Raw genomic sequence first — 57,671 nt, 5'->3', positions numbered from 1 at the left:
CCATCAATAAAAAAAGCAATTAAATTTGATCCATCTGGATTCACCCAAGAATAAAAAACATGGTCAGAAGTAAGCAATTCGCTGGATAGGCTACTGCGTGAAATCTCATCTCCTTCAATTCCGATAAGGCTTACAACATCTTGATAGGTCATACTGTCATAAATATCAAGATAGTTTTGTAATGTAACAACAGGCTCATTTATTGTATGTGGTGAGTAAATGTATGTCGCTTGGGATTTTTCGTGTTCATAATTGTAAATTTTTGAAAATAAGTAAAAACTTCCAAATACGAAAAATAAATATATAAAAATCCAAAAAAAGTATTTATAAAAATTTATTTTTTTCTTATGAACGGAATATATAACAAATGTCTCCGAAATTTTGTCATGAAGCCCTTGCTTTTTTTGAGAAAAAGCAATCATAAAATAACCAGCCCCAAGAAATATTATAGAGATAATTTCAGAAAAAAACCTTTGCATTGCAATAAAATAAGAAATTCTTTCGTTATTACTATCAACAACTTGTAAACCAAAAATTTTCTTGCCTAAAGTTGCCTTATGATTAGATGAGTTCATTATTGATGTATATAACAATAAAACAGCAAAAATAATAAAAATATCGGAAATCTTACCGTAAAAATCATCAATATCACGAGAGAAAAATGAAGAAAAAATTAAAGATATTATTAATAAAGGAAAGACAATGACGCTATCAATTAACCTAGCTAGAAAACGAACCCAAAAACCAGCATACTTTATTTGATTCTCATCTACAGCAACATCCAATTTGTTAAATTCTGGTAGCTTACTTACAACAATTGTATTAGAAAAAATATCATGAAGTCCCTGCTTTTTTCTTGTAAAAAGAATTAAAAAAACTCCAATAAAAAAAATAGTGATTGATAAAATCTTACCTAAAAATCTCCCACCTGCTCTTAAATAACTTATCCTACGACCTTCAATATCTGAAACTTTCAATCTAAAGATTTGCTTCCCAAATGTTGCTTGCTTTTTTGAACTCTCTAGTTGAGCAAAATATGTGTAAGGAACCAAAAAAATAAACAAAAATAATTTTATTCCCTGATAAATATCTTTCTCATAAAAAAACGCTATCCTCTCTAAAATAAATAATAATAAAAAAATTAACAAAAGGACAATAATTAAATCGACAAAAAAAGCTTTTGCACGCAAAAACAAACCTGCAGTTTTAAATTTATTGAAAAACTCTACATCAACTACTTCTACTTCTTTTATTTTTACTTGCCTTTCAAAAGGGTTATTCATAAATAGAACTCTCTTATTTTATTTAGCAAAAGATAAAAATTTTTAAAAAAATTTCATATTTAATAAAACAATAAAAATGGACCTGAGTGACCCTTTAGTTTAAAATAAAATCACATGCATGTGATAATACAGCACTAAACACTAAGTCTACTGTGTCTAGTGTAATCGCACTTGCCACTAACAAGCGGATATCAATTAAACATAAACCATCAATTAACTGAATATCGTTAAGCTTGTACAGAAGTTCAACCAGCGTGCGCTAAAACTCAAACATACCCCTAATAAAATCAAGGTTGGAAGCGATAGCTAGTGCAATAAAAGGACACTCTTCCTAATATAGCTATAATTTATATGATAGAAATAGAACAACTTAATAGCTTAACTATAGGTGACCATCTTGGTAAGAATAAACTTCATAAACATATTCTCGTAAAACTTCATACTGCTGAACATATTCACTGGATAATTTATCGGAAATTTCTAATGAATCTAACCAATCTTTTTGCCATGAACTTGCTCTTCTAATAACGAATTTGCTTTCGATTGATTCATAAACTTCTTCTTTAAGCACAAAAACATAATCATTTAAAAATGTTGAAGTTAATAAAAATTCATCTAGAGTATATGATAAATAATCAGGAAGCTCCTGATTTGACCAAACATCCAAATTTTTAGTTAAATAAATTGATAATATTTTTTGTTGCTGTAACTTAATGTACATTAGTGATCGTGAATTTAGCGCTTCAGTATAAAGTGCTTTGTCTTTTGAAACATCCTTATCGTAAACAATTGCATATATGTCCAGAAAATACTTGTAAGATAAACTCTCAGATATTATTCGATAAAATATTCTATCTAAAAAAATTGACAAAACTAAGGGCTTAAAACCGTCTTCTATAATTTTAAAGTTATTTACAAAGAAACTTACTGTTTCTTCCATTTCAAGGCCTCCGTCATAAAGGCTTGAAATGGAGTAAATGGAATTCACGACCTCATTATTTTCGTTTATTGAACGATACTTTCTTGTAAAATCAAGCGCTCGTATATAATCATTATTTATAAAATATAACTTCGCAAGCAAGGTCATTTCTTTATCATCAAGCCCAACATGATTCTCCTTTACTTCTAACCTTTCAATGCTGTATTTAAAAAGACTTGAGGAAATATCAACTACACCTCTTTCATCTTTAATTGAATCAAGATCAGTAATTATTTGCTCATACAAATTACTGCCTGATCTATTAACAGGGATTGGGAAGTTAATCATATCTTGACTTGCTTTCTGAAAAGAGCTGTATGAATATGAGTCAGACACTTTTGAATAAGTATAATCAAACACAACTTCAGTACTAAAAACAAAAGCAGCGGACAAAACAGCAACTCCGCCTACAATACCAAAACCACCAGATGCTATTGATCCACCACCAAGAAAGGCCAAACCAGCATTAGCTGCGGCTGCCCCGTTCAAACCCATCATCGCACCAATTTTCGCACCTATGCCGGCTACAATAGGTGAAACAGTGCCTCCAGTATAAAAAATAAGTGCTGCTGCAGCTGCTGCAAATATAGCTCCCACTAATAGAGCTGCAACTAAATTAAATGATGAGTCAGGTTTATACAAGTCTACAAATTGAATATCCGCATAAACAGTATTTGGGACAACTATACATAGCAACATGAATATATATATTTTATTTTTCATTGTTACCTTACTACTTTAGATGAACAATATTGTGCATTACGTTATCAACACCTTTGTCGCCAAAAACAAGATGTACATTATTAAATCTAGCTGCTTCTTCTATACTTCTCAAATATCTTGGGCTTGATGGTTTATGTGTCATATAAAATATTTTCACTGTATCTGAAGTATTTAAACTTTGTTGGAAAAATTTTAATGTCTCCATATCAGGGCGTACAATAGTGTCTAGATTAGGAGGTGCTGCACGAGCATAATCTTTCACTTCCAACAGATAAGTTTTGTTATTTTTTGTTAGGATTAAATCAATATCTGTAACATTTTTATTAGGATCACCTCTAAAAGACTTTCCTATCGCTTGAACATTAAAGCCATTTTTTTTGGCTTCATTTGCAAGTCTAATCTCTGCTAAATGACCTTTTGACTGATTAAAACTTGCACCTGCAACTTTTCTTAAAGCAGTTGCAAAACCCTCGACACCTTTCAAGTTGTCATATAACTCTTGCGCCTCCCGCTTGCTCAGATGATTTGATTTTTGAAGAACTATGATCTCAATAAACAAACGCTCTCGCTCAGAGTTACTTAATTGCAAAGCCCCTATTCTTTTTGCAGCTACCTCAGCATAGCTTTCGCCATTTAGATATAGTGGCCTAGCTGGGTTTTTTAGCTCTGCAGCTAGTCGCTTTATTTCACTTTTACTAAGTAAAACCTCAGTGTTTTTAGATATAAATGGAATAACGGACTTAGTGGCGCTTTCACCTAGATCCCTAACTAAAGCCCCTCCAAAAGATACTGCTTGAGAAGAGTAAAACGCTAAAAGGATAAAAAGAACTTTTAACATAAAAAACCTTTTGTTATATTTTATAAAAAACTTTAAAACATGTAATTTTGCTATTGAAAATCATTAATTAAGCCATACAGTTTAACTTTAAGTTTAAAGGCCATTGGTTAAACTTAAATGCTTAATTACTTAACCAATACCTGCTTTGTTTGACTCAACTCTCATCCGACAGCATTTAACCCGTTTTTTCAATTATTTCATTCATTTATAATCCTTTCTTTTTTTGATTCCCGCTAGGGCTTAACAGCAGACACCGTCAAATACCGCCAAATACCCTTAATTAGTCGTATTGGATAATTTATTCATTTACTATAAACCACTAGATAAAATTGCGCCATTATACCCAACTATAATTAACTTTTTAAGATAATACTTGCACCTATTATTGATCAAGTAATTTCATTTAATAATTACGTTTTAGGGTATCGCTACACGGTTTTTGCGCAATATACCGCTGTTTTTATCATGGGTAAATTAATAACCTTCATCATAGCGACAGGATTTGTCAGATCTAAACACCCAACCAATTTTGTTGGACGTAAGCTTCTATCTTTAACCAGGCCTGGCTTGCGGGCTCAAAATAAACCTGGTCGTAGCTTTTTTCGTTAATATTATCCGAAGGTGCCAGATTGTTTAACACCTTAGTGCCGCAGGCCTGCGCCAGATGCTCATCAATCGGTACCACATTGCCCTGAGTGCCGCTGACAATAACGATCGAATCGGGATGATAAATACCACTCAGCGCCGATGGCAGATGCAAGTAGTTGGGTGCTCGCCCGCCAAAAAATACGATATTGGGTTTGATGGTGTCTTTATGCCCACAGTAGCAGCAGGCCTGCTGAGGATTAAAGGGTTGATAGCCAATATCCCAAACCTTTTCGCACTGCGTACAATGCATTTGGGTTAACAAACCATGTAGGTGCAATACATCACTGACCCCGGCTCGCTCCAGCAGATTGTCGACATTTTGGGTAATCACCACCGCATCCTGCCCTAATTGCTGTTGCAAACGGGCGATGGCGTGATGCGCGGGATTAGGTTCAGCCCGCTCAAGCTGGCTACGCAAATCGTTATAAAAGGCGTGCACCTTTGCATAATTGGCTTGCCAGGTTGCCTCATTGCACACCTCACTTATCGGATGATTGTTCCACAGCCCCACTTGACCCGTGGCATGGTCACTCCGAAAGGTAGATAATCCCGACTCTGCCGATAAACCCGCACCGGTAAAAATAATCACTTTTGGGTCATGGTGTGCCACCAGGTCGGGTTCGTCGGGAATGTAATCCAATAGGTTCATGTTAGTTTTGGCTATCCAAGCATTTAATTAAGCGCATAGATTACAAGCCTATTTGACAAATGACGAGTGGATTGGTTAATCTAATCGACAGAAATTGTCGCAATCCTTCATTGCCATTTAATATCGGATTCAAAAAAGAGCCCCCCCCTATGAACGATGCTTGCCTTCGCCGTATTCAAACCCTTCGACTGCTACCCAAAGCGCCGGCACGCATTAGTGTTACGCGGATTCATGAGGCTTTAGTTGGCCAAGGTTTTGACATTGATAAACGCTCCATTCAGCGCGATCTCAACACCCTCTCAACCCTGTTTGCGATTGAATCCGATGGCAATAAAGATATCCCGGGTTGGTATTGGAAAAAGGATGCCGAAAAACTCGAACTCCCCGAGATGGAACCCGCGGTGGCCTTGAGTTTTAAAATGGTCAAAGGCTTTTTAGAACGCTTTATGCCGCCAAGCACCCTGGCCGATTTACGCGAATACTTTCAGCATGCTGATCAGGTATTGAACAACCTGCCTGAAAACCACCTCGCCGATTGGAGTGATAAGGTCGCCCTACTGTCGCGCAGTCAGCCGTTACTCAGTCCGGTGATTGCCGACGATGTACTGAATCAGGTTTACACCGCACTGCTCACCGACAAACAACTGATCGGTCAATACCAACCTCGCCATGAAGCCGATGCCAAAAGCTACACGCTCAATCCGTTAGGTCTGGTAGTTTTAGATAAGATGATTTATTTATTGGCGACGGTAAAAGATTATCGCGATGTGCGCCAATTTGCGCTGCACCGTTTTCATCAAGCCGAGGTGAGTAAAGAAACCGCCGTGCCGGTGTATAACTTCAATCTGCAACGCTATATTCAACAGGGTAAGTTTGAATATCTGGTTGGTAGCGAGCAGTTCATTAAACTTAAATTAGCGATTTCTGAAACGATGGCGTTTCATTTAACCGAAAGCCCACTCAGTGACAACCAAACCATCAAGTTCGACAAGCCCACCGAACGCCTCATCCTACGCGCCGAGGTTAAAAATACTCAACAGCTGCGCTGGTGGTTAATGAGCTTTGGGGCGGAAGTTGAAGTGCTGGCACCCAAAGCCCTGCGACACAATTTTACCGAGCTAAGTCAGAAGTTGGCGGGGATCTATGGCGCATCAAATGACAGCGATGGCACAGCATCTGAGTTGTAAGCCTTTTGCGCTTGCTGATATTGAGCAATGACTGCCTCATACTCACTGCGGTAATCACTATTCCAGCCCCCTTTGGTTTTGCCCTCGGCTAAACGTGTTTTGATTCGCGCTATCGCTTGGTCAAACGCAGCACTGGCTTTGGGATGAAAAACGGGGTTGTAGTGCAACAGCTCGGGCAAGCGACCCTGAATAAATACGCTAAGGTAGTCTAAGCCTTGCGTCTCACCCTCATAACCATTGCCTTTGAAACGGGTACGAACAACAAAATCCAGACCACGCTTGATTGCGAGTACGCAGTCTAATTGACGATGCAAGTTATCTTTTTGGGCAAACAAATACTGCGTTAAGGTAGCTAAGGCAATAAAAGTGGGCAATACCGCAAACTCTGTTGTGGCATCACTGTCTGCAATAACACACGGAAATAACGCCCAAGCACCCTGTAAAAGACGATGTTCCGCACCAGATGGCACCTGCCCCTGAAGTACTGAGGCAATATAACCCTTTAAATCTGCGTCTGAATCGGCAGAAGCTGGCAAACGACCCGCACTAAATGCGTTTAAGATATCGCGCATGGCCTGAACCTGTTCACGCATTAATTGCGCATCAAAATGGTCAAACTTTAAATAATACTTCAACATAGCTTACCCTCGCCCAAATAAAAACCAAGTTATAACCGCAGGCGGGAAAAAGGGGTAGCTTCAGAGGCAAGCTTTACGACATTTTTTGTCGTTAAAATAATGGTTCAGCTCACCATGAATAAATCCATTAAACGCTATAAAAACACCACACAACTGCGCTGGTGGTTGATGAGCTTTGGGAGTAAAGATTAAGCTCCGCTGATTTTAAACGCGTTAAGATTTCGTTCGTTTTTTAACATAGAGTCAACCTATGTTAAATTTTTGCCGTTTTTTTAACATAGCTTGCCAATCACCACCGCTTTAACAACGCACCACACTCATCAACGAACCAATATACCGATCACTATCCGACATAAAAAACACATGATGCTTCGCAAGCTGACTCGCCGTCATACTCCATTACGCCTCAATTATCTGCCGCGTGGTTTTGTCTTGCAACTTTGCAACAGAAATTGACTTGTGTTGCAAATTTTGGATTTTTTGCAAAACAAACTCGCCTTGTCGTCTGCCCAGCAAATGAGCGGCAAATGAAAACCACCACCTAAAAATCAAAAGATAAAGAATAAAATTGGATGAAAAACACGACAACTATCTTGACGAATACCGCATACCCAGCAAAACTGGAAAACTCTATTTATCGCTGTCTCATTTTAGGGGAAGTGGACAGTTGTTAAAGAATCAGTACCAATAACATAGCTTGTAAAATTTATACTCAGAAAAAAAAGGTTTAACTTTAATCAATTACTTTGAAGATCTTTAAGTTAAACCGTGAGCTAACCAATACTCACTAGTCTCGGTAATACTGCATCCACATAAATAATCCGTAATGACCTACTTAACCGATGTTAAATAAGACTGGCTAAGAAGCCGTTTCACCTCTTGCCAATTGGGTAAATATTGATCCATATACGCTTTGAAACGGTCGCTGTGTTTTCTTTCTAGCAAATGCACCAACTCGTGTACCAAAATATATTCAAGACACTCAGGCGGCTTTTTTGCCAGTTCCAAATTCAACAGAATCCGCTTATTTTCAACGTGGCAACTACCCCACTTGGTTTTCATCTTCTGCACCCGCCAATCAGACAGCGTCACGCCTAATCGTGGTAACCATTTTTCCAATAACACCGGGATACGTTGTTTCAACTCGGCACGATAATAGTCTTCCAACACCCGCAAGCGATTTTCAGTTGACGTGTTAGGCGAAACCTTTAACACCAACTTACTCACCCCTTTCACAGCAAGACGATGCCGGCCGTATTGCTCGATCACTTCTAAACGATAGCGTTGACCCCACAGATAATGGCTTTCGCCATTCACCATTTGACGCGCCGATTGTCTAGGCTGATTAATAAAGCTCTGCTTTTGCTTTTTGATCCAAGGAATGCGCTTTATCACTGCCATCCTAATCGCTGTTTCGGTCATTTTCTCCGGTGCGGATACGCGGATACGACCATCGGGCGGCAACACACTAATGTGCAGATTCTTAATCGCCTTACGATTTAAGGTTAAAGCCAAACTGCCAATGGTTAGCTCACTGCTGCTCACACTCGTCACCTAATGGTATTCCTTTTGCGCTTTCACCAAATCCATCACTTGAACAATATCTAAATCATAATCACCCGCTTCGTCCCGAATCGCATTCGCCAATTCACGCTCTTTAAAGCGGTCGCCAACCCAATCGGCTTTTTTGGTGTAACGAATCGCCGCATCCAATTTAGTGACCAGCACTTCATTTTGTCCAAAGTTATCGTAGAGCGCACGTTTGGCGGCGGTATCCATTGAGCCGGGGTAATGATGGTCGGCTGAGCTTTGCGGTTTTACGACCTGACGGGCTAACTGACGGATTTTCTCCAAATAATCTTGGTAATCAATCGACTCTTGGCGTCGTTGTTTAATCAACTCATCCAACAACACCGACATTTGTTCGTAGTAGCGCGGATTCACCGGGTTTTCATCAACAATTTTTTTGCGCACGTTGTTTTCAATCGTTTCGGCCATCGCCTCCTGATCTTTTAGGCCTGGTGGTAACGACTCCTCTAACGCATCGGTACCTTTTTCGACAATCAACTCAATCATGCCCAGCTCTTCAAAGTCCATAAGCGTTTCGCTGTCATCGGCACGAATGTACATATCTAACAGATGGCGCATCGCGGGTTCAAAGCGCTTCATCTCGACCAAATCACCGCTCGCTAGCTTGATCTCATCGCGCACTTTTTCAAAATGAATTACATCTTTCTTAACTTGTTCAGTTTCAGCGGGCGTAAAACCTGCGGCAAGCATTTCATTAGCGATATTGGCATAGGCACGAAGTAACTTGGCCACCAACTGATACAAACTCAAACGCAAAGCTTCTTTTTCGGTCATGTCATCTTGAGCCGCATCAGACGAACCAACAAAGTAATGCCGATAATCAGCGGTATCTCTTGGCGCTCTGACCGGTTCGCACAAGCTCTTGACCATTTCTAACGCCTCTTCAAGATCCTTGCGGGCTTCTTCCAAACGGTTTTTTAACAAGCCTTTAACATCGTCCTGATCATAATCAGCAAACGCCCCCACCGTATAATCGCTGATCGCCTTATCCAACGAACGAAACAAGTCCTTGTAATCGACAATATAGCCGTATTCCTTATCATCGCCATCCAAGCGATTTACCCGGCAAATCGCCTGAAACAAATTATGATCCGCCATTTGTTTATCAATATACAAATAGGTCGCCGAGGGCGCATCAAAACCGGTTAATAGCTTATCTACCACAATCAACAACCGCATCTGCCCCGGCTCTTTAATAAACTGTTTTTTTACTGTTGACTCAAACTCTTCAACACGCTTGGCGGCTTCTTCCTCCGGTTGCTCAAAATAATCCGCCAGCATCTTGCGATACAAATCGTATTTGAACAGCTTTTCGGTTAATCCATCGCCGGTTTCCTCGCCCTTAATATCTGCCGCACTGGGTTTGTAGCTGGTGACAATCGCGCACTTACCGGCCAAACTCGTTTGACTAAACAACTCATAGGCTTTGCAGGCCTGGTACACACTGGCACACACCAAAATTGCATTACCACGCCCATCATTCAACCGAGACTTGGTTGCCATATCAAACAATACATCACCGACAATTTTTTCCAACCGCGACCTGCTCGACAACAACTTCTGCATCGAGCCCCATTTCTGCTTAAGCTGCATTTTGCCCAGGTTAGACAAACCACTCGTGTTTGCTTCAAACCACTCATCGACCTTTTTCTGTGATGTCATGTGCTGATCAATATCCCGCGCTTCATAACGCAAATCCAACACCACGCCATCGGCCACAGCTTCATCAAACTTATAGGTATGAATATAACGACCAAATATTTCAACCGACTTTTTCTTGTCCTTTTTCAACAAGGGTGTACCGGTAAAACCAATAAACATCGCTTCCGGAAGGATCGACTTCATCGCATCGTGTAACTTGCCCGACTGAGTACGGTGACACTCATCGACAAACACAAACAAATTACCCTTGGCTTTAAAATCCGATGGCAAACTCGCTTGCAGTTCGACAATAAACTCCTGCGTTGGGCGATCATTTTCTTCATCTTCTGCGGAGCGACCAAACTTATGCACCAGCGAACACAGCAACCAAGGATTGCTCTCATTCAGGGTTTCAATCAAATCTGCGCCGCTAGAGGTGCGATAAATTGCCTCATCAACACCGTTAAATACCTTTTCGATTTGCTCATCCAGCTCAGTGCGGTCGGTTACCAACAGCACCCGCGCATTCGGCACATTTTCACGAATCCACTTCGCCAACCACACCATCGTCAAGCTTTTACCTGAGCCTTGGGTATGCCAAATAATGCCGCCTTCACGCCGAGCAATAAACTGTTTCGCTTCGGTAATACCAAAGAATTGATTATGCCGACAGGTCTTTTTAACCCCGGCATCAAACACCATAAAATCGTGGATAATCTGCAAAAAACGTTGTTTAGAACAAATACGGCTTAAATGAAAATCCAGCAAAAACGGATAGGGATTCTCAATCGGCTCTTTCCATTCTAGGTAATATTTTTCCGGTGTTTCGATCACGCCATAACGCAAGCCTTGTGTATCGTTACCGGCCATCACCAATTGCTGAGTGGTAAAAAAATTGCGGATAAAATCTTTTTTCTGATTATCAAGATTTTGGCGAATGCCTTCTGACACCGACACCGACGAACGCTTCAACTCCAGCACACCCAGCGCAATACCATTCACATACAGCACAATATCTGGGCGTTTTTTATGCTCGCCTTGAATAGACACTTCTTCCGCTATCGCAAAATCATTCGCTTCGGGGTTTTGCCAATCAATCAACCAAACCGTTTGATTCTGCTCGCCCGCGCCCTCTTTATCCTTTACGCCATAACGCAACAGCTGATAAACGGCTTTATTAGCGTAATAGAGTTTCTTGCCTTCACCCAACGCGGCGGCTTTATCCAGCTGACGTAATGCCCGCGTAATCAACGCATCCGACACGCCACGTCCCCGCAACCAGTCGGTTAGCAGGCCGGGTTCAATATTGCGATTATCCGCACGATCCTGCCAATCGCCCAAATAGCGATACTTCAGCGCATCCTTAAAAAACGTCACAATCCGGTTTTGGGTGGCACGTTCACGCTGTCCGACATTACTCATCACGCCTTCCTTTTTTCAAGGTTTATCACATTCAATCATCCATCAGTCAACCAAATCGCCCACACCTAAATTACACATTAGCGTCCAACGCAACGCATTGGTATAATATAGTTAATCCACACTTAACAGGTCATTGTCATGCCCGAGAAAAGCAAACCAAAAAAGGTCATCTCAAAAGCGCGTCTTTATCGCGCTGTTGCCAGTTCTTCAGCGATTGAGACCAATGAAGCGATTGAGGTTATTGAATCCAAGCTCAAAAACCGAAAATCAACCTTTAAAGGCGTTCGCCTTCAACTTGCGCTTTAAATCGCCCCCTGCAAGTTCGACTGGTTAAAAATATCTGCCATCAGCCGGTTTAGCGGCTGATAATCTTGCCCTACACCCGCCTGAATCGACTTAAAATAATATTCTTTGTGCTGTTCCATCAATGTGTAGTCCAGAGGCTCAAAACCAGCCTGTGTCACCATCACATCCAATAACAATCTTGAAATCCGTCCATTCCCTTCTCGAAACGGATGAACCAAAATAAATTCGATATGGCTTTCCGTCAAAAAGCGAATCAATGCCTCTTCCGAATAATTCCCCAAATCTGCAAATTTTGATAAATAGCCCTGTTCAAATGACTCGATTTGCTTAGGAATGTGTGGCGCACCAGCAAATTGAAACCCACCTTTACTCATATTAACCGTTCTAATCTCACCCGCCCAATCATAAATATTGCCAAGCCATAAACGGTGCCACTTTTGGATGTCTTGAAAATTAAGCGCCTCATAGTTTTTTTCAGCATCAAACACATACTCATAAAGCTGAAAAAGCAAATAATCCTCGGCATCAACCATGTCTTGTTCGGAAGTAATACCGAGTTTGTTTTTTAAAACTTTATTATCCGAACCCGGTTCAAAATCGCCTTCTGAACTTCCAACGGCATACTTCATGACACGCCCTTAACCAAGCGGATTTTACCGGTGAGCAGTTGTTGCATCATGCCTTGTTTGATTTGGCGGGTTTTGTTGAGGCGTTGTTCTAAGGCTTGGATTTCGCTGTCCATATCCGAGAGGATTTGAGAAATGGCGGTTTGTTCATCTAAGGTTGATACTGGAACACAAACTGTTGAAAGGTTAGCTTTCGAAATACCATAAACCTTCATGCCTGTTGCTAATCTATCAAAGATTCTTTTTACCGCTGGAATACTATGCAAATATCCACGATAACCATCTGCAAGTTTTTGATTTTTATCTCTCAATAGAAAAGTATGAAGTCCAGCAACAACTCTTTTCTCATCTACATTAAATATCTCAACACTTTTGCCGATGCCTTGATAGTCTTCAGAGGCATCTGCCATAATCAAATCACCATCCATTACAAACTCAGAACTGACTAAGTCTTTAGATATTCTAGGCAAACTTTCCTCTCTTAAATCAAGCCTATTGTTCCATTCAGTATGAATGTCACCGTAGTGGACATAACCAAACTCACCTTGTTCCGACAAATCAGCTCTAGAGTTTGTTGAAGTTGATAAAAAGGTAAAAATTTCACCGTATGTCATAACCTCCCAATCCTCTGGGATTTCGCCGAGTTCGGTGTGCTTGGTGGTTTTTGGGGTGCCGTCGGGATGGTGGGCGAATTGGGGTAAGCGGGTTTTACCGGTGAGCAGTTGTTGCATGGTGGCGGTTTTAATCGCTTGTTTTTTGGCAATCAACTTTTCCTGCTCGCTAATCAACGCATCCACATCCGACAACGCCTCCGCAATCGCGGCTTGTTCTTCAATTAGTGGGACAGGTACTAAAAACATGCCAAGTTCACGAGCACCAAGATTTGGTTGAGCGGCTCCACCAGCCCATAAGTCAATCATCTTTCTACAAAACCAAGATTTAAAGTAAGTCGATATAAAAACTGTAGAAGTTTTCAATAAATTTGGCCGAACTATAACTAACGAACTGGCAATAGCACCCCTACCAAAGTTATTATCAACCACACCAAACTTACCCAAAGAGCCTCTCAAACAAAATAACAAATCACCTGTTTTTATCTTCCCACCACCAAGTCTGTTATAAACATACTCAGGCACATAATCCATAATCATTTTATTAATATGGCCATCAGAAACGTGACCCGCATTTATAAAAGGTATTCCATAGTCCACAAACTCACTAGCAGATGGATAATTTGAACTTCTGTCACCATTTTCAAATGAAACTAATTCATTTAAAAATAAAACCTCCCAATCCTCCGGGATCACACCAATTTCTGTCTGTTTATACCCTGCCGGTATCGTTTGTGTCATCTTGTATTGGTCTTTAAATAAAGGTAACGGGGGAAACGCCAAAGCGTTCGGCTAAGGCTCGAATTTGACGCACGTTTAAACTACGTTTTCCATTTAACACTTCAGACACCACGCCCTGACTGCCGACTTCGGGCAGTTGATTCTGCTTCACCTCATGCTGTTGCATTAAAAACTTTAACGCTTCAATGCCGGTAGCTTCGGGCAACGCTTTTTGGCTGGCTTCATAGTCCGCGATCAAGTCGCCCACAATATCCACCAAGTCCATTAAAGGGTGGTTTTCATCTGCACCGGTTTGAGCCAATAACTCTTCCAGCGTATCAACCATATAGTGATAATGCGCCTCGTCACGTATCGGTATGACCTTGGTTGCGGTTGAAAAGGCCTGCCATGCAGGAATAATTTGCGCCAACTCGCTCATGATTTCCACGCTCCTTTATCGTATTCCGAATGGGTTAACACGGCTTTAATGTATAAAATTTGTTTTTCAAAACGGATATAGGCAATGATGCGATATTTGTTGCCCCCCACATCAAACACAGCCAAATCGGCTACTTTATCAACCGAGTTGAATGTCTTTTTGAGTTGTGCCCAGTTCGCGAAGCTGTTTTTTTCAATCACCTGACGCCAACCTTGCAACACGCTCTGCGCTTGTGGATGGGTTTGTGCAAACTCAACTAACGCTCGATTACTAATGATTCTCATAATATCTCACTTTGAGATAAATTACAAAAATAACGTCTTTGGCACGTAACTAGCCGATCATGCGTCCAGCTTAATCGTTTCGCACTGATTCGAAACATGGCAATTTATTCCCTCATTTAGACTTCCAACCCCATGGCTTTAAGGTGTTCGGCGACTTTGGCACTCAAAGCGTTTACATTGTTTTCAATCTGCGGCAAGGGTTCGGCGTAGCGCTCTTCTAGCTCTTTCACCCGATTGGCGAGTTGTTGGGTCACGCGCTCAATTTCCGCGATGATATTGCTTTCAAGTGTTGCCAGCCATTTGTCTTGAATCACCAATTGTTTGATCTCCGCTTCCAGCAGGCCTGCATAGTGCGCCAACACCGCCTTATCCAGCGTTTCTTGGCTGTCTTTGAGTGTTTTTTTGGCTTTAGCTTCGTCCTCATACAAACGGCTAGCTTGTTTGAGCAACGCAATTTCTTCGGCATCACTGGCGTGTTTTAACCGTGCGGTGACGCTGGCTTTGGTGACTTTGTCCTTGTCGTTCATCGCGTCGTTTAATAGTCCCTCTTCGCCGCTGTGTTCTTCAGTCAGCGTTTCGAGTTGCTGACTGATCGCATCGAGTTCGGTTTGCTGTTGTTCGATTTGCGCTTGTTGCTCGGCAAAGTAACGCGCCACCACCAGGCCTGGTGGTATCAGTTCGGCTTTGTATTTGGCTTTGCCGATCATTAAATCGGGCGTTTCTTTAAGTTTTTCGCCTTTGGCGACCACTAATTCACGCAACCGATTGCCCGCCGCCCAGCCATCTTGCACCAGCACGTACACATCGTCTTGCATCACGTCCGCCCAGTAGTCCATCAGAATTTGATAAATGTCGTATTTGCTGAGCAGTGGGCTGTCGGCATAGGCATTCAGCAAGTTTTCGGAAAGTTCAAAAATTAGGGTTTTTGGGCTGTCACCGATTTGTATTTGGCTTAGCGGTGCGCTGTCTGCCCAGTTTTTAAACGGCAACAGACTTTTGTCCGCAAAGGCAATAAATTCGGGATGCGCCAGAATGGTGGGTTTGACTTGATTCGCCTCGACCAAACCTTCGCTGTAACCAGGCCTGGTGGGTTGAAACAAACTTTGGCGGATGGTTGGAAACACTTGCCAGTATTCACCCAACGCATCAATGTCAGCATTGGGGATGCCGCCTTGTAAATGGGCGGTTAAATCGTGCAGATCCTCCGGTTCGGATGAATCGATATAACGCGGAATATTGAGGTTGTAGTCATTGCCCGCCACTTCGGCCAAGTTAACCATGCGGCTGTAACGTGGCAGTTCGATTTGTTTATTAAACACATCGACCACTTTGTGAATGTCCTGCGAACGCAGACGGTTTTTGTTGCCGTCTTTGATAAAGCCTTTGCTGGCATCGATCATAAAAATGCCAGTGCGGGCGTTAGCGTGTTGTTTGTCGATCACAATAATACACGCCGGAATACCGGTGCCGTAAAACAGGTTAGCGGGCAAGCCGATAATGCCTTTGATGTAGCCTTGTTTAATCAGGTTTTCGCGAATACGCGCTTCGGCATTGCCGCGGAATAACACGCCGTGCGGTAAAATCACCGCCGCTTTACCGCTGCTTTTTAATGATTTGAGGATATGCAGTAAAAACGCATAGTCGCCATTTTTTTCCGGTGGCGTGCCCCAAGTAAAGCGTGCAAACTCGTCATCGGTCAGATTTAAACCGCTGGTCCAGTTTTTACTGGAGAACGGCGGATTGGCCACAGCAAAATCAAAGGTTTTAAGTTGACCATTGCCGTCTTTCCATTGCGGGTCGGCGAGTGTGTTGCCCTTCCAGATTTTGGCGGTGGCGTTGTTTTGCAGAATCATATTCATGCGCGCCAAGGCGCTGGTGGCGTTATCCATTTCTTGACCGTAAATGGTTAAGCCGCGCGGCGCTTCGTCGTTCACTTTTAACAACAACGAACCCGAACCGCAAGTCGGGTCGTACACCGTGGCATCTTGTGAGGTATCTTGATTGATTCCGACCACTTTTGCCAAAATACGCGACACTTCCGAAGGGGTGTAAAATTGACCTTTTGATTTACCGGATTCGGTTGCAAAGTGGCGCATTAGGTATTCGTAAGCATCGCCCAACAAATCATCACCATCGGCACGATTGGAGGATAAATCCAACTTGCCAAAGATCCCGACGAGATCGCTTAAACGATCGACCATATCCTTGCCTTTGCCGAGCTTTTCTTCATCGTTGAAGTCGGCCACGTCAATCACGCCTTTAAGATCATTGGCTTCGGCTAATGCGCCAATGATTTTATTCAGCTTATCACCGATTTCTTTATCGCCTCTAAGCCGCACCATGTCGTCAAAGCTGGCACCTTCCGGCACATCAATCATGCCATAGGGGTCACCCTTGTATTTGTCGGACACGTATTTCATAAACAGCAAGGTCAACACATAATCCTTGTACTGACTGGCATCCATGCCGCCGCGTAAGCTATCGGCGCTCGCCCAAAGTGAAGAATAAAGCTCGGTTTTTTTAATGGCCATTGAACAATTGTTTCCGTTTTCTTAAATTTAAAAGGATGTTTACACAATGACACCCATTATAGTGGTGCTGATTACCCAGTTCTTAAATATCCGTTCATATACTCAAAAGTTAACCAGATAACCGCTGATAGTAATCCTTCATCAGTTTGGCCATGTGCTGGCGTCGGGCTGTTAAAAAGTTATCGTAGTTTTCAAACGCGTAGGCGGATGGGTCTATGGGTAGCGCATTTTGCGCGAGGTTGGCCTCTAAGTCGGCTTGGTTTACGATACTGCCATACACCATATCACCTGTTTGGCATTGCTCAAAAACCGTTTGCATATACTCCGCGGGCTGTTTGTCACTAATGGCGATATTGATGTCTTGCTGTAAATAAACAAGATTGGCTATTTGGTTGTAGCGCCCAATGGTAAGGCCTTTTTTCTTCAAAAACGCTTTGGGGAATACGTGGTGAATGTCGCCGCGGGTTTCCAGCATACTTTTTACCGTTATATCACGAGATAAAAATCCTTTGTAGCCAAGATACACTTGCGCGGCTAAAAACACTTTAAACGCTGGAATATTGATAGAGCTGGTTGTTAAGTTTTGCACCAGCCCTAGATCCCAAAAGGCATCGGATAACTCGGATGCCTCAACATCTTGTAGAATGTCTTCAAAGGGTTTTTCGGCAATTTGTTTTATGTCATAGTCAAACTGTGATTCTGGCGAACTGGAATAGCGCCCGGTCAACATGGACATGACAAACCAGCGCTTTACCCAGCCCTCAAGCTGGGGCGTGTTGCCGTATTGGCGTTTGAGAATTAAGTATAGGGCATAGGCAAAGTTCAGTGCGCCACGTGATCGGATCAGGCTTTTATCAATAAAGCCTGCCGAACGAATGATCATAATAAACCGTTTAAAGTTTGTTTCATTGCTAAAGGTTTTCACGCCTTCGGCAAGTTTTGCAAACGAATCTTCTTCGATGGACCGTTCGTAGGTACGTTGTTCAAAATTACGCCCTGATAACAGGCTCACCAGATCAGAAAACTTACCTCGCTTAAACTCACTTAACAGCGCAACCCGTAGCAAATCGTTATAGCTGGGATCATACAAATCATCGTTTTCTTTACCCAACCATTTAATGCTCTTGAAGTAATCCGTTGAGGTAAAAGCGCTATCATTTTGCTCAATATGGCTTAAAAACTCAGGCGCTATCGCTAAGTGGCAAAAGTAATCAATCCCTTTGCGCAGGTTGTGACCATCAAGTGCTTCATTTGCGGCTATTTTAGACATTGCGAAATCGGCTTGGCTGAGGACTACACCCGCGGAGTTAATGCGAATAAAGATTTCGGTAACGGTTTCTATATCCAAATCAGGCGCCAGCTCAATCATCCCAATTTGTTTTTTTGCGATATCGGTTAATTGTTCGAGACGATCAAACAGTTGGTCTTCATTAACGTCTGGATTTTTATCTAAATAGGCACGTACGACTTTATGTATTTTTTCTTCACCACTCATTAAAGGAGCAATGTCCGCAATCCATAAACTGTTGCGCTCTATAGCGGGATTGCTTACTTCAAACAGTTCTTTTTCCGGATTAAACGCGATTTTGATGCGGATTTTTTGATAGGTTTTATCGACGACGCGATCGCCGAGTAGTGCGGCCGTTAAAGCTGTGATCCGTTGTTGGCCGTCAATGAGGATTTTTTTACCGTCTGAAAAACTACCATCTTTCAGTTTGATATTGGCACTGCGCCAAGCAATGATGTACCCCACAGGGTAGCCTTTGTATAGACTGTCCATGAGGTCACGCACTTTCGCGGCTTCCCATACAAATGGACGCTGAATCTCAGGTATGGCAATTTCACCGGACTTCACCCAGCTGAGCAAGGTTTCGATCAAATATTGGTTAACAGAATATTTTTGACTTTGTACGGCCATTTTTATGCCTCGTTATTTACTCATTAAATATTAGGGGCTACTAACCCAATTTCGGCAAGTTAATCTTTAAGGGGATCTTATGTATCCAATGTTTTTTTGCGTAAATTACCCCAATATAACCACGCCATAACTTAATGTCAAAGTCTTACAAAACTCATACGACAAGCATTGTCGATATCATTAACCCAAGTTTTGCACGTTAGCCTTCATTTCATTAAAATGAACCTTCTACCACCCTTTTTTCCCGGGAGTGACTATGGTGCAACCGCTTCGTATTGATATGAGCCAAACCTTTGGTTACCCATTGGCACTCGAGCTGACACCTTGGTCGGAAGGGGTTTCTTGGATTAATGATATTTCGAATCAGCGTTTTGTAAACGCTTACCATGAAGATAAGGGCTTATCACTGGCTTGGTTGTTTAACACGCCGGAGGGTACGCATTGGCATGCTCAATTTCCAAGTGAACTGGCAGACGCCCTGCTCGCTTTTGAAACACGGTTTCGGCAACATACCTTTAGTAGTTTATGGTTTGTGAGTCGCTCAAAAGCGGCGCAAGAGTTACTGGTTAGCGCCCCACTGTTGGTGTGGTTTATTATGGAACACGCCAAGCAGGCCTGCTTAACACCGGATGATGTTTTTCCCTTGTTTGGGTTAAAGCGCACCCAAATACTCGCATTGCACAACCTGCCCGCCAGCCCTGCGGTATTAAAACTGCTCAATAAATATCAAGCCACCGATTTTAACCAACAAGATATTCATCTCATTCGTGAACTCTATGCCCGCTTTGATGCGCGTTTGCTCAGTCGGTTCCAACGCCTGCACCGCGACCTAGCGATTTGGTTAATCGATCAGCCCGATATTATGGACTATCCGTTTATTTACGATTTAGACGATACCGACATTTTGAGTATCCGCACTACCTTGCGCGACACCTTAGCAATGGCAGGCCAAGCAGAGCAACCCCAGGCGAGACGACAACTGCAAAACTGCCGCCAACTCGATGGCCTGCATGCCCTACACGATCGGTTAGTGACCCACTACAATCGTCTGCAACGGGCAAAACATAAGAACACCCTCTTCCCAGCTTGTCGGTTAAGCGGTAGTGACACGATTGTGCCGATTAGCAATACCTATGACTTACTGCAAGAAGGGAGCGATATGAAGCACTGCATTGGCAGTTACAACCCTCGAGTGTTGCGTGGTGAGTATTTTGTGTTTAAAGTCTTAGCACCGGAACGAGCGACCCTGGGGCTTCATTATGTTCGCGGGGAATTGAAAGTCGACCAACTTCGGCTAAAGCGCAATGCCACACCAACAAAAGAAACTCAAGAAGCGGTGTATTGGTGGTTAACCAATCAGGAAAAGTGATTCTGTAGTAGATTACAGAAGAACTCGAGTATCACAGAAAAAACAAAAATTAAATAGAGATAAGTGCTTGAAGTGACAGGAAAGTTGGGCGGTCGAAGGGGATCGAACCCTCGACAACAGGCATCACTTGGTAATCTGACACCGTCAGAATATCGGTTGGTAAAAACGCACGAACAGACCTCTAAAAATGCATGGCATTAACTAGAGGATGTTTACACTTTGGCGAGTTTTCAAGCGTGGTTTTGCGTGGTGTAATCAATGCTGGGCTCAATACGCTCAATCGCCGATTGTTGAACACCGGAAGCCTGTGCTAATTCCGCTTGAGTCATGCCCAAATGCTCGCGCCAACACTTGACCAACGGCACATCATGTTCATACAACCAAGCCTGCTGATACGGTGCAAATCCATAAACCCGCCCAATCGTAATTTAGTTAGTTTCAGTATTAGTTTTAAAATGCGCATCCAACTTATCCAGTAAAGCCAAGCCCTCTTTCACATCGCCTTGTGCCGCCATTGTTTTAAAACGGGGTTCAGTGTCGAATTCAACAATCATATCTACATGAATCGCACGCATTACTCGGGCAATTGTGTCCCATTTGGGTTGGACTTTGCCGCTAAATGTTTTGTATAAACTTTCTCGGTTTAAACCGGTTGCCTTTGATACCTCGGCTATTCCATGATGTTTAGCTAAGTGCCCCAGTGCATTAACGAATACATTAGGATCTTCATCACGAAAACATTCTTGAAGATAAGCATTTATTTCTTCTTGCGTTTCAAAGAAGTCAAACGGATTAAATGGTTTTAGCTTTTCTGGCATATTTTAAACCTTAATGTCTTGAAAAGTGGCTAACAGCCTATTTTCACTCCACTAACAATTGATCGAACGTAATGCGGATGGCTTCGTCAGCGCCATTTCTTACACGATCCAATTAAACGTTGCCTGTAAATAGAGCCTGAAGTTCACCCAACTGTTGTTGGTAACTCACAGGATTCAGTTGTTTAAACTTGGCTAGGTTGAGTAATTTCCATTTAACTGATGGAAAATGTCTGTAATCGTAAATCGACCAATCCGGCTCCAATCGGTTCACACTCAGTAAAAACGCCTTATCCTGATCATTTAAACCGGCTTTTATAAGCTCGATAAGTTTAAACCGAGTTGTTTCATAATCTTCGTAACTGAATGGGTGCGTGGTCATCCCTTTAAACTGCTGTTCAAAGGCTGTGCGCTGGTCTTGTAGGTTCGGATTTAGCATCTCATGTGTCGGTCTATTACTGCTTACAAGACCAAACATCAACCCTTGTTTTATTTCTTCTGTAAAACCTTCATTTTCAAACAACAGTTTAACATCAAACAAATCTCGCGGATGCTGCCGGTCAAGAGCCGCACAGAGTTTGCCTCCATACAGTTGAGCCATAGGCACAATCCGCATCGCGCAAAAAACATCAAATGCTTCCTGCGCCATTTCGCAAAGCATCATTGCTTTTGGTGAAGCCAATACCCCTCGGCTGATCATATTCACTTCAACTTTAATGATGACGCCACGCTCTTCAATAATAAGTTTGCAAACCTCAGCTTTATGCTCAATCCGCACCGATGGGCGAACCGTTTCTATGCGCGCTTTTATTCGTAGTAACGCGGCATTAATACCTGCAAGTGTTTCATTTCGGCCAGCGATTTTAAGGAAAGTTAAGTCGATATCAATCGATAGACGAGGCATATTTCGTACAAACAAATTAATTGCCGTTCCACCGTGCATCGCAAAACAGGTTTCTTTGGCCACATCTGGCAAAACATCTAACAAAAGCGCAACCTGTTTTCGATAGATTTGATTCACAACACCGCCCCAGCTAAGGCTTTAGGGATCGTTATCTGATACTTGGATACATAAACGCCATCGGTGACGAGCGAACGCTTACCCGACCCCAAATCTATTTTTTCAAGCTGAAGATACTTTAACCAATCATGTCCGGCTTTTTCCGCCATGAACAAAAACAACCGCTTAACCTTAACAGATGAGCAGGTTTCTAAAAGCGTTTGAACGCTCGTTGGGCGTAGGTTATTCAAGCCTTCCATTAGCTGATAGGCTTCCACTAAGGATTCTGTTTCCGATGTTAAATATAAACACTCCATGATTGCCCTAGCCGGGCTAGAAACACGAATACTAAACGTCTTGTACTCCATATCAACTAAACCTAGGCTGGGTGGTAGGAACGAAGTCAACTTACAGTCCACACTGACACCCCAATCGCGACGTTTAAACCAAAGTGGCAACTTATCTTCTCTCGCGCCAAATAGCTGTGCATTAGCGCTAGATAATTCAAGATAATGCGCCTTACCTTGAAGATTTAAAGCGGTTTTCGCACCTGGGTGAACGGATAACCCCAATTGGTTTTGCAAGGCAAACACGCCACCCAGATAATCGACTTGATCGCCGTGACGAATCATTGCGCCAGTGCTAATTGAATCAAGCCACCTGCTTTTTCGATATTGCTTTTGAAGATCAAGGCTATAACCTTGCTCTTTTAACCATGCGGAGGTCAACACAATACCCAAAGGCTGTGAGCCGATAAGATGGTTTATTTTAGTTATTTTTTCGGTATCCATAATCCATATAATTAATTTTATTTAAACCAATCTAGTAAATTGGTTTATATTTTATCTTTTTAGGGGTTAAATAATACCTTAAATTAGACAATTTTAAACACCTAATTTCGGATATAAGTGAACATCCGGCTGCTTTTCATTCCACCAACAATTGATCGAGCGTAATGCACATGGCTTTGGCGAGCTTTTCAAGTGTGGTTTTGCGTGGGGTGTAATCGATACTGGATTCAATTCGTGCGATCGCGAGTTGTTGGTCACCGGAGGCCAATGTCAATTCCGCTTGGGCATACCCAAATGCTACCGCCAACACTTAACCAACGGCACATCATGTTCATTCAACCAGGCCTGCTGATCTAGCAAGGCCAAACCTTCTTTCAAATCACCTTGCGCCACCAAATCTTTGAGTCGGTTGTGTTGTTCATGACACTGGCGTCAATGACAATAACAGTTTGCTAACCTCTGCTTTATTTGGTGTTTTGCCACTAATCTATTCTGTTAGCTTAAAACTTTCGCCGTAAGCGGTTTACTCATTAAGTATTAGGGGCTACTAACCCGATGTCTGCAAAATCCATCACCACATCAAGTAGCCGTTGTTGTAGGGGGGTTATGCCGTTAGCAACAAGCTGTTCGTCTAGGGTAAGCAGCCATTCAACATAATCCAATTGACTGCTAGGTGCGTTTAGCTGTTGGGCTAGCAGGCCTGCTAAAGCCAGTTCGTCTTTCAGTGGTTTTTGGGGGTCAAAGTCTTGGGTAATGGCATTAGTAGCTTCGTACACCTGATCAATGACTGTTAGGGCGGGATGTAAAATTGCCGCGTCGGCATCGGCTTTAAGCGTTTGCAGGCTGTCAGCTATGGCGGCCAATTCTGATTCACCGCGCCCCCAGGCCAAAATAATCCAAAGCAGTGCGGCTTGCTGTTGCACAGGCAACCACTGGCCTATCTGTTCATGAATCTGTGGGGCAAGTTGGGTAATGCGTTGCTCTAGTTGGCGACTTTGCTGATGGCGTTGGCGTTGCTCTAAGCGTGCGGGCAGGCTTTGTAAAAAGCCGCTCAGTTGCACCAGACCTGTCCAGGTCGCCTTGAGCAGATATACGGCAAGGTTCACCACTAAAATCAGCAGATTAGCCGCAAACAGCATGGTGTGATAGAGCAACATCGCAACGCCATACGCCATTTGCAATTGCGCGGCTTTTTTACCCCGCACTTGTACGCCAAACAGTTTAGCGGATGAGCGGTTGGGTTTGATCCAATTAAAAGTACCGAGCTTGTTTTTGGTGGAGACCGTTACGCCGGTTTTAGACAAATTGAGCTTGTTGGGACCTTTGCCATAGCGCCCGCGTACGACTAACCGTCCATTTTGCATCGCGACTTGAGTGCCTTTGGCCACACGTCGAGAAACACGTAAGCCGTGCTTGGTGTTGCCAGTAATATTAAGGCCTGCCGCTTTAGTTTGTGCGCGCAAGGATACGCCACCGGTGCGACTGGCACGGGTATAGCGGGTACGGTGTTCAATGCGGACTTGGCGACCGTCTTGGTCTTTACGACCTAGGTTAGTGAGATTTGTCATAGGGTATGAGTATCTTAACGTAAATATACTCAACATAATCACCAAGGGTGTTATTGTCAAAATACAGGAAGATTGTTGCGACAAATTTTGTCGTTAAGAGATGTTTTGTGTGACTGGGGGAAAATGGGGTGGCCGACGGGGATCGAACCCGCGACAACAGGAATCACAATCCTGGGCTCTACCAACTGAGCTACGGTCACCATAATGTAAGGCGTTTAAATGGTACGCCCAGCAGGACTCGAACCTGCAACCCTCGCCTTAGAAGGGCGATGCTCTATCCAGTTGAGCTATGGGCGCTCATTCGAACCTGGGTTGTTTATTAAAGTAGCTTTAACAAACGAAATATGGTCGGAGTGGAGGGATTCGAACCCCCGACCCTCTGCACCCAAAGCAGATGCGCTAGCCAGGCTGCGCCACACTCCGATAACGTCCAATGACTTAGGTTTCTAACCCGTTTGTATCCGTCAAAAGATGCGCGTATTGTATAGAGCACTCCGAATGCTGTCAACTAGCCCTAATGCTTTTTTTACATTCATTTTGTAATATTTCGGTTATGATTATCAGCAGGTTAATTTGAAGGAGTTTTTCGGACAATGTCTGCAAACATTTTAGATGGTAAGGCTATTGCGGCCGAGGTACGTGCTGCCATTAAAGCACAGGTTGATGAACGTATTGAGCAGGATCAACTGCCACCAGGCCTGGCGGTGATCCTAGTCGGCGAAAACCCAGCATCACAAGTGTATGTGCGCAATAAGAAAAACGCCTGTAAAGAAGTGGGCTTTGCCGACTTTGCTTATGACCTGCCGGCGACCACAACCCAGGTTGATTTATTAGCGTTGATTGATGAACTTAATGCCAACCCTGAAGTGCATGGCATTCTAGTACAACTCCCCCTTCCCGATCACATTAACCCCGAAACCGTGATTGAACGTATTAGCCCGGCGAAAGATGTGGATGGCTTTCACCCATACAACGTAGGACGTTTAGCAACCCGCATGCCCAAACTCGCGCCGTGCACACCACATGGCGTTATGACCATGTTAGCGAAGACTGGTATTGAATTGCGCGGCTTAAATGCCGTGGTTGTTGGGGCATCGAACATTGTGGGCGTACCGATGGCACTCGAGTTATTGAATGCCCGTGCGACCGTGACGATTTGCCACAGTGCGACGAAGGATTTACCAGCAAAAATTGCTGAGGCGGATCTGGTGGTAGTAGGCGTTGGCATTCCCAACATGGTTAAGGGTGACTGGATTAAACCCGGCGCCATTGTGATTGATGTGGGCATTAACCGCTTGGACAACGGCAGGTTATGTGGTGATGTTGAGTTTGAGTCTGCAAAAGCACGCGCTAGTTGGATCACACCGGTACCCGGTGGTGTAGGGCCCATGACCATTGCTACCCTGCTTGAAAACACCCTAGTGGTGGCACAAGCGTCTTAACTTCTCGCAACATCACGGCGGCTGCTGGCCGTCGTAATCCCATGCAACACGACACCTCCTGTCGCCACAATCTTGCTAGCATCTAGCTAAATAATATCAAGACTATAAAATAGACTTTTTAGGGATAAGTCCTGCCGTATTGTTAAGACCCAAAGGCCCATTATGTTCACATTACACACCTCAAATAAAACGGAAAACCTGCTAGCCCACCTCAACAAGGTGTTTGAACTGCAACCCTTGTCAACTCCGTTTGCGCGTGAGGTGTTTTTGATTCAGTCGCAGGGTATGGAACGTTGGTTGTCGCAACGGATTGCCGATGCGTTTGGCGTGTGTGCCAATGTGGACTTTTTGTTTCCGGGCAAGTTTTATAATCAAATTGCACAAGCGATTGACTCGAATTTAGACAGCCAGTTTTTTGAGCGCGAACAATTAATCTGGCGCCTCGATGCCCGCTTACAGGATTTAAGCCATGCCGATTTACAGCCGTTGCAGTCGTATTTACAAGGTGATCAACTGGCGATAAAACGCTTTGGATTAGCCCAACAACTCGCCCAAGTCTTTGACCAATACCAATTGATGCGACCAGATTTGCTGGCCAGCTGGCAAAAAAATCAAACCGCCACCACCCACCCTACGGAAATTTGGCAGCGCCGTTTGTGGTTGGATTTAATCGCCGATACCGACCAACCCCATCGTGGCAAGGCCTGGTTACAGGTGATTGAGCGCCTAAAACAAGCGCCTGCAGGTGATACGGCGGCCTTTGCGCTACCCGAACGCATTTCGGTGTTCGGTTTAACCACCATGCCGCCGTTGTTATTGGATTTTCTGCATGCCCTGGCTCGTCATACCCAGGTGCATCTCTATTTAATGCAACCTTGCGAACACTATTGGGGTGATATTCGTTCTGGCAAGCAAATGCGTATTGAGCGGCTTCAGCCCGAGCAACTAGCGCAGATTGGCGAGATTAATCACCCGTTGTTGTCGTTACTCGGACAGCAAGGCCGTGAGTTCCAACAGATGATTTTAGAACGCGGTGAACTCGATTGGGAATTTGATAGCTTTGAAGCTTTTGGTGATGAAAGCTCGCCAGCCACCGCACCTACCGCCTTAACCTCATTGCAAAACAGTTTATTGAACGGCCAATTAAATGGCAAGATCCCGGTTACAGACGACTCGATTCAGCTGGTCAGTTGTCACAGTCCCATGCGTGAGCTGGAGGTGCTAAAGGATGCCCTTCTAAAGCAACTTGATGAAGACCCGAGCCTGGAATTGCGGGATATTTTGGTGATGGCGCCGGATATTTCGGTGTACGAACCTTTTATTTCCGCGGTTTTTGATAACAATACCGCGACCACAGATACCGCGACCTCACAGCTGCCATTTCGTTATGCCATTGCCGACCGTAGTTTGCGCTCCTCCAATGAATTGCTCGACACGCTGATTAATCTACTCAACCTGCTCTCAAGTCGGTTTGAATGGCACAGTGTGCTGGACATTTTAGAACGCGAATCGGTCTATCCTTGTTTTGATTTAGATGCCAGTAGCCTTAGCTCTATTCGGCGCTGGGTGGCCGATACGCACATTCGCTGGGGCCGTAATGCCGAACATCGTGCCCAACTGCAACTGCCCGCTTTAGAACAAAACACCTGGCACGCCGGTTTAGCACAAATGATGTGGGGCTATGTGAAACAAGGCACCGGCATTGAAATCGAGGGCTCTGCCGCCCAAGCCCTGGGGGGCTTAGATGCGTTTGTGCGCGAGGTGTTATTTGACTATGCCGAACGCTGTGCAAAACCCTTAACCGTGCAGGCCTGGTCAAAACTCTTGCTCAATCTCATCGACAAAACCTTGCAAGACAACGCTTATAACCAGCTGACGCCACTGCGGGAAATGATACAAAAACTCGCGGAGATGCCAAGCGATGCCAGTTACCCATTAAGCGTGATTGTGCGTTGGCTGGATCTAGCCGCTGGCGAACACAAAACCTCACAAGGTTTCTTAGCCGGCCAATTGACCTTCTGCTCGATGCTGCCAATGCGCTCAATCCCGTTTAAAGTGATTGCGATTTTGGGGCTTAACGATGGCGACTTTCCGAAGATCGACCGCCATCCGAGTTTCGATTTAATGGGTCTAGCCGGTCAATTCCGTCAAGGCGACCGTTCGGCCCGACGTGATGACCGTTATCAGTTTCTGGATGCGCTCTTATCGGCACGCCATCGGCTTTATATTAGTTACATCGGTCAATCGATTAAAACGAATGCCGACTTGGCACCCTCTGTGGTGGTTAGTGAGTTATTGGATACGCTCGATATTAGCCCGATTAAACATCCCTTGCACGGTTTTTCTCAAGCCTATTTTGCTCCCGTTGGTACACTGTCTAATGGGTTGCGCACCTACAAAACCGAGGCATCGCGCATTGCGCAAGCCTTTGCGCAAAGTCAACGTTTTCAGCGTGCACCGCGTTGGTGGCAAGACGTTATTAACGCACAACAATCCGCCGAAACCCAACAACCAGGCCTGCTGATTGATGAATTAATCCGTTTTGCACGCGACCCACAAATGTATTTTATGCAGACGGTCATCGGCATTCGTTATGACGAAATTGAACAACAACAAACCGCCAGCGAACCCTTTGCGCTGGATGCACTAGAAAACTATAACCTCAATCAACGTTTGCTAAAAGCGAAACTTACAGGTGATGCCCAACTAGACCAGCTCACTAGTCGCCTGCATCAAAGTGGCGAATGGTTATCGGGCACCTTTGGACAAATCAAACTTAAACAGCAACTGACTGATTTAGCGCCCATTGCTGAACTAGTTCAAAACACCTTAAACCAAATTGGTGAAGAACAACCGGCTTACTGGTTGAGCCTTGATCTTGCTAAGGAACAACTCCAGGGTTGGCTAAAACACCATGCAAAAGGTCAAGTATATTTCCGTTACGCACAGCTTAAACCCAAAGACTATGTGCAGGCCTGGTTGTGGCATTTGACGAGCGATTTACCGACTTGGTTGATTGGTTTAGAAAACAAGAACCCAGTAGCACATCAATTTACGCCACTTGCTGAATCCGATCGCCTCGCCCAGTTAAACGCATGGAGTGCGCTCTATAAAAACGGTTTAAGCCAACCTTCGCCATTGATTATTGAGGCGGCTTGGGCCTATGTGAGCGCTAAAAAACCGGAAAAGGCGGAGGAGGAGGCTCGCAACCAAATCAACGAAAAAGTGGCTGGGCGAAAAGATTGGGTAACTAAAACCACCCATCCGCCCAAGCCTGAAATGGCGCTACTGTATCAAGGCATGTCGGTGAATGAGCTGTATAGCGATGAATTTTTAGAGCTCACCGAAAAACTCATCCAGCCGATTTGGCAGGCTTTAAACGCATCCAACACAGCAGAGGAGACACATAATGACTCATTCTAACCACTACCCTGCTTTTGAAGTGATGACCCACGATCTCAAGCCAGAGTCTTGTTTAATTGAAGCCAGCGCCGGCACCGGCAAAACCTTTTCGATTGCATTTTTGGTGTTGCGGCTGGTGGTTGAAAAAGCCCTGCCGATTGAGCAAATTTTGATCGTGACCTTCACCGATGCCGCCACCCAAGAATTACGTGAACGGGTGCGCCAGCGTTTGGTGGATGCCAAGAATGCGCTAAATGGCGAAGTAGGTAATGATGAGTTGCTTAATAACTGGTTAGCCCAGCTAGATAACATCGTGCCGAAAGCTGACGCGCAAGCTCGCTTGGTGCAGGCACTCGCCAGTATCGACCAAGCCAGTATCTCGACCATTCACGGCTTTTGCCAAAAAGTGCTCACCGAATACCCGCTGGAAAGCGAACAGGTGTTCGGACAAAGTCTCACCACCGATATGAAAACGATTTATGACGAGTTGGTTGCTGATTTTTGGCGTCAGACCGTCTACAACCGAGCAGAATCCGATGTTGAAATGATTTTATCTGTTCTACCCTCACCTAAGGATTTACATAAGCTCTTAGAAGCGGTTAAACAACCAGGCCTGGTGATTACGCCGGAGGTCCCAAATCTTGATAATTTAATGACGGAACTGCTTGCGCATCAGCAGGTCTGGCAGAATTGGATTGCGCAATCACGCCCCCAAATAGACGACTTTATCGCTGAGGCACAGGCACAAAAATGGATTAACGCGCGCAGTCAAAACAAGCTACAAGAGCTCCTGGATAATTTCACGGATGATCCGATCGCCTTACTTGCGTATTTGGAGCAAGGCAAAGCCTTTAACAAAACGGGCAAGACGGCCGCTGAGGCGTTTGTTGCAAAAATCCATCCTGGTGACACAAATTTAAATAATCAATCACGGCTATATAAAACCCTAGCAATTACTCTGCAATCGGGATTTTCCATGCATGTGCAACTTAATTTGCTGCTTAAATTACAAGCGCAAAACCTGATGAGTTTTAATGATTTAATACAGCGCTTATATCACGCGTTGCAACAGCCGAATGCTGCAAATCTGATTGCGCAAGTGCAAGGCGGTTATCAAGCCGCGCTGATTGATGAGTTTCAAGACACCGACCAATGGCAATGGGGCATTTTTTCGAAGCTGTTTAATTACGCTAGCCATTATTTGTTTTTAATTGGTGACCCCAAACAAGCGATCTATAAATTCCGTGGCGCCGACATTCACGCCTATTTTGCGGCCGCAGCCGATTGTCAAAGCCATTACACCTTGGATACCAATTGGCGCTCGCAACCCAATTTAGTGGCCGCGGTAAACCAAGTGTTTGATGTTGAAAACCCGTTTCAATTTGACGCGTTGAATTTCCAGCCGGTTAAAGCTGGAGTGACGGCGGACCCGCAGTTGGCACAACAACCGGCATGGCATTGGTTAACCATGCCCGCTAGCGAGGATGGTAAACCCTGGCCTAACAAAGCATCTGAACCGATCATTCAACAAAATCTGCTCGCCGAGATCAGTGAGTTGTTACAACACCAAAGCGTATTGCCTAAACAAATTGCGATTTTAGTGCGCTCAAATTTCCGTGCTGAATCTTATCGTCAAGCGCTAGCCCAACTGGGCATACCGGCGGTGATTAAGAGCCGAGAGTCGATTTACAGCACCCCGCAAGCCGAACAACTCTATCGGGTGATCGCGGCGATATTGGAACCGAATAACAGCCGCCTAATCAAGCCACTCTTAGGGCTCGATTGGTTTGGGTTAAACAGTGACCAGGTGCACCACATTTTAAACAGTGACGAACTGGAACACTGGTTTGAGTTGATGCAAAGCCTTAATCAACGCTGGCATAAAACCTCGTTTATCGCCGCCCTGTATACGTTGCTAGAACAAAAAGCGGTGTTTGAACACTTAACGGAGTTTAGTGATGCCGAACGGCGCATTGCCAATATTCAACAATTGGCGGAGTCGATTCAAAGTGACATTCATCAACATCATTTAACGCCGGCTAAAACACTGGAATTTGTAGCGCAGCAGCTGTCTAATCCAGATACTGATGATGCGCACATTGTGCGGCTTGATCGGGATGATGAGGCATTACAAATTGTGACTATTCATGCCTCAAAAGGCTTGGAATACGACTATGTATTTTGTCCGGATTTATGGCAAGGGAAAGCGAAAGCCAACAAGCCGACAGATCCCGTGCGAGTTTATGAGAATGGCACTTGGCTGTTAGATTTGGGTTCGGACGATTATGAAAAAAACTATGACAAAGCCTATCAAGAACAGCAAGCCGAAAACCTGCGTTTAGCCTATGTAGCGCTAACCCGCGCCAAAATTCGCAACACCGTAGTGACAGGCGATCAGCTTAGTGGTTTTGATATTTCTCCGCTGGGATATTTACAACAACAGGGACAAATGGTCAATCAAGCTAGCTCGGAAGCGGATAATAAAACAAGCCAAGCGAACAACCTATTTATCCAGCGCGAACTCTCGCTGTCGACCGAAGCTATAATCTATCAACCTCAGGTTGTTGCTCGTGATTACCAGGCCTGCTCACTGCAACGCAAAACCATCGACACGCGCTATCGGCTATTCAGTTTTTCCGGTTTGGTCAAGGCCGGACACAGCTTGGCCAGTCTTGGCGCTCAAGTATCGGCAGAACTTGAACCCGCAAATGAAGCCCCAACCGATAAAGCACAAGAGTTAAGCCTGCTCGTTCAGAGCGATAACGAACAAACCGACCATCGTTTTGATCCGAACCGTGATATTGCCCGTGGCGCCCATTTTGGTAATGTGGTGCATGATTTATTAGAGCAACAGCCGTTTGTCGATTTAGCGAATACGGCTATCGGCGTTGATGCCGAACTACGCCAACGCCTATGCCAAAAATACGGCTTAAAGCTAAACGCAACCCAAGAACAAGCGCTGGATGATTTAATGCGTCGCATCGTCACCACGCCGCTTTCTAGCGAAGACACTGATGTAACCCTAGCGCAACTTTCACCCAATAAAGTGCTTAAAGAGATGGCGTTTTATTATCGACTCGCATCCAGCTCAACTCAGCAGCTTAACGATGCGATGCCGAAAGATGTGCCGTTTTTAGCGCTCAAACCGCAACAACTGGTCGGCTATTTGAACGGCTTTATTGACCTGGTTTTTGAGCATAACGGTCGTTACTATCTGCTCGATTACAAAACCAATTACCTCGGTTCCAACTCAGCGGATTACACACCCGATCGACTGTTTGAAGAAATGCAGCATCACAGCTACGGTTTGCAATTTATGCTGTATAGCCTCGCGTTGCATCAATACCTGAGTCATCGTCTACCTAACTATGACTATGAACAGCATTTTGCCGGCGTAGTGTATGGGTTTGTGCGCGGCATGAATGGCAAAAATGCCGATACGGGTATCTATCACTATCGCCCGAACCTGGCCGATATTGAACGGCTAGCAAGCTGCTTAAACTCCGTGACAGCCAACCAACAAGGAGCCGCTTAACATGACTATCCAAACCCAAAACGCAACTGATTCTGCGACCTTGTCAGCTGAAAGCGATGTGACTAACTCCTTTTTAGACCACCGCTTAGCGGCGTTTTTTGCCCCGGATAATCCGGCGTTGGCGAAGATCATTAAAACGTTGTCACGCGCTCAGAGTGAAGGCCATAGTTGCATCCAGCTTAATAGTGAACAGCAAGCGATTATCAAAAATAATCCGAATGACGCTTGGGTATTAGATGGCGATTTACTGTATTTTGCTCGTTACCATCAATACGAAACCGAATTGGCGCAAGCCCTGAAACAGCGTGCCAATATAGATGTCCCGCTTGCGAATGCGCCTGAACTGTCGCGCTATTTTGACGACCCGCATCAACAACAGGCCGCCGAATTGGCCCTGACCAAACAACTGGCGTTGATTACCGGCGGTCCGGGGACTGGCAAAACCACTACCGTGGTTAAAATCTTAGCGCTGCTGATTCAACAAAACCCCTACGCCACCTTTGCCCTCGCCGCCCCAACCGGCAAAGCCGCAATGCGTTTGCAAGAATCGATTACTAACAGCAAAGCAGGCCTGGTGAATCTGTTTGACGCGGATTTGCTCAATCACGTGCCACAAGAGGTTACCACCTTACATCGATTGCTCGGCGCCCGACCGCTAACCCCTGTATTTAAACACCATGCCGACAACCCGCTCAGTCACGATGTGATTGTGGTCGACGAAGCTTCGATGATTGATTTGGCGCTGATGAGCAAACTAGTGAAGGCGTTAAAACCCGATGCGAAACTGATTTTGCTTGGAGACAAAGACCAACTCGCCTCAGTGGAATCGGGCTCGGTATTGGCCGATTGTTATCGTGCGTTACAAAATAATCGCGTCGAACTGCAAACCACTTATCGGTTTAATGAACAAATTAAACAGCTGGCGCAAGCTGTGAATCAACAACAGGTTGAGCAGGTATTGGCGTTATGCCAAGACGCAAACAAAACCGATGATACGACCGCGATAAATTTTAAATCGGTTAAGCACGCCCGCGACTTAAAAGGTTTTATTCAACACCACTATCGAGCGTACTTTGAACAGGCGGCGAAAGTTGACAGTGAAGATGCTATTCGTGCGCTGTTTGAGACCTTTAACCAATTTAAAATCCTTACTGCCACGCGAGAAGGTGATTTTGGGTTACATACGTTTAACCAGCTCAGTCAACCGGATACGATTTTGCCGCATTGGTATACTGGACGAGCCATCATGATTGAGAAAAACGACCCCGCCACCGGCTTATATAATGGTGACATCGGTCTGTGTTTGCCGGATATTGAGAATCCCAACAGCGGTCAACTCAAAGTATATTTTATACTCGGTGAAAGCTTGCGAGCGTTTGTGCCGAGTCGGTTACCAAGCCATCAAACCGCGTTTGCAATGACCATTCACAAAAGCCAAGGCTCTGAATTCGCACACGTGATGATCGTATTGGGCAATGAATTAAACAGCAAAACCGAATCGCTGATCACCAAAGAATTGCTATACACCGCGATTACCCGTGCCAAAACGCAGGTTACAGTCGTTGCCAATCAAGAGCTGTTAGCACAATGTGTTAGCAACCCAATTCAACGCCACAGCGGGTTAGCGGATTGTTTGAGCTGATTGTTGTTGCAGCCAGCGATCGAGTTGATTGGCGAAAGCTTGCCGGTCGGCTTGGCTGAAAGTGGCGGGGCCACCGGTTTGGATACCACTGGAGCGCAGATTTTCCATAAAATCGCGCATCGTTAAACGGGCTTTAATATTGCTTTCGGTATAGAGTTCGCCGCGAGGATTTAAGGCTAAGCCACCCTTCGCAATCACTTCGGCAGCCAGCGGAATATCCGCAGTAATCACCAAATCACCCGCCGATAACGCCTGCACAATATGATTATCGGCAACATCAAAACCTTTTGGCACCTGAATTAGACGAATAAACGGACTACCCGGAATCGCCATCGTATGATTCGCCACTAAGGTCACCGAGGTTTCGGTGCGCTTGGCCGCTTTAAATATGATTTCTTTAATGACTGCCGGACAGGCGTCGGCATCAACCCAGATTTTCATGCTGCTCACTTTTGATTTTGATATTCGATTTTGAAACTTATTCTGTAGCTATAAAAAAACCCGCAGTTGCGGGCTTAGGGTGTTTGGTGGAGCTGGGCGGATTCGAACCGCCGTCCGGAAAGCATCCATCGGAGAATCTACATGTTTATTTAGTCTACTAATTTAATCAGAACGCTGCCCGACTAGCAGGGAACGCGTTTGACGAGTTTGTCAGTTTTAACAAGCACCTACCCAAACACGCGATACTTGCGATTCCGTGTGAGATGATACGGCGTCGGGTGCCACGAACAACTACCCCGGGCCGCACCAGCGGGCTTAAGCCGCTAGAGCGTAGTTATCGTCGTTTGCAACTATAACAATGTGAATTAAGATTTACGTGCATCATTCAGGCACGACATGCCTCTCAAACTTCAATCTCCCCGTCGAAACCAAGTACAGCCCCGCGAGTGACTGATTATTATACGCTAAATACGATCGAAAACAGACCCTTGTTTGGGTAGAAAGAACTTTTCGTAAAGTTTTGAGGCATAGTTGTTGGTCATACCGGCAATATAATCACATATAACCCGTTTTTGCGCGCGTTCGGTGGCAGCTTGATTGAATTTAGCCAGGGTATTTGCTGGCAACAACCGATCGGCATTCGCCTCAAGCGCTTCAAATAGGGTCATTACAATCAACTGCCCTTTATATTCCATACCCTTCACTTCCGGAATGGTAATCACATTTTTGAATACGAATTGCTTTAATAACTCCAGCACTTGCGCTTGTGCTTCCGGTAAGCAGGCCTGGTAACGCAACAAGGGATGACTGAACTGCTCCTGTTCCACTACACAAATTTCTTCCACCATCAAACCGACCATTTTAGACACCGCATGTTTGCGTTGTTTGGAACTACCACTAAACAACCGATCGGTCATGGTGTCATCCCAAAGACGGTGCGTTTTAAAATGCGGATGCTGCATGACTTCGGCTTGCCACAGCTCACGGCTAACCATTTTCATCGCCACCGCATCTTCTAAATCATGGATACCATAGGCAATGTCATCGGCCAGCTCCATAATCGTGGTATCAAAAGCCTTAAATTGGGTGCGCACGCGTTGTCCTAGCCCTGGTATGGGCGGCTGTTTTAAGCCTAAAAAGAGCGTGCGATCCTGGTCATTAAACGGCGCCAACACCCACTCAAACACCGCCGCCTCTTCTTGATACAAGCATTTTGGTGGATGCCAGGGTTTCATATTCCAGGTTTTAAAATCGGTCACCGGTGCTAGGTTTAAGCAGGCCTGGTAATCCTGATCTTGTTCGGCCAGGTCTTCATAAATCGCCGGATATTTCATCACACCCAAAGTCGCACGACGGGTTAGATCCAGACCGTTTTGCGGCGTATATTCGCCCAAATGTGCCAAGATGCGTAAGGTTTGAGCATTGCCTTCAAAGCCACCGTGATGGCGCATCATATAATTGAGCGCTACTTCACCGCCATGACCAAAAGGCGGATGTCCTAAATCGTGGGCTAAACAAATGGCTTCAATTAGATAAGGTGAAGGTAACCAGGCCTGGTAATTGTCGGCATCATCACGCAAGGCTAGATGCTCGACAATACCGGAACCAATTTGCGCCACTTCCATCGAATGGGTTAAGCGAGTGCGAAAAAAATCCGATTCATTAAGCCCAAAAATTTGTGTTTTCGATTGTAAGCGCCGAAACGAGGCAGAATGAATGACCCGCGCTCGGTCACGCTGGTAGGCCATGTGGGGCGGGCGCGTCGACTTACGCGCCGGATCGAGCATTTCAGTATATTTTTCTACCCAGATTGCCTGCTCGTGCTGATCCATACTATGCCCTCGAAGCTGGTTAGATTAGTTGTTACTTGTTACTCGTTATTCGCTCTTTGCAGCTCGTGCGGCGATAAAATCTAACGCCATTTGCAAGCGTACGATACAACGATGCTGACCGATCAATGCTGCGGTGGCATCAATAGACGGCGACTGGCCACCACCTGTAATCGCCACACGCAATGGCATGCCAACCTTGCCCATACCCAGTTCCAACTCGGTCGCAGTATCCTGAATCGCATGATGAATACTGGCGCTATCCCAGGTTTTCAGGTCGCTAAATTTTTGTAGCAGTTTCGCCAAAGGCTCCGCTGCAACAGGACGCAAATGCTTCTTGGCGGCATCGGCATCAAACTCGGTGAAATCTTGGTAAAAATAAAGCGCACTTTCCGCCATTTCAACCAAATTACGTGCGCGTTCTCTTAACAAATCAGCGACGTGTTCTAAGGTCGGACCTTGCGATAAATCACAGCCTCGCTCCGCCATAAAATGCGATAGATGCCTTGATAAATGGCCAGCTGGCGCTTCCTGAATATGTTGTTGGCTTACCCATAGGCATTTTTCTTCATTGAAGGTGGAGGGCGCGGCGTTAACCGCATCTAAGTCAAAATTTTCAACCATTTGATCAACCGAGAAGATTTCTTGATCGCCATGCGACCATCCCAAGCGAATCAAATAATTAAGCAAGGCTTCTGGTAAATAGCCTTCTTCTTTGTATTGAAGCACACTCACCGCGCCATGACGCTTCGACAAACGCGCACCGTCTGGACCTAATACCATTGGGATATGGGCATATTTTGGTATCGGCGCACCGAGGGCTTTTAAAATATTAATCTGGCGTGGGGTGTTGTTGAGATGGTCATCACCGCGGATAACGTGGGTGATACCCATGTCCCAGTCGTCAACCACGACGGTTAAGTTGTAGGTGGGTGTGCCATCCGAACGGGCAATAATAAGATCATCAATTTCGGAATTTTTAACCGTAACCTGCCCTTTTACCATGTCCTCAATGACTACTTCGCCGTCTAACGGGTTTTTAAAGCGCACCACCGGCTTGATACCTTCCGGTGGCGTGCCGGTAAAATTTCGGTAACGACCATCATAGCGCGGCTTTTCACCATTTTGACGCTGCTGCTCACGCATGGCATCGAGTTCTTCTGGCGTGGCATAGCAATAGTAAGCATTACCCTGCGCGATTAATTGGGCAATAACGACTTTGTACCGGTCAAAATGATGGGTCTGAAAAAATGGCCCTTGGTCGTAATCCAAACCTAACCAAGCCATACCTTCCAGGATCGCATTGACCGATTCTTGCGTGGAACGCTCTAAATCCGTATCTTCGATTCGTAGAATAAACTCGCCGCCCATTTTGCGCGCATATAACCATGAGAATAAGGCAGTACGCACACCGCCAATGTGTAAAAACCCAGTTGGGCTTGGGGCAAATCGAGTACGAATCACAGTTGACTCCTAGAAAAGAAATAAGGCTGAATTATAACCATCATTGGCACTGAAAGCGACCATTGCTTGGTTTATCAATGCGTCTACCAGTTATGCAAGCTAGACGACCCCATAACTTAATTTTATTAACAACTTACATTAACAAATTGTTAATCTTGATAATTTTTTGTCAGTCTTTGTTACTATCCAGTTGGCGAACCTGTTGCATCAGACAAATGCCACCCTGCTCTAGCAAGGTTTCACGGGCGTTCGCGCTCATCCATTGCCCCTGTTCGGCTAGCGACAGCGGTAAAATACCAATATGTAACTGATCACCCGGTTGCAAATAACACGCCTCACCAAAAGCGGTATAACGGGTGGCGCCCAGGCTGATAATGAGTTGTTTGGGTTGCGCCAACTGCGCCAAAATAGCGCGCATATCTTCAAGCGGTCCTTGATCCCGCTGACTTTTCAGTTGGTTTATCAACCAATCCAGCAACGCCTGATTCCAATAGCTGTAATGCTTCACGGGCGTGGTTTGACCATAGGCGGTTACCAGGCCTGCTCGCACTAATGAACAAGCAATCACATAGTCTTGCAAACAGCCCTGTTCACTGAGCTCATCCAGCTCAAACCAATCTTGGCTAATACCGGTCGAGGCACTTCCCCAGTTCTTTTTAAGGCTAATTTTGGGCGCATTGATACGATTGGAGCAGTCATTGAAGGCGGTAAAAGCTTGTGGCGTTAAGCTCTCAACCCAGCCATGTTCATCGTAAGTTACCGCAAAGAGCACCGCCAATTCTGGCTCAATTTGTAACCGTGGTTGCTGAGTAAAATCCGCCGCAACGACATGATGCGACAGCGGATAGACACCTAAAAAATTGCTAAAACCTGGCAAGTAAATCGGAAACAAACCTTTCGGCGCGTTCTCCGATTCCGTGGCAATATTGACAAAATCACTGGCCTCACCGGCTTGGCTCAAATGTTCTGCAAAATTGCCGGCAATCCCTAATACCGGCAATGCCGCTAATTCTGCCTCAGTTAATCTAAAAGAGCGCAAACCGGCATGACAACTCATTGCTTCCCCTTCGTTTCTTGCGCACTGATATCATCTTGCAGGCCTGGTGGTAGGGACTTAATGTAGAGGTCATGCTTACTGTAGGGAATTTCAATGCCGGCTTGCTGAAACCGCTTGAATATTTGCGTATTCAAGCTGTCTAAAACCCGTGAGCGAATTTCTGGATCGGCAATCCATACTCGCAACGAAAAGTCCAAACTGGAGGCGCCAAAGCCCATAAACCGAACAGCGGGCACCGGGTCTTGTAATACCTGGGGATCTGCTTGCGCGACCTCTAATAGAATTTGGCGAACCCGATCAATATCACTGTCATAAGACACGCCGACATTCGCGGACATTCGCATACTGACAAAACGCCCGGACGATTGGTTCACCACCTTGCCATTGGCCAATACCGAGTTAGGAATGTTAATTTCCACATCGTCGCGGGTTAAAATTCGGGTAGAGCGCAAGCCGATTTGCGTCACCTTACCTCGGTCGGTGCCATCGACCACAATATAATCGCCAATTTTAAAGGGCGAATCCGCCATAATAAACAGACCGGACAAGATATTGGCCAAGGTATCACGCGCTGCAAAACCGACCGCGATACCTATCACCCCCGCCGAGGCAAGCCAGGCCGTCATATTGATGTTCCAGGTTAAAAACAACAAATAGACCGCGACTAAAACAATTAACACCGCAGACAGGTTATCCAGCACAGGTAAGGTTTGAGGGCGAATAAACGAGCCTTCCTGCTGTCGGGTACTTTGTAGCTTCAAACCAAATTGCGATGAGCGATAAATAAATTGGCCCCAGATCATAATATTAATGCTGGTTAAGATACGATTCGCGTAAAGCAACAGCTCCTCATTAAAATCAAACTGCAGATTCATAATCATACTGATGGCGATAAACACCACCGACACCATAATTGGTAGGCGAATATGGATTAACGCATAGGCTAAAATCTCGCGTTGCTGCTTAATTGCCCAGCGTTTTGGACCTAGCGTTATAACAAGATTAATAAGCCATGCGACCACCATCGCAATCACTAAATAACCGACGGCTAAAGCCAGCGGGTGGGTTAAACCAATATCAGCCATCCAGATAGCCATTTGTTTATTACTCCGAGTTATATTACTGCTAAGTTTGTTACTTATTTTGCGGCATAAGTTCCTTGATTAGCAAGTTATCTGCTACTTAAGGCATAATAAACCCCATTATAGATTTCAATTAGGGTTTAGCATGAACAACATCCATTATCAGTTAACGCTTCATGATTACCGCTCGCATCGCCTTGCGCTGACACTTAACATTCGTCAGCCAAATGCTGATGGTCAAATGCTCCGTTTACCCAAATGGATTCCTGGCAGCTATATGATTCGTGACTTTAGCAAGCACATTATTAATGTGCGAGCGACCACCCAGGACGGCCGCCCCCTAGCCGTCACGGTTATCGATCCGAGTCATTGGCAAGTCGCACCGCACCCGGGTTCTATTCAGGTGCATTATGAAGTCTATGCTTGGGATTTATCGGTACGCGGCGCCCACTACGATCAGCAACACGCGTTTCTTAATGGCACCAGTTGTTTTTTAGAGGTTGTAGGACAATCCAAGGAACCGCATAGTCTGGACCTACTCGCCGATGAATGGGCGCAGCAGCAGGCCTGGTCGGTCGCCACCACCTTACCTGCGCTGGCGCTAAACCCGCAGGGTTTTGGTCATTATCACGCCAGCAACTATGACGAACTCATCGATCACCCAATTGAAATGGCCGCGTTTAAAGAGGTGCGGTTTGACGCTGGCGGTATTGAACATCGCATGGTTTTAACCGGCGTGCATGACGCGGACTTAGATCGTATCGCCCAGGATCTGGCACCGATTTGTGAAGCACAATTGGCTTTTTTTGGCGAGCCGGCGCCGTTTGAACGCTATATTTTTATGGTGATGGTGACTGGCGACGGCTATGGCGGTTTAGAACACCGTAGCTCAACCGCATTAATCTGTTCGCGCGACAGCCTGCCCTATGCCGGCATGGACAAACCCAGCGATAAATATCTCGAGTTTTTAGAACTTTGCTCCCATGAATACTTTCACAGCTGGAACGTAAAACGTATACAACCGGCTATTTTGCAACAGAGTGATTTACAAAGCCCAGCTAGTACCCAACTACTATGGTGGTTTGAAGGCGCAACCTCTTATTACGATTTATTGTTTTTGTACCGAGCTGGCACCATAGACCAAACCACTTACTTGCAAAAGCTTGCTGAACAACTGACCCGCGTTTATCGCATGCCCGGACGTTTCCAGCAAACGCTGGCCGACTCTAGTAAGCAGGCCTGGACCAAGCTTTATCAACAGGATGAGAATGCTCCTAATGCGATTATCAGCTATTACACCAAAGGCGCTTTAGCGGTTATTGCCTTGGATTTAACCTTGCGTATGCACAGCCAAGGACAAAAAAGCCTTGATGATCTCATGCGATTGCTGTGGCGCGACTATGGAATACCGCAAGCAGGCCTGGTGGAGGATCACATTGAACAGCTCGCCGGGGAGCTGGTTGCTGCCGACTTGACTGAGTTTTTCCAGCAAGCTTTGCATAGTACAGCCGATTTACCGCTTGCCGAGCTATTTGCTCAGGTAGGTATTAATTTTGCATTACGCCCACCAGTGTCGAATCCGGATCTGGGCGGCACTGCGAAGGAAAATCCCAACGCCAAGCCCTATTTAAATCTGGGTGCGAATCTGGTTAACAGCCAAAATCAGAGTGTGAAATTAACTCATGTTTGGCATGAACGCCCGGCACATAAAGCCGGCCTCAGTGGTGGCGATGAAATTATCGCCTTAGATGGTCTTCGGATGAGCAGTGTCGCGCAGTTAGACAGCTATTTACAGCGTCGTCCACTGGGTGATCGATTAAACTGTCATTATTTTAGACGCGATGAATTAGCAGTAACGCACATTACTCTAGACAGTCCACCTGCTGATCGGGTGGTGCTGACTGCAGAACAGACTTATAGTTGGCCGGAGAAATAAGGTGGATAAGAACTTAGTTGAACGACTAAATGAATTGGAAATATTGTTGGTTTACCAGGACGACACACTGCAAGCGACCCAACAAACGCTACAAATTCAACAACGACAAATCCAACAGCTCGAACGCCAACTGCAGCTGTTGTCTGAGTATTTGAAATCTTTAAAAGATCCACAGGTAAAAGCACCCAATGAAGAAACCCCGCCCCCTCATTATTGAAGGAGCGGGGTTTTCTTAAGTCCCAAAGACCGTGGAAATTAGAAAATTTCTTCTAAAATTAAGGTTTCGGCACGATCTGGACCGGTCGAAAGGATGGTTACTGGCACGCCAACCGCTTGTTCAAGGAAACGGATATAGGCTTTCGCTGGTTCAGGCAAGGCATCCCAGCTTGCAATACCGACCGTTGATGACTGCCAGCCTGGCATGCTTTCATAGACCGGCTCACACTGTTCATATTCATCGGCACTGGCCGGTGGTAACTCTAACAACTGACCTTGATAACGATAAGCGGTACATACTTTAATCTCGGCTAACTCATCCATCACATCGAGCTTGGTTAAACAAATTCCAGTTAAACCGTTAATTTGTGCTGAGCGACGTAATGCCACCGCATCAAACCAACCGCAGCGGCGTTGGCGACCGGTAGTCGCTCCAAACTCAAAGCCACGCTGACCCAGTTCTTTACCAGTCGGATCACCCTTATCTTCTGCGACAGAATAAACCAACTCGGTTGGGAAAGGACCACCACCCACGCGAGTGGCATAGGCTTTGGTAATCCCCAGTACATAATCCAACGCGGTTGGGCCAATGCCTGCCCCAGACGCTGCCCCACCCGCTGTGGTATTCGAAGAAGTGACATAGGGGTAAGTACCGTGATCAATATCTAGTAAGGTGCCCTGGGCGCCTTCAAACAATATATTCTTGCCTTGGGCGTTCAAGTCCGCAATCATCGCTGGCACATCAGTCAACATTGGCACAATTAATTCGGCATAGGCTTGGCATTTTTGCCATAGTTGGTCAAAACTGACCGGTTCGGCCTTGAAGTAGTTGGTTAACATAAAATTATGGTAGGCCACAATGTCTGCCAACTGCGCTTTAAATTTTGTCATATCTTTTAAATCACCCGCACGCAAGCCACGGCGAGCAACCTTATCTTCATAAGCCGGACCAATTCCACGTCCGGTAGTACCAATGGCCTGGTTGCCACGAGCACGTTCACGTGCTTGATCGATAGCCACATGGTAATCCAAAATTAACGGACAGGCATCACTGACTTTCAAACGATTACGCACCGATAAGCCACCGGCTTCGAGTTTTTCAACTTCTTTTTGCAAAGCATCGGGAGCCAACACAACCCCATTGCCAATCAAACAATCAACGTGCTCGCGCAGAATCCCAGATGGGATAAGATGTAATACGGTTTTCTGGCCATCAATCACCAGAGTGTGACCAGCATTATGACCGCCCTGGAAACGAACCACCGCGGCCACTCGGTCAGTCAGTAGATCTACGATCTTCCCTTTGCCCTCATCGCCCCATTGGGTACCCACTACCACTACATTACGTTTGCTCATGTTTCTATCTTCTACTCTTTAATCTTAATAACCCAATCGGCACCCTGCGCAATCAATTGATTCGCGCCAGCTGGTATATCACTATCCTGGTAAGCACGGATTACCGTGTGGCCATTCGCTTTTAATTGATTCACTTGATCTAACCAGGCTGACGACGCATTGAAAACACTATAAATAGGTGCCGCTTCTAGCGGCTCATCGACCAAGTTATCAATCAAATTACGCAAGTCAATACTAAAACCGGTGGCCGGATAATCAGCACCAAATGCCGAGCATACTCGATCATAACGACCGCCTTTGGCAATTAAAATAGAACTCACGTCGGCTTGGTAGCAGGCAAAAATGAGGCCGGTGTGATATTGAAAGCCACGTAAATCGGCTAAATCTAGGTGAATATCAACACCCTGAACACCGGCAAAATAATCCACAACGAACTGAAGATCAGCTAAACACTGATCAAGCTCGCTATCTAATGAATCTAGAGACTTGCTAGCAAGACCTAACACTGAGGACGCACTGCCCACTAGCGTAATCAGTGATGCAAAGGCACTTGTTAATGACTCTGACAAGGTTTGATTAGCTAACCAGGCCTGGTATTCTGGAAGTGCTTTGCGTTTTAGAATATCAACCAAGGCATCTTGGTTAGCGGTATTTAATTTAGCAAGATCCATTAGACGTTGCACGACACCCACATGACCCAAGCTTAACGAAACGTGTACAAAACCTAATTGTTTAGCGGCCGCTAGCATCAAATCAATCATCTCGATGTCGCTAGCGATACCTTGGTGGCCAAATAATTCGGCACCCACTTGAATCGGACTTCTTGAACCCTTCGCCTTGTTATTGCGCGATTTCAATACTTCACCCACATAACACAGACGAGTAATGACGCCGGCGTTCGGTTTCAGACGATTACTCACGATACGCGCTACTTGCGGGGTCATGTCGGCACGCACACCCATCATGCGGCCACTTTCGTTATCCGTAAAACGACAGGTATCCAATGCAAGCTTACGCCCTGTACCCGTTAATAATGAATCGGTAAACTCAGCAATCGGAGGCAAGACTAGTGCATAACCCGCTGCGGTAAACTCATCCAATAGGTTGCGACGATGCGCTTCAAGACGCGCGGCTTGTGGTGGTAATAAATCTTCAATACCTTCAGGCGTTAACCAAATATTTTGTTGCATAACTTTCATCTTATAGTTGAATTTTTAGCCCCAAAGCAGTAGTAAAACCAAGCCAATTAACACCAGTGCTAAACCAGTCATCCGAAGCTGAATTATTGGCAATTGTGCCGCACTTAAGACCATCTTTCGCCAAAAGTTTGGAAACAACAAGGGCAACAACCCTTCGAGGATCAAAACGAGTGCAAGAGCAGTTATTAAAGCTGTAGTCAACATTTTGGGGTGTTCCAAAAAAAAGGTGGGGAATCCCCACCTTCTTCATTAACGTGTAAAGTGTTTAAAGAAATCCAAGTTTGGATCTAACACCAGCATATCGTTTTTCGACGAGAAAGACTCTTGGTAGGCATTTAGACTCTGATAGAACGAATAGAATTCGGGATCAATGCCATAGGCTTCAGCATAAACACGCGCCGCAATCGCATCCCCTTCACCTCGAGTTTGCTCTGCTTCACGGAAGGCATCAGCCAATAATACCGTACGTTGACGATCGGCATCAGCACGAATACGCTCAGCAGATTCACCACCGAGTGAACGCAGGTCTGCTGCTACACGCTGACGCTCTGCTTCCATACGACGGAATACCGATTCACTGATATCACGCGGTAAGTCAATTCGCTTCAAACGCACATCAACAATTTCAATACCAAATTGCGTCGCTTCACGGTTAGCTAAACGGGTAATGTTATCTGCTATTACTACACGTTCACCTGAAATAATATCTTCAACCGTACGGGAACCAAACTGGGAGCGCAAACCATCTTTAATAATTTGTGATAGACGCTGATTCGCTAAATTAAAATCACCGCCCATCGAGGTATAAAAACGCTCCGCATTATCTACGCGCCATTTGATGTAAGAATCTACTTCAAGGTTTTTTAACTCCCCAGTCAAATAACGCTCTGGGGTCGCATCCATAGTTTGAACACGCTGGTCAAATGTGCGCACATTGTTTACAAATGGCATTTTGACATGTAGACCGGGTTGCAAATCTGTTTTGACAATCTCACCTAAACGAAACACAACGCCCGTTTCTGCTTCTTGTACTAAAAACAATGAATTAGTGCCAATGAAAAGAACAGCGGCGATACCTAAACCATAAATCGCTTTCATCTTAACGTAACTCCCTATTTCTTAAAAAGTCACGAACATTGCTGTCCGTTGGACTCGAGTTCGTCGTACTAGGCTGGTTAGCCGGAGGACGTGCTGAACCAGTGGCCGATTGTGCCGGCGCAAATGGCACATTGCCAACAGTGCCAGAACCACCCATGATTTTATCTAGTGGCAAGTACATCAAATTATTTCCACCTTCAACGCCCATAAAGACTTTGGAGGTGTTGTTGAGTACGTTTGTCATAGCTTCAAGATACAAGCGTTCTCGCATCACTTCTGGTGCATTTTGATACTCGGTAACAACACTCACAAAACGTGACGCCTGACCTTCTGCTCTTGCAACAACCTGGTCACGATAAGCACGGGCTTCTTCAACAATACGTGCGGCCTGACCACGCGCTTGCGGAATAACCTGATTGGAATAAGCTTCAGCTTCGTTAATTAAACGCTCACGGTCCTCACGAGCTTTTACCACATCAGCAAAGGCAGATTGCACCTGCTCAGGTGGCTGAGCATCTTGTAAGTTAACGGTAGTAATAAATAGCCCAGACTGGTATTGATCAAGATTGCGCTGTGTTAACTCACGCACCTGGGCAACAATTTCAGTACGCCCTTGAGTAAGTACGAAATCCAATGAATTACGACCTACAATCTCACGCAACGCACTTTCAGAGGCCGCCCGCAAGGTCGCGTCCGGATCACGCACGTTAAATAAATAATCGGCAGCTGACTGAATGCGATACTGCACCGCAATGCGAACATCAACAATATTCTCATCTCGGGTCAACATTAGCGCTTCAGAAGCTACTGTGCCTGAGCGATTCTGTGCATCAGTACGGTAACCAATCTCTGTCGTACGGATACGGTCTACGTTAACTTTGGTAACGGATTCTATAGGATATGGAATATGCCAATGCGGACCTGGACCTGTTTCGGTTATATAAGCACCAAAACGCTTAACCACTCCTCGTTCGGCTGTATCGACAATATATACACCTGAAAGTAACCAAATAACCAGCAATACCAGAAAACCGACGCCGATATGTTTACCTTTGATACCACCATTAAAATTGCCACCGGCACCACTAAACATTTGCTGTGCTTTCTTCAGCAACTCATCAAGGTCCTGATCAGACTTACGCTGTGGTCGCTTGGGTGGCTCATTGTTATTGCCAGAGCCTTTACCAGGATTACCCCAAGGGTCCTGTCCGGGCTTACCGGGTTCATTCCATGCCATGTTACTCTCCAGTCTTTTTTGGGATGCTATATTTTAGAGTCATAACGCTGTGTTGTCATCCATTAACTCACATTACCTGCGGATAATCGCATGTATTAGGTTTCATAGCTAGTAATTAAGGGTTAGCTTGCTGTAATTTTTCAATATATTGACATTCGGGCCATTTCAAAACTTGATCATACTGCTGTTCGGTTAGATACACTTGTAGTTTTATCACGCCCTGTTCATCACAGATTTCTTGCTCAACTTTACCTAGCGCATAAAGTTGCGCGCGACGATGTCCGGCAGCAGGCCCCAGTTTAATCATCATGCGTACAAATCGACCTTTAAAAAAACTGGCTAATGCATCTTTCAAGGCCGCGATACCCAAATTATTTTGAGCCGAAACCCAAACCCTTGTCGGCTGCCCTTCCTCATCGTAATCGACATGAGGTTCAACAGTCGGTTGCAACAAATCAATTTTATTAAATACGATTAATTGTGGCACATCGGCTGCACCCACTTCGTTAATCACCTGTTCAACCTGGGCGATTTTGTCATCACGCAAGGGATCAGCCGCATCCACCAAATGAATCAATAAATCAGCTTCACTGGTTTCTTCTAAGGTCGATCTAAATGCGGTCACTAGATCATGCGGGATATGTCGAATAAAACCAACCGTATCGGCCAATATCGCCTTGCCACCGCCGGGCAAATGAACACTTCGCAAGGTCGCATCCAGGGTCGCAAATAGACGGTTTTCCGCATAAACATCGGCGGCAGTGAGCAAATTAAATAACGTCGACTTGCCCGCATTGGTATAACCAACCAGGGTAATAGTCGGATGGTCTGAGCGTTGACGTGACTGGCGACCCAGTGCGCGTTGTTTGCGAACCTTGTCGATACGCTTTAATAAATGTTTAATCCGTTCTTGTAGTAAACGTTTATCAGATTCCAATTGGGTTTCACCAGGCCCGCGTAGGCCGATGCCACCTTTCTGACGTTCTAAATGCGTCCAGCCGCGAACTAATCGTGTGGACATATGACGCAATTGCGCCAATTCAACCTGCAGCTTACCCTCATGAGAACGAGCTCGCTGAGCAAAAATATCTAAAATTAGCCCAACACGATCAATAACTCGCGCTTTTACAACACGCTCGATATTACGTTCTTGCCCTGGACTAAGGGCATGATTGAAAATAACAACATCGGCCTTATGCAGCGCAACAGCAGCGGCTACTTCATCTAACTTACCGGAACCGATATAAAGTTTCGCATCGGGTCTATCACGCTTTGTTTTAATTAACTCGGCTTGTTCGGCACCGGCCGACTCTACCAGTTCTAAAAACTCGGTTAATTCCTCTCGACACGTTTCATCTTCAAAATCAACATGAACCAAAATAGCAACATCTAGTTGCTTGCGCTCAAGGCGCCCAAATAATTCCATATTAAGTTTGGCTTATTCCGCGTCGATTTTGTCTGAATCGTTTTGTGTAGCGAAATCATAGGCTTTCGGATCGCGCAGCGGTACGATAGTTGAAATCGCATGTTTGTAAACCATTTGGGTCACATTGCTGCGTAGCAACACCACAAACTGGTCAAATGAATCAATTCGGCCCTGCAATTTGACGCCGTTCACGAGATAAATAGACACGTTAATACGTTCTTTACGCAATGCATTTAAGTAGGGGTCTTGAATGGGAACGGCTTTCGCCGGTTTTAGCTTATCCATTTTGCTTTCCTTATTATTGTTAATGGTATTATTTTTGACTAAAAAAGCATATCACAAGTATTAAGCGATATTTTTACAATTTAGTGTGAGGTGCTCGAGCACTTGCTGGGTGAGTGTATCTTCCGAAACACTGTAGGGGTCGAAGATCGCGGCTTCGTCTTCTTTGCGCAACCAGGTTATTTGACGTTTAGCTAATTGCCGAGTTGCTACCAATGCCTTTTCAAATACTAAGGCTTCTGGATATTCACCCGCAAAATGATCCAAAACTTGTCGATAACCGACACTGCGCATCGCCGGACTGTCTGGATCATGTTCAGGCTGTTGCGCAAGAGACGCAACCTCTGCGACCAGGCCTGCGGCAAACATTCCTTCTAGACGCTGAGCAATCTTTTCGTGTAATGCTTGACGCGATGCCGGCATCAATACCAGCTTTACCAATGGAAAAGTCCATGCACTTGAACGACTGTGTTGCAAACTCGTTAAGGTATGACCACTAATCTCATACACTTCAAGCGCACGAATCAGTCGCTGTTGATCGGCTTGATTGATTCGTGCCGCGGCTTGCGGATCAATAGCCTGCAACTTGGCATGCAGATTTGCTGGACTTTCTTCAAATTCCGCTTGCAACCTAGCTCTTACACTGGGGTCAGCACTCGGTAAATCGGACAGACCCTGGGTAAGCGCGTTGAAGTACATCATGGTACCACCCACTAGGACTGGAATCTTACCGCGAGCAAAAATCTCTTTGGCAATTCGTTGCGCATCAGTCACAAAGTCAGCAACCGAATAGCTCTCATTTTGACCCAAAAAATTAATCAAATGATGGGGTACTTGCGCTAACTCAGCGTCGGTGGGTTTTGCTGCACCTATATTTAAGTCTCGATAGATAAGCACGGAATCAACATTAATAATTTCAATCGGCAGATAGTCGGCAAGTGCTAATGCTAAAGCTGTTTTGCCGCTGGCGGTTGGACCCATGATCGCAATCGCGGTAGGATTTTTAATAAAGTTGTTCCAATCGCAGATCGGCATACTCAATTTAACGTCCCCGCATAAAAAGTTGATCTAATTGATCAATTGACAATTGCACCCAGGTGGGTCGACCATGATTACACTGAGAAGATGCAGGCGTTTGCTCCATATCACGCAATAACTGATTCATCTCGGCGAGTGTTAACTGCCTATTAGCACGCACCGATCCATGACAGGCGCGACGGGATAAAATAGCGGCGAAGCGTTCTTCTAGTGCGGTCTCTGGAGCTTGATCCGCCAGCCAATCGGCAAAGACTTTTTGCAATAACTCACTAATATCAAGTCCTTGGAGCAACGCCGGTACGGCTATAACCCGAAGTTGCGCAGGACCCACTTGTTCAAACGCAAAACCCCATTGGGTCCACCACTCAGGATTAGCTTCCCAGTGCATAACGGCAGCATCTGACAAGGTCAGCATTAAGGGTACTAATAAAGGCTGTGACACAATAGTCTGTTGTTGCCACTGTTTTTTTAAGCGTTCATAGACAATACGTTCGTGTGCCGCATGCATATCGACTAATACCAGCCCTGCCTCATTTTCTGCCAAAATAAAGATGCCCTTAATTTGAGCTTTAGCAAAGCCTAAGATGGGCGAAGGGTCGGAATCCGGTTCACGAACCGACGATAAACTTTCCGGTGACATCTCATTGCTGGCATAGGGGCGCTGAAACGCCATAATTTGTTCCGTGCTAGGCGTTGTTGTGTCACGTTTAAAATCGAATGGTGATTGGCGGGCGCTTGTGGCGGGCATTTTCGTATCTGTATTACCACTAACACTAGACCTGGCGTTAGCTGCTTGCCCCATTACCAGCGGCTGCATCACCGCATCGCGTATCGCCCGACGCACATGATCATAAACTTGTCGACCATGCTGGAAACGGACTTCATATTTAGCCGGATGCACATTAACATCCACTTGGTCATAGGGCACCTGAATAAACACCACAAATACCGGGTGGCGACCGTGATACAACACATCCGCATAAGCCAACTTAATCGCCTGCAGCAACTGACGATCTCTAACGATCCGACCATTAACAAACACAAATTGTTTATCGGCCAAGCCCCGATGATAGGTGGGCAAACTCACCCAGCCCGAAACGCTTACACCGGGTAAGGTTTGGTCAATATATAATGACTGCTCAACAAATTCATCACCCAAAAGCGAAGCCAGTCGCGATAAGTGCCTAGCGCGCTGAGTAGCTGGTGGGTAATCAAAGACTTGTTTTTGGTTGTGAACCAAACGTAAGCCAACACTCTGATTGGCTAATAGTGTACGTTTAAGATAGTCTTCAATCTGTGAAAACTCGGCTCGCGGGGTTTTTAGAAACTTTCGGCGTGCCGGTGTGTTATAAAACAAGGACGCGACTTTGACTCGAGTCCCATGCGCGGCGGCGGTTGGCGTTAAATCAGACCAACGACCATCAATTTGATTTTGCAACAACCAAGCATGGGGTTCATCAGCATGGTAACTGGTAAGGCTAAATTGACTAACTGACGCAATACTGGCAAGGGCCTCTCCACGAAAACCTAAACTCGCGACATTCGACAAATCCTCGTAATGCTTAACCTTGCTGGTGGCATGCCGTTCAACGGCTAAAGGAATATCTTCGGCAAGAATACCGGCACCATTATCCTGCACCTCAATCAGCTCTACGCCCGCCTCCTCTAGCCAAATAGTAATTTGAGTGGCACCGGCATCGAGTGCATTTTCAACCAATTCTTTTACTACGGATACAGGGCGCTCAACCACTTCACCGGCGGCAATTTGATTGGCCAGCGCATCTGACATCAAGCTAATGCGATTTTTATTCATGAGTTCGTTGAGTATTTGAAGAGGTTGTTATTCTATCAACAACTCCGAAACAACCCAACCGAATTGAGAAGATATTAACTAGCGGCCAACATTTGTTGACGAATCGGAATGCGTAACTCCGTACCGACGCGAAGTTGATTAGCATTGGTAAGGTTGTTCATCTGCATAACCTGAGGAACGGTTACACCATGACGCTGGGCTATTAGAGACAGCGTGTCTCCAGGCTGAACCCGATAGGTACGGTGATAATGAACAGTCATCTTGTCAGTAATAGGAATACGCAAGCTACGCCCTACCACCAATTGATTAGGGTTACGCAAGCCATTTAACCGCATTAATTCTCGCGAAGATACACCATAGATATCGGCAATGGTTGATAGATTGTCACCGCGTTGAATTTGATGACGCACAAACAAAGGCTCTCCCCAATTGGGCTTATGCCCTGATTCCTCTAAAAATGCCTGCAGTCCAATCGTTAGCGATTGCGCGAACTGGCGTTGGAATCTCGGATTAACCAGCAGTCGTTCATCTTCAGGGTTGGATATAAAAGCGGCTTCGACCAAAATAGCGGGCATATCAATCGAGCGCAAAACTGCAAAATTCGCCGCTTGAACGGTAGATTTGTGCAAGTGTAGGCCATTACCAGACATCACATTAAGAACTTGGCCACCCAGTTTACGGCTGGCTTGCAAACTGGATTCACGCGAAAAATCACTCAAAACAAACGCAACATCTTGATCGCGACCAGCTAAAGTTACAATCCCTAATGCTTCGTTCTCACGTTCTGCAACAGCGCGCGCCATAGCACTTGAGGCTCCACGCTGTGACAATACATAAACTGAACCACCCCTTGGCTGAGGGCTGGTATAAGCATCAGCATGAATGGATACAAACAGATCCGCTTGCTGGCCACGGGCAATACGTGCACGTTCATCCAAACCTACATACACATCTCGGTCACGAGTTAAAATGGCACGCATGCCAGGTTGACGATCAATTTCTTCTTTTAACTTTTTAGCTATCGCTAAAACAACGTCTTTTTCATAAACACCTGACGGACCAATAGCACCAACGTCATTACCACCATGTCCTGGATCTATAGCAATAACAAACTCTTTAGCCATTCTATTATGCTGTTGCAAGGTATCTCGAACAGCCGGCTGGGCCACTGCGGGTTGCGCTGGCGCAGGTTGCGTTGCAACCGGAGTCGGACGAACCGGCACAGGCTGCGGTGCCACTTGCACCGGATTATCAGCCTCCACAGAGGCTACATCAGTCGCTTGTGGGCGCGTAGCTGGTGGCGGGGCTGCTTGCGCAATTACTGTCTCTGCTAAAGTTGGTGCTTGGCGGACATGGGTACTAATATCTACAACAAGGCGCTGAGGACGCTGTTCTGTTTTGGCCAACACGAAATGGCGATACTCATAACCTGCCGACAAATCCAAAACAACCCGAGTACGCTGCACATCAGTTGCCATGCGAATACCGGATAGACGCGGGTCTTGAAAACGTTGATTACGGAAACTCACATTGCTTTGAGCCCCAGGAAAATCGATAACAATTCGTGGCGGGTCCTCTAAATGCATAACTCGGTAAACGTCGGTATTTGCCATTTCAAACACCACGCGTGTTTGATCGGGTGTTTGACCAAGCCGAATACTGTTTACCTCTGCCGCAATCGCTACCTGACTTGTTAGCAACAAAACCAACGTAAAAATCGATTGTAGGCACAGCTTACAGGCTGATTTGAATTGCGTAGTCTTTGTTAAATACATTACTAACCGTACCAATTGAAATAACTCTTATTTTTAGTATAATCCAGCAGAGCTATAAAAATCAACTACAACAACAACTTATATTACACTTCTAAAATAAATATAAACTATATCGGCAAAATCGAAGTTATTGAGACCAAGAACGCAACCAGTCTGCTGCTTCAGGCGAACAAGCAACCACTTTTAGATAACGACTCGTATCCACAATTCGTAATGCCAAGATTAAATCTGCTTGAGGTAGCAGGCCTGCTGCCTTGCTTGGCCACTCTAGCAACACGACATCTGCCTGGGCTTCAAGATCTCTAAACCCCAAGTATTCGAGTTCTTCTGGTTCGCATAAGCGGTATAAATCGGCATGTAAGACACGACAAGATCCCTGTGAAGATTCATACTGCTCAACCAGTGTGTAGGTTGGGCTTTTAACCCGTAATTGATAGTCCTGCATTAAGGTTTTTATAAATGCTTGCGATAAGGTTGTTTTTCCAGCACCCAAATCGCCTTCAAGATACCAAATGCGTGGCTTCATGCTGTCATTATTAGCTTGCCAATAGGTTGCTAATGCAGACGCAATAGCCTGCGTGTTTTCAGCATCAATCAATAGATATTCTTTGCTAAAATAGTTGTTATGAACCATAGCACCCCTCCTGAAAAACTGAATACACCCCTACTCAGTCAAATGATTAAAGATCACGCCTACCAACTAGGTTTTAGCCATTGCGGCTTTAGTCACACCGACTTAAGCGCCTATGAGGCCGATTATTTTAATTGGTTGGGACTTAATTACCATGGCACCATGTCTTACATGGCGGCCCATGGCACAAAGCGCACTCGCCCGTCCGAACTCATACCCGGTACCCAGTCCGTTATCAGTGTATTGATGCCTTATTTTGAGTACGATCAATATGACCCTATTATTCAACTGCAATCGAAACAGCATGCGTATGTATCACGCTATGCTCTGGGGCGAGATTATCATAAGGTGCTAAGAAAAAAGCTAGCAAAACTAGCAGAATTTATTCTAAGCCAGGTTCCTGATGCCGCATTACGCGGCTTTGTTGACTCAGCACCCGTACTTGAACGTCAGCTCGCTTATCAAGCAGGCCTTGGTTTTTTGGGCAAAAACAGTTTGCTCATTCATCCGAAAGCCGGATCTTGGTTTTTTATTGGCGAGATTTACACCAATTTAACGCTCGCATCTGACAGCACCCCAGTTCGAGATGGATGCGGTCAATGCCAGGCCTGTATCCAAGAGTGTCCGACTCAAGCCATTGTTGCGGATGGCGTTGTTGATGCACGACGCTGTATCTCTTACTTAACCATCGAACACCAAGGTGCCATTGATGAAGAACTGCGTCCGTTAATGGGTAATCGAATATACGGGTGCGATGACTGTCAACTTGTGTGTCCTTGGAATCATTTTACGCCCCCCAACCAACAGGATGACTTCAAAGCACGCCATGAACTTGACCAAGCGCTCCTAATCGACCTTTTTAGTTGGTCACAGCAGGAATTTGAAGTGCAGATGGCAGGCTCACCGATTCGCCGAATTGGCTATGAAAAATGGCAGCGAAATATTGCTATCGCGCTAGGAAATGCCGATTTCGATGAAGATATTATAACCCAGTTAAAAAGCCGCCTTGGTCAAGTAAGTGACATGGTCGATGAACATATTTACTGGGCGATAACACAACAGCAACAGGCAGGCACTCTTACTAACGCAGTAGAGAAGTCTAACTATCCTACCTCGCCCATCGGACTACCAAGCTCTGCGGCAAAATACTATTTACCGAAAAGCGCCAAAGCACAATTCAAAACGAAACGGGTGCTCCCAGTTCGAACAGACTCTCAAGATTCATTGGATTAGTTATGAACGCTGCTTAACAGACTCGAGGGTATTTTTTACGGTATCGGTAGGCTTTAAAAAAAATAAACCCCAGGTTAATCAATAACCTAGGGTTTGAAGATGGCGCGCCTGAAGAGATTCGAACTCCTGACCGCTCGGTTCGTAGCCGAGTACTCTATCCAGCTGAGCTACAGGCGCGTTGTGGTTGCGTATTATAGAGAACTCAAAAGAAGAGTCAATCTAATTTTTGCATTTTTTAAAGCGTTAAAATGAATGGCGGAGACGGAGGGATTCGAACCCTCGATAGAGCTACAAACCCTATACTCCCTTAGCAGGGGAGCGCCTTCAGCCTCTCGGCCACGTCTCCACATTCAAGTCGCGTATACTACAGATAAAACGCAATGAAGTAAAGTCCAAAATCTGATTTTGGGCGAGGTTTTTATACCTTATCTAACTCAAATTTCAGGTGCAAGCTTTTTACCGCTTTTTCAAGCTGATCCTCTTGCACTACCACCGAAATTTTGATCTCTGTAGTGGCGATCATTTGAATGTTGATGTCTTCCTCGGCTAACACTTGGAACATTCGGCTAGCAATTCCCACGTGGGAACGCATACCGACACCGACCATTGACACCTTAGCAATCGCATCGTCATATACAACTTCTCGGGCACCTAGATTTTGAGCGACCTCATTTAGAATGTCTTGTGCTTGCGCACGATCACCGCGTGGTACGGTAAAAGTGAAGTCAGTGGTACCATCTTGACCCTGGTTTTGAATAATCATGTCAATTTCGATATTAGCATCGGCAATCGGGCCAAGAATTCGGTAAGCAACACCTGGCTTGTCAGGCACACCCAAAACTTGCAGCTTTGACTCATCACGATTAAACGCAATCCCTGAAATAAGGGGTTTTTCCATAGTATTTTCCTCAGAAGTAATCAGGGTGCCGCCGCCATCCTGCAAGGATGACAATACACGCAACGGCACTTGGTATTTACTGGCAAACTCAACCGAACGAATTTGGAGCACTTTGGCCCCTAAACTGGCCATCTCTAGCATTTCGTCGAAGGTGATGGTGTTTAAACGACGCGCCTCGGGCACCACTCTTGGATCAGTAGTATAAACCCCGTCAACATCAGTATATATTTGACACTCATCAGCTTTAAGGGCAGCTGCTAGCGCAACGGCTGTGGTATCTGAACCACCGCGTCCCAAGGTTGAAATATCGCCATTAGCGGTAACACCTTGGAAACCAGCAACAACAACTACTTTATTTTGATCAAGTTGATGACGAATTTTTTCGGCATTAATGCTATCGATACGCGCCTTGGTATGCACTTCATCAGTTTGAATCGGTACTTGCCAGCCTGTATAGGAAATTGCATCGTAACCTTTTTGCTGTAACGCCATGCTCAACAATGCAATAGTAACCTGCTCACCAGTTGTTAACAGCATATCCATTTCACGTTTTGATGGACGGGATTGCATGGTTTTTGCCATATCAACCAAACGATTCGTTTCACCCGACATAGCTGATAAAACCACCACAACTTGGTGACCTTCATCAACAAACTTCGCTACCTTTTTTGCCACATTTTGAATGCGCTCTAAAGTACCCACCGAAGTACCACCATATTTTTGGACAATAAGTGCCATTTAATTCTGTGCCCTTTTATTTCTTATCTAAAAATTTGCAATCTATCAATAATTATTAGCGCTTACACGCGTTCTTGCATCCAAGAAGTAACCGATGCCAAGGCTGTGGGTAACCCGGCTGGATCCTTGCCACCGGCCTGCGCCATATCGGGTCGTCCACCACCTTTACCACCCACCTGTTGAGCGACAAAGTTCACCAACTCGCCGGCTTTAAAACGGCTCGTTTCTGCTTTACTGACACCCGCCACAAGATTCACTTTATCACCTTGCACAGAAGCCAACAAAATAACCGCAGGAGCTAACTTGTCTTTTAAGCGATCGAGGT

General features: G+C 45.2%; 47 protein-coding genes, 5 tRNA genes and 1 other RNA gene (2 of these 53 only partly in view). 10 read left to right on the top strand and 43 right to left on the bottom strand.

Annotation, left to right across the window (positions count from 1 at the left end; all coding sequences use genetic code 11):
• From THICY_RS08580 to THICY_RS02780, 4 genes are all read right to left on the bottom strand, one after another.
• On the bottom strand, window positions 1-1,283 hold the 5' portion of the coding sequence (locus THICY_RS08580; RefSeq protein ID WP_013835102.1) for an RDD family protein. 37 nt of this gene lie to the left of the window's left edge; 1,283 of the gene's 1,320 nt are visible here — the first part of the coding sequence; it begins with the start codon at window positions 1,281-1,283; its stop codon lies off the left edge, out of view.
• Window positions 1,284-1,665: 382 nt separating this feature from the next.
• Window positions 1,666-2,985 (bottom strand): hypothetical protein, encoded by a 1,320-nt coding sequence (locus THICY_RS02790; RefSeq protein ID WP_013835101.1) that lies wholly within the window; start codon window positions 2,983-2,985, stop codon window positions 1,666-1,668.
• Between the two features lie 10 nt (window positions 2,986-2,995).
• Window positions 2,996-3,823 carry a nuclease-related domain-containing protein gene (locus THICY_RS02785; protein ID WP_013835100.1) on the bottom strand — a complete coding sequence of 276 codons (828 nt, stop codon included), beginning with the start codon at window positions 3,821-3,823 and terminating at the stop codon, window positions 2,996-2,998.
• A 511-nt stretch (window positions 3,824-4,334) separates the two neighbouring features.
• Entirely contained in the window at window positions 4,335-5,120 is a 786-nt protein-coding gene (locus THICY_RS02780; protein WP_013835099.1) for an SIR2 family NAD-dependent protein deacylase, read from the bottom strand.
• A 149-nt stretch (window positions 5,121-5,269) separates the two neighbouring features.
• Between THICY_RS02780 and THICY_RS02775 the strand changes: the two genes are divergently transcribed.
• Complete coding sequence (locus THICY_RS02775; RefSeq protein ID WP_013835098.1) at window positions 5,270-6,307, top strand: helix-turn-helix transcriptional regulator; 1,038 nt, start codon at window positions 5,270-5,272, stop codon at window positions 6,305-6,307.
• On the opposite strand, the gene THICY_RS02770 is transcribed toward THICY_RS02775, so the two are convergent.
• The 3 genes from THICY_RS02770 to THICY_RS02760 form a co-directional block, all read right to left on the bottom strand.
• A complete protein-coding gene (locus THICY_RS02770) occupies window positions 6,262-6,945 on the bottom strand; it encodes a hypothetical protein (RefSeq protein WP_013835097.1) in 684 nt (227 codons plus the stop codon). The genes THICY_RS02775 and THICY_RS02770 overlap by 46 nt on opposite strands.
• Window positions 6,946-7,776: 831 nt before the next feature.
• Window positions 7,777-8,490, bottom strand: coding sequence for a M48 family metallopeptidase (locus tag THICY_RS02765; protein ID WP_157862713.1), 714 nt, complete (start codon window positions 8,488-8,490; stop codon window positions 7,777-7,779).
• Between the two features lie 9 nt (window positions 8,491-8,499).
• On the bottom strand, window positions 8,500-11,598 hold the full coding sequence (locus tag THICY_RS02760; protein ID WP_013835095.1) for a type I restriction endonuclease subunit R: 3,099 nt from the start codon (window positions 11,596-11,598) through the stop codon (window positions 8,500-8,502).
• 138 nt (window positions 11,599-11,736) lie between these two features.
• Between THICY_RS02760 and THICY_RS08810 the strand changes: the two genes are divergently transcribed.
• Window positions 11,737-11,904: a hypothetical protein gene (locus tag THICY_RS08810; protein WP_013835094.1), complete on the top strand. Its 168-nt coding sequence runs from the start codon at window positions 11,737-11,739 to the stop codon at window positions 11,902-11,904.
• Here THICY_RS08810 and THICY_RS02755 read toward each other — a convergent pair.
• The 6 genes from THICY_RS02755 to THICY_RS02730 form a co-directional block, all read right to left on the bottom strand.
• Window positions 11,901-12,533, bottom strand: a complete 633-nt coding sequence (locus THICY_RS02755; protein ID WP_013835093.1) for a Fic/DOC family protein — start codon at window positions 12,531-12,533, stop codon at window positions 11,901-11,903. The two genes, THICY_RS08810 and THICY_RS02755, sit on opposite strands and share 4 nt — an antisense overlap.
• Window positions 12,530-13,882, bottom strand: a complete 1,353-nt coding sequence (locus THICY_RS02750) for a restriction endonuclease subunit S (RefSeq protein WP_157862712.1) — start codon at window positions 13,880-13,882, stop codon at window positions 12,530-12,532. The genes THICY_RS02755 and THICY_RS02750 overlap by 4 nt, the downstream gene beginning before the upstream one ends.
• Window positions 13,883-13,895: 13 nt before the next feature.
• Complete coding sequence (locus tag THICY_RS02745) at window positions 13,896-14,300, bottom strand: helix-turn-helix domain-containing protein (RefSeq protein WP_013835091.1); 405 nt, start codon at window positions 14,298-14,300, stop codon at window positions 13,896-13,898.
• On the bottom strand, window positions 14,297-14,584 hold the full coding sequence (locus THICY_RS02740) for a type II toxin-antitoxin system HigB family toxin (protein ID WP_013835090.1): 288 nt from the start codon (window positions 14,582-14,584) through the stop codon (window positions 14,297-14,299). Before THICY_RS02740 ends, THICY_RS02745 begins: the two co-directional genes overlap by 4 nt.
• A 116-nt stretch (window positions 14,585-14,700) precedes the next feature.
• A complete protein-coding gene (locus THICY_RS02735) occupies window positions 14,701-17,115 on the bottom strand; it encodes a type I restriction-modification system subunit M (protein ID WP_013835089.1) in 2,415 nt (804 codons plus the stop codon).
• Between the two features lie 109 nt (window positions 17,116-17,224).
• Entirely contained in the window at window positions 17,225-19,033 is a 1,809-nt protein-coding gene (locus THICY_RS02730) for a GmrSD restriction endonuclease domain-containing protein (protein WP_013835088.1), read from the bottom strand.
• Between the two features lie 256 nt (window positions 19,034-19,289).
• Between THICY_RS02730 and THICY_RS02725 the strand changes: the two genes are divergently transcribed.
• Window positions 19,290-20,402 carry a PcfJ domain-containing protein gene (locus THICY_RS02725; protein ID WP_013835087.1) on the top strand — a complete coding sequence of 371 codons (1,113 nt, stop codon included), beginning with the start codon at window positions 19,290-19,292 and terminating at the stop codon, window positions 20,400-20,402.
• Window positions 20,403-20,632: 230 nt separating this feature from the next.
• Here the strand turns inward: THICY_RS02725 and THICY_RS08710 are convergent, their stop codons facing one another.
• The 9 genes from THICY_RS08710 to THICY_RS02690 all read right to left on the bottom strand — a co-directional run bounded on the left by THICY_RS08710 (window position 20,633) and on the right by THICY_RS02690 (window position 24,999).
• Window positions 20,633-20,782, bottom strand: coding sequence for a helix-turn-helix transcriptional regulator (locus THICY_RS08710; protein WP_083816658.1), 150 nt, complete (start codon window positions 20,780-20,782; stop codon window positions 20,633-20,635).
• Window positions 20,783-20,830: 48 nt separating this feature from the next.
• A complete protein-coding gene (locus THICY_RS02720; protein WP_013835086.1) occupies window positions 20,831-21,220 on the bottom strand; it encodes an addiction module antidote protein in 390 nt (129 codons plus the stop codon).
• Between the two features lie 112 nt (window positions 21,221-21,332).
• Window positions 21,333-22,238: a nucleotidyl transferase AbiEii/AbiGii toxin family protein gene (locus tag THICY_RS02715; RefSeq protein ID WP_013835085.1), complete on the bottom strand. Its 906-nt coding sequence runs from the start codon at window positions 22,236-22,238 to the stop codon at window positions 21,333-21,335.
• On the bottom strand, window positions 22,235-23,008 hold the full coding sequence (locus THICY_RS02710) for a type IV toxin-antitoxin system AbiEi family antitoxin (RefSeq protein ID WP_013835084.1): 774 nt from the start codon (window positions 23,006-23,008) through the stop codon (window positions 22,235-22,237). The genes THICY_RS02715 and THICY_RS02710 overlap by 4 nt, the downstream gene beginning before the upstream one ends.
• A 136-nt stretch (window positions 23,009-23,144) precedes the next feature.
• Window positions 23,145-23,315, bottom strand: coding sequence for a hypothetical protein (locus tag THICY_RS08745; RefSeq protein ID WP_157862711.1), 171 nt, complete (start codon window positions 23,313-23,315; stop codon window positions 23,145-23,147).
• A gap of 223 nt (window positions 23,316-23,538) precedes the next feature.
• Window positions 23,539-24,576, bottom strand: coding sequence for a hypothetical protein (locus THICY_RS02705; RefSeq protein WP_013835083.1), 1,038 nt, complete (start codon window positions 24,574-24,576; stop codon window positions 23,539-23,541).
• Window positions 24,577-24,700: 124 nt separating this feature from the next.
• A tRNA-His gene (locus THICY_RS02700) sits at window positions 24,701-24,776 on the bottom strand.
• Between the two features lie 20 nt (window positions 24,777-24,796).
• Window positions 24,797-24,873: transfer RNA gene (locus tag THICY_RS02695), tRNA-Arg, on the bottom strand.
• Window positions 24,874-24,921: 48 nt separating this feature from the next.
• Window positions 24,922-24,999 (bottom strand) — tRNA-Pro (locus THICY_RS02690).
• A 170-nt stretch (window positions 25,000-25,169) separates the two neighbouring features.
• On the opposite strand from THICY_RS02690, the gene folD reads away from it, so the two are divergent.
• The 4 genes from folD (at window position 25,170) to recD (ending at window position 34,597) form a co-directional block, all read left to right on the top strand.
• On the top strand, window positions 25,170-26,018 hold the full coding sequence (folD, locus tag THICY_RS02685) for a bifunctional methylenetetrahydrofolate dehydrogenase/methenyltetrahydrofolate cyclohydrolase FolD (RefSeq protein WP_013835082.1): 849 nt from the start codon (window positions 25,170-25,172) through the stop codon (window positions 26,016-26,018).
• A 162-nt stretch (window positions 26,019-26,180) separates the two neighbouring features.
• Window positions 26,181-29,441, top strand: a complete 3,261-nt coding sequence (recC, locus tag THICY_RS02680; protein WP_013835081.1) for an exodeoxyribonuclease V subunit gamma — start codon at window positions 26,181-26,183, stop codon at window positions 29,439-29,441.
• Complete coding sequence (gene recB, locus THICY_RS02675; RefSeq protein ID WP_013835080.1) at window positions 29,428-32,955, top strand: exodeoxyribonuclease V subunit beta; 3,528 nt, start codon at window positions 29,428-29,430, stop codon at window positions 32,953-32,955. The genes recC and recB overlap by 14 nt, the downstream gene beginning before the upstream one ends.
• 1 nt (window position 32,956) lies before the next feature.
• Entirely contained in the window at window positions 32,957-34,597 is a 1,641-nt protein-coding gene (recD, locus tag THICY_RS02670) for an exodeoxyribonuclease V subunit alpha (RefSeq protein WP_013835079.1), read from the top strand.
• Here the strand turns inward: recD and THICY_RS02665 are convergent.
• The 6 genes from THICY_RS02665 to THICY_RS02645 form a co-directional block, all read right to left on the bottom strand.
• Window positions 34,577-35,038 (bottom strand): YaiI/YqxD family protein, encoded by a 462-nt coding sequence (locus THICY_RS02665; protein ID WP_013835078.1) that lies wholly within the window; start codon window positions 35,036-35,038, stop codon window positions 34,577-34,579. The genes recD and THICY_RS02665 overlap by 21 nt on opposite strands.
• An 84-nt stretch (window positions 35,039-35,122) precedes the next feature.
• Window positions 35,123-35,480: a transfer-messenger RNA gene (gene ssrA / locus THICY_RS08705) on the bottom strand.
• A gap of 22 nt (window positions 35,481-35,502) precedes the next feature.
• Window positions 35,503-36,870 (bottom strand): anti-phage deoxyguanosine triphosphatase, encoded by a 1,368-nt coding sequence (locus THICY_RS02660; protein ID WP_013835077.1) that lies wholly within the window; start codon window positions 36,868-36,870, stop codon window positions 35,503-35,505.
• Between the two features lie 45 nt (window positions 36,871-36,915).
• Window positions 36,916-38,331 (bottom strand): glutamate--tRNA ligase, encoded by a 1,416-nt coding sequence (gene gltX / locus THICY_RS02655; RefSeq protein WP_013835076.1) that lies wholly within the window; start codon window positions 38,329-38,331, stop codon window positions 36,916-36,918.
• 169 nt (window positions 38,332-38,500) lie between these two features.
• A complete protein-coding gene (locus THICY_RS02650; protein WP_013835075.1) occupies window positions 38,501-39,388 on the bottom strand; it encodes a DUF5718 family protein in 888 nt (295 codons plus the stop codon).
• Window positions 39,385-40,485, bottom strand: a complete 1,101-nt coding sequence (locus tag THICY_RS02645) for a mechanosensitive ion channel family protein (RefSeq protein WP_013835074.1) — start codon at window positions 40,483-40,485, stop codon at window positions 39,385-39,387. The genes THICY_RS02650 and THICY_RS02645 overlap by 4 nt, the downstream gene beginning before the upstream one ends.
• A 130-nt stretch (window positions 40,486-40,615) precedes the next feature.
• Here THICY_RS02645 and THICY_RS02640 point away from each other — a divergent pair, with 130 nt between their 5' ends.
• Both THICY_RS02640 and THICY_RS02635 read left to right on the top strand, forming a co-directional pair.
• The gene (locus tag THICY_RS02640) at window positions 40,616-42,406 is read left to right on the top strand and encodes a M61 family metallopeptidase (RefSeq protein WP_013835073.1); all 1,791 of its coding nucleotides are present in this window, start codon (window positions 40,616-40,618) and stop codon (window positions 42,404-42,406) included.
• Window position 42,407: 1 nt separating this feature from the next.
• Entirely contained in the window at window positions 42,408-42,623 is a 216-nt protein-coding gene (locus tag THICY_RS02635) for a SlyX family protein (protein ID WP_013835072.1), read from the top strand.
• 38 nt (window positions 42,624-42,661) lie between these two features.
• Here the strand turns inward: THICY_RS02635 and THICY_RS02630 are convergent, their stop codons facing one another.
• The 11 genes from THICY_RS02630 to tsaE form a co-directional block, all read right to left on the bottom strand.
• On the bottom strand, window positions 42,662-43,978 hold the full coding sequence (locus tag THICY_RS02630) for an adenylosuccinate synthase (protein ID WP_013835071.1): 1,317 nt from the start codon (window positions 43,976-43,978) through the stop codon (window positions 42,662-42,664).
• Between the two features lie 11 nt (window positions 43,979-43,989).
• Complete coding sequence (locus tag THICY_RS02625; RefSeq protein ID WP_013835070.1) at window positions 43,990-45,168, bottom strand: ATP phosphoribosyltransferase regulatory subunit; 1,179 nt, start codon at window positions 45,166-45,168, stop codon at window positions 43,990-43,992.
• A 24-nt stretch (window positions 45,169-45,192) separates the two neighbouring features.
• Entirely contained in the window at window positions 45,193-45,381 is a 189-nt protein-coding gene (locus tag THICY_RS02620; protein WP_041435306.1) for a DUF2065 family protein, read from the bottom strand.
• 45 nt (window positions 45,382-45,426) lie between these two features.
• Window positions 45,427-46,275 (bottom strand): protease modulator HflC, encoded by an 849-nt coding sequence (hflC, locus tag THICY_RS02615; protein WP_013835068.1) that lies wholly within the window; start codon window positions 46,273-46,275, stop codon window positions 45,427-45,429.
• A gap of 1 nt (window position 46,276) precedes the next feature.
• Window positions 46,277-47,512 carry an FtsH protease activity modulator HflK gene (gene hflK / locus THICY_RS02610; RefSeq protein WP_013835067.1) on the bottom strand — a complete coding sequence of 412 codons (1,236 nt, stop codon included), beginning with the start codon at window positions 47,510-47,512 and terminating at the stop codon, window positions 46,277-46,279.
• A 115-nt stretch (window positions 47,513-47,627) separates the two neighbouring features.
• Window positions 47,628-48,938 carry a ribosome rescue GTPase HflX gene (hflX, locus tag THICY_RS02605; RefSeq protein ID WP_013835066.1) on the bottom strand — a complete coding sequence of 437 codons (1,311 nt, stop codon included), beginning with the start codon at window positions 48,936-48,938 and terminating at the stop codon, window positions 47,628-47,630.
• 12 nt (window positions 48,939-48,950) lie between these two features.
• A complete protein-coding gene (gene hfq, locus THICY_RS02600) occupies window positions 48,951-49,223 on the bottom strand; it encodes an RNA chaperone Hfq (RefSeq protein ID WP_013835065.1) in 273 nt (90 codons plus the stop codon).
• Between the two features lie 60 nt (window positions 49,224-49,283).
• Complete coding sequence (miaA, locus tag THICY_RS02595) at window positions 49,284-50,255, bottom strand: tRNA (adenosine(37)-N6)-dimethylallyltransferase MiaA (RefSeq protein WP_013835064.1); 972 nt, start codon at window positions 50,253-50,255, stop codon at window positions 49,284-49,286.
• Window positions 50,256-50,262: 7 nt separating this feature from the next.
• Window positions 50,263-52,071 (bottom strand): DNA mismatch repair endonuclease MutL, encoded by a 1,809-nt coding sequence (gene mutL, locus THICY_RS02590; protein ID WP_013835063.1) that lies wholly within the window; start codon window positions 52,069-52,071, stop codon window positions 50,263-50,265.
• 74 nt (window positions 52,072-52,145) lie between these two features.
• A complete protein-coding gene (locus tag THICY_RS02585; protein ID WP_245534978.1) occupies window positions 52,146-53,771 on the bottom strand; it encodes an N-acetylmuramoyl-L-alanine amidase in 1,626 nt (541 codons plus the stop codon).
• 202 nt (window positions 53,772-53,973) lie between these two features.
• A complete protein-coding gene (tsaE, locus tag THICY_RS02580; protein WP_013835061.1) occupies window positions 53,974-54,480 on the bottom strand; it encodes a tRNA (adenosine(37)-N6)-threonylcarbamoyltransferase complex ATPase subunit type 1 TsaE in 507 nt (168 codons plus the stop codon).
• Here tsaE and queG point away from each other — a divergent pair.
• Window positions 54,472-55,710, top strand: coding sequence for a tRNA epoxyqueuosine(34) reductase QueG (queG, locus tag THICY_RS02575; RefSeq protein WP_173358411.1), 1,239 nt, complete (start codon window positions 54,472-54,474; stop codon window positions 55,708-55,710). The genes tsaE and queG overlap by 9 nt on opposite strands.
• A gap of 100 nt (window positions 55,711-55,810) precedes the next feature.
• Here the strand turns inward: queG and THICY_RS02570 are convergent.
• From THICY_RS02570 to alaS, 4 genes are all read right to left on the bottom strand, one after another.
• Window positions 55,811-55,887, bottom strand: a tRNA-Arg gene (locus tag THICY_RS02570).
• Between the two features lie 76 nt (window positions 55,888-55,963).
• A tRNA-Ser gene (locus THICY_RS02565) sits at window positions 55,964-56,056 on the bottom strand.
• A gap of 72 nt (window positions 56,057-56,128) precedes the next feature.
• A complete protein-coding gene (locus THICY_RS02560; protein ID WP_013835059.1) occupies window positions 56,129-57,346 on the bottom strand; it encodes an aspartate kinase in 1,218 nt (405 codons plus the stop codon).
• 62 nt (window positions 57,347-57,408) lie between these two features.
• Window positions 57,409-57,671, bottom strand: the end of a protein-coding gene (alaS, locus tag THICY_RS02555; RefSeq protein WP_013835058.1) for an alanine--tRNA ligase. Its footprint extends 2,335 nt past the window's final position; the window shows 263 of its 2,598 coding nt (coding positions 2,336-2,598); its start codon lies beyond the right edge, outside the window; its stop codon occupies window positions 57,409-57,411.

It is taken from the genome of Thiomicrospira cyclica ALM1 (genome assembly GCF_000214825.1).
Classification (GTDB): domain Bacteria; phylum Pseudomonadota; class Gammaproteobacteria; order Thiomicrospirales; family Thiomicrospiraceae; genus Thiomicrospira; species Thiomicrospira cyclica.
Note: the sequence above shows the minus strand (reverse complement) of the source record. Positions and strands in the feature narration are given on the sequence as shown.

What these genes read in the sequence shown, in the direction of transcription:
- recC (WP_013835081.1), top strand. Translation starts at nt 26,181, where the DNA reads ATGTTCACATTACACACCTCAAATAAAACGGAAAACCTGCTAGCCCAC.
- THICY_RS02560 (WP_013835059.1), bottom strand. Translation starts at nt 57,346, where the DNA reads ATGGCACTTATTGTCCAAAAATATGGTGGTACTTCGGTGGGTACTTTA.
- THICY_RS02710 (WP_013835084.1), bottom strand. Translation starts at nt 23,008, where the DNA reads ATGGATACCGAAAAAATAACTAAAATAAACCATCTTATCGGCTCACAG.
- THICY_RS02650 (WP_013835075.1), bottom strand. Translation starts at nt 39,388, where the DNA reads ATGAGTTGTCATGCCGGTTTGCGCTCTTTTAGATTAACTGAGGCAGAA.
- THICY_RS02775 (WP_013835098.1), top strand. Translation starts at nt 5,270, where the DNA reads ATGAACGATGCTTGCCTTCGCCGTATTCAAACCCTTCGACTGCTACCC.
- THICY_RS02640 (WP_013835073.1), top strand. Translation starts at nt 40,616, where the DNA reads ATGAACAACATCCATTATCAGTTAACGCTTCATGATTACCGCTCGCAT.
- THICY_RS08810 (WP_013835094.1), top strand. Translation starts at nt 11,737, where the DNA reads ATGCCCGAGAAAAGCAAACCAAAAAAGGTCATCTCAAAAGCGCGTCTT.
- THICY_RS02645 (WP_013835074.1), bottom strand. Translation starts at nt 40,485, where the DNA reads ATGGCTATCTGGATGGCTGATATTGGTTTAACCCACCCGCTGGCTTTA.
- hflX (WP_013835066.1), bottom strand. Translation starts at nt 48,938, where the DNA reads ATGGAATTATTTGGGCGCCTTGAGCGCAAGCAACTAGATGTTGCTATT.
- THICY_RS02740 (WP_013835090.1), bottom strand. Translation starts at nt 14,584, where the DNA reads ATGAGAATCATTAGTAATCGAGCGTTAGTTGAGTTTGCACAAACCCAT.
- THICY_RS02750 (WP_157862712.1), bottom strand. Translation starts at nt 13,882, where the DNA reads ATGACACAAACGATACCGGCAGGGTATAAACAGACAGAAATTGGTGTG.
- hflK (WP_013835067.1), bottom strand. Translation starts at nt 47,512, where the DNA reads ATGGCATGGAATGAACCCGGTAAGCCCGGACAGGACCCTTGGGGTAAT.
- THICY_RS02760 (WP_013835095.1), bottom strand. Translation starts at nt 11,598, where the DNA reads ATGAGTAATGTCGGACAGCGTGAACGTGCCACCCAAAACCGGATTGTG.
- THICY_RS02755 (WP_013835093.1), bottom strand. Translation starts at nt 12,533, where the DNA reads ATGAAGTATGCCGTTGGAAGTTCAGAAGGCGATTTTGAACCGGGTTCG.
- recB (WP_013835080.1), top strand. Translation starts at nt 29,428, where the DNA reads ATGACTCATTCTAACCACTACCCTGCTTTTGAAGTGATGACCCACGAT.
- folD (WP_013835082.1), top strand. Translation starts at nt 25,170, where the DNA reads ATGTCTGCAAACATTTTAGATGGTAAGGCTATTGCGGCCGAGGTACGT.
- mutL (WP_013835063.1), bottom strand. Translation starts at nt 52,071, where the DNA reads ATGAATAAAAATCGCATTAGCTTGATGTCAGATGCGCTGGCCAATCAA.
- THICY_RS02705 (WP_013835083.1), bottom strand. Translation starts at nt 24,576, where the DNA reads ATGACAAATCTCACTAACCTAGGTCGTAAAGACCAAGACGGTCGCCAA.
- THICY_RS02785 (WP_013835100.1), bottom strand. Translation starts at nt 3,823, where the DNA reads ATGTTAAAAGTTCTTTTTATCCTTTTAGCGTTTTACTCTTCTCAAGCA.
- THICY_RS02770 (WP_013835097.1), bottom strand. Translation starts at nt 6,945, where the DNA reads ATGTTGAAGTATTATTTAAAGTTTGACCATTTTGATGCGCAATTAATG.
- THICY_RS02620 (WP_041435306.1), bottom strand. Translation starts at nt 45,381, where the DNA reads ATGTTGACTACAGCTTTAATAACTGCTCTTGCACTCGTTTTGATCCTC.
- THICY_RS02660 (WP_013835077.1), bottom strand. Translation starts at nt 36,870, where the DNA reads ATGGATCAGCACGAGCAGGCAATCTGGGTAGAAAAATATACTGAAATG.
- THICY_RS02725 (WP_013835087.1), top strand. Translation starts at nt 19,290, where the DNA reads ATGGTGCAACCGCTTCGTATTGATATGAGCCAAACCTTTGGTTACCCA.
- THICY_RS02735 (WP_013835089.1), bottom strand. Translation starts at nt 17,115, where the DNA reads ATGGCCATTAAAAAAACCGAGCTTTATTCTTCACTTTGGGCGAGCGCC.
- THICY_RS02630 (WP_013835071.1), bottom strand. Translation starts at nt 43,978, where the DNA reads ATGAGCAAACGTAATGTAGTGGTAGTGGGTACCCAATGGGGCGATGAG.
- THICY_RS02745 (WP_013835091.1), bottom strand. Translation starts at nt 14,300, where the DNA reads ATGAGCGAGTTGGCGCAAATTATTCCTGCATGGCAGGCCTTTTCAACC.
- THICY_RS02790 (WP_013835101.1), bottom strand. Translation starts at nt 2,985, where the DNA reads ATGAAAAATAAAATATATATATTCATGTTGCTATGTATAGTTGTCCCA.
- recD (WP_013835079.1), top strand. Translation starts at nt 32,957, where the DNA reads ATGACTATCCAAACCCAAAACGCAACTGATTCTGCGACCTTGTCAGCT.
- miaA (WP_013835064.1), bottom strand. Translation starts at nt 50,255, where the DNA reads ATGCCGATCTGCGATTGGAACAACTTTATTAAAAATCCTACCGCGATT.
- THICY_RS02665 (WP_013835078.1), bottom strand. Translation starts at nt 35,038, where the DNA reads ATGAAAATCTGGGTTGATGCCGACGCCTGTCCGGCAGTCATTAAAGAA.
- THICY_RS02720 (WP_013835086.1), bottom strand. Translation starts at nt 21,220, where the DNA reads ATGCCAGAAAAGCTAAAACCATTTAATCCGTTTGACTTCTTTGAAACG.
- hfq (WP_013835065.1), bottom strand. Translation starts at nt 49,223, where the DNA reads ATGGATAAGCTAAAACCGGCGAAAGCCGTTCCCATTCAAGACCCCTAC.
- THICY_RS02625 (WP_013835070.1), bottom strand. Translation starts at nt 45,168, where the DNA reads ATGCAACAAAATATTTGGTTAACGCCTGAAGGTATTGAAGATTTATTA.
- hflC (WP_013835068.1), bottom strand. Translation starts at nt 46,275, where the DNA reads ATGAAAGCGATTTATGGTTTAGGTATCGCCGCTGTTCTTTTCATTGGC.
- THICY_RS02780 (WP_013835099.1), bottom strand. Translation starts at nt 5,120, where the DNA reads ATGAACCTATTGGATTACATTCCCGACGAACCCGACCTGGTGGCACAC.
- THICY_RS02730 (WP_013835088.1), bottom strand. Translation starts at nt 19,033, where the DNA reads ATGGCCGTACAAAGTCAAAAATATTCTGTTAACCAATATTTGATCGAA.
- tsaE (WP_013835061.1), bottom strand. Translation starts at nt 54,480, where the DNA reads ATGGTTCATAACAACTATTTTAGCAAAGAATATCTATTGATTGATGCT.
- queG (WP_173358411.1), top strand. Translation starts at nt 54,472, where the DNA reads ATGAACCATAGCACCCCTCCTGAAAAACTGAATACACCCCTACTCAGT.